Annotated in this window: 47 protein-coding genes (2 of these 47 cut by a window edge); 20 read left to right on the forward strand and 27 right to left on the reverse strand. The window is 53.3% G+C overall.

What is annotated here, in order from left to right; all coding sequences use genetic code 11:
• A protein-coding gene (locus VK70_RS02335) for a DMT family transporter (protein WP_025699655.1) crosses the window boundary here: on the reverse strand, positions 1–120 show its 5' portion. 867 nt of this gene lie to the left of the window's left edge; only the first 120 of its 987 coding nucleotides appear in the window; it begins with the start codon at positions 118–120; its stop codon lies off the left edge, out of view.
• A 140-nt stretch (positions 121–260) separates the two neighbouring features.
• Between VK70_RS02335 and VK70_RS02340 the strand changes: the two genes are divergently transcribed.
• From VK70_RS02340 to VK70_RS02350, 3 genes are all read left to right on the forward strand, one after another.
• Positions 261–1,667 (forward strand): aminotransferase-like domain-containing protein, encoded by a 1,407-nt coding sequence (locus VK70_RS02340; protein ID WP_025699653.1) that lies wholly within the window; start codon positions 261–263, stop codon positions 1,665–1,667.
• Positions 1,668–1,918: 251 nt separating this feature from the next.
• Positions 1,919–4,597: a pyruvate, phosphate dikinase gene (ppdK, locus tag VK70_RS02345; protein WP_046722748.1), complete on the forward strand. Its 2,679-nt coding sequence runs from the start codon at positions 1,919–1,921 to the stop codon at positions 4,595–4,597.
• 59 nt (positions 4,598–4,656) lie between these two features.
• Positions 4,657–5,481 (forward strand): pyruvate, water dikinase regulatory protein, encoded by an 825-nt coding sequence (locus tag VK70_RS02350; RefSeq protein WP_046724060.1) that lies wholly within the window; start codon positions 4,657–4,659, stop codon positions 5,479–5,481.
• A gap of 86 nt (positions 5,482–5,567) precedes the next feature.
• Here the strand turns inward: VK70_RS02350 and VK70_RS02355 are convergent, their stop codons facing one another.
• The 13 genes from VK70_RS02355 to VK70_RS02415 all read right to left on the reverse strand — a co-directional run bounded on the left by VK70_RS02355 (position 5,568) and on the right by VK70_RS02415 (position 21,011).
• Entirely contained in the window at positions 5,568–6,974 is a 1,407-nt protein-coding gene (locus VK70_RS02355) for a nucleoside recognition domain-containing protein (protein WP_046722749.1), read from the reverse strand.
• Positions 6,952–7,683, reverse strand: a complete 732-nt coding sequence (locus VK70_RS02360) for a FeoB small GTPase domain-containing protein (RefSeq protein WP_046722750.1) — start codon at positions 7,681–7,683, stop codon at positions 6,952–6,954. Before VK70_RS02360 ends, VK70_RS02355 begins: the two co-directional genes overlap by 23 nt.
• On the reverse strand, positions 7,680–7,934 hold the full coding sequence (locus VK70_RS02365) for a FeoA family protein (protein ID WP_025695822.1): 255 nt from the start codon (positions 7,932–7,934) through the stop codon (positions 7,680–7,682). The genes VK70_RS02360 and VK70_RS02365 overlap by 4 nt, the downstream gene beginning before the upstream one ends.
• A gap of 175 nt (positions 7,935–8,109) precedes the next feature.
• Positions 8,110–10,044, reverse strand: coding sequence for an FtsX-like permease family protein (locus VK70_RS02370; RefSeq protein WP_025695821.1), 1,935 nt, complete (start codon positions 10,042–10,044; stop codon positions 8,110–8,112).
• Positions 10,019–10,789 carry an ABC transporter ATP-binding protein gene (locus tag VK70_RS02375; RefSeq protein ID WP_025695820.1) on the reverse strand — a complete coding sequence of 257 codons (771 nt, stop codon included), beginning with the start codon at positions 10,787–10,789 and terminating at the stop codon, positions 10,019–10,021. The genes VK70_RS02370 and VK70_RS02375 overlap by 26 nt, the downstream gene beginning before the upstream one ends.
• Positions 10,790–10,969: 180 nt before the next feature.
• On the reverse strand, positions 10,970–11,959 hold the full coding sequence (locus VK70_RS02380; protein WP_025695819.1) for a sensor histidine kinase: 990 nt from the start codon (positions 11,957–11,959) through the stop codon (positions 10,970–10,972).
• On the reverse strand, positions 11,956–12,651 hold the full coding sequence (locus tag VK70_RS02385; protein ID WP_025695818.1) for a response regulator transcription factor: 696 nt from the start codon (positions 12,649–12,651) through the stop codon (positions 11,956–11,958). Before VK70_RS02385 ends, VK70_RS02380 begins: the two co-directional genes overlap by 4 nt.
• 57 nt (positions 12,652–12,708) lie before the next feature.
• Positions 12,709–13,812 (reverse strand): GerAB/ArcD/ProY family transporter, encoded by a 1,104-nt coding sequence (locus VK70_RS02390; RefSeq protein WP_025695817.1) that lies wholly within the window; start codon positions 13,810–13,812, stop codon positions 12,709–12,711.
• Between the two features lie 36 nt (positions 13,813–13,848).
• Positions 13,849–15,108, reverse strand: a complete 1,260-nt coding sequence (locus VK70_RS02395) for a Ger(x)C family spore germination protein (protein ID WP_025695816.1) — start codon at positions 15,106–15,108, stop codon at positions 13,849–13,851.
• A 33-nt stretch (positions 15,109–15,141) separates the two neighbouring features.
• On the reverse strand, positions 15,142–16,740 hold the full coding sequence (locus tag VK70_RS02400) for a spore germination protein (RefSeq protein ID WP_025695815.1): 1,599 nt from the start codon (positions 16,738–16,740) through the stop codon (positions 15,142–15,144).
• A gap of 143 nt (positions 16,741–16,883) precedes the next feature.
• Positions 16,884–18,050: a phosphodiester glycosidase family protein gene (locus VK70_RS02405; protein WP_025695814.1), complete on the reverse strand. Its 1,167-nt coding sequence runs from the start codon at positions 18,048–18,050 to the stop codon at positions 16,884–16,886.
• A 263-nt stretch (positions 18,051–18,313) separates the two neighbouring features.
• Positions 18,314–19,054, reverse strand: coding sequence for a glycerophosphodiester phosphodiesterase (locus VK70_RS02410; RefSeq protein WP_025695813.1), 741 nt, complete (start codon positions 19,052–19,054; stop codon positions 18,314–18,316).
• Between the two features lie 268 nt (positions 19,055–19,322).
• Positions 19,323–21,011: a glycoside hydrolase family 13 protein gene (locus tag VK70_RS02415; RefSeq protein WP_025695812.1), complete on the reverse strand. Its 1,689-nt coding sequence runs from the start codon at positions 21,009–21,011 to the stop codon at positions 19,323–19,325.
• Between the two features lie 314 nt (positions 21,012–21,325).
• Here VK70_RS02415 and VK70_RS02420 point away from each other — a divergent pair, with 314 nt between their 5' ends.
• Positions 21,326–24,286, forward strand: a complete 2,961-nt coding sequence (locus tag VK70_RS02420) for a glycoside hydrolase family 66 protein (RefSeq protein WP_046722751.1) — start codon at positions 21,326–21,328, stop codon at positions 24,284–24,286.
• Between the two features lie 112 nt (positions 24,287–24,398).
• Here VK70_RS02420 and VK70_RS02425 read toward each other — a convergent pair whose 3' ends face one another.
• From VK70_RS02425 to VK70_RS02440, 4 genes are all read right to left on the reverse strand, one after another.
• Complete coding sequence (locus tag VK70_RS02425; RefSeq protein ID WP_025689229.1) at positions 24,399–25,217, reverse strand: carbohydrate ABC transporter permease; 819 nt, start codon at positions 25,215–25,217, stop codon at positions 24,399–24,401.
• The gene (locus VK70_RS02430) at positions 25,217–26,083 is read right to left on the reverse strand and encodes a carbohydrate ABC transporter permease (RefSeq protein ID WP_025699106.1); all 867 of its coding nucleotides are present in this window, start codon (positions 26,081–26,083) and stop codon (positions 25,217–25,219) included. The genes VK70_RS02425 and VK70_RS02430 overlap by 1 nt, the downstream gene beginning before the upstream one ends.
• Before the next feature lie 66 nt (positions 26,084–26,149).
• Positions 26,150–27,400: an ABC transporter substrate-binding protein gene (locus tag VK70_RS02435; protein WP_025699103.1), complete on the reverse strand. Its 1,251-nt coding sequence runs from the start codon at positions 27,398–27,400 to the stop codon at positions 26,150–26,152.
• A gap of 155 nt (positions 27,401–27,555) precedes the next feature.
• Positions 27,556–28,560: a LacI family DNA-binding transcriptional regulator gene (locus VK70_RS02440; RefSeq protein ID WP_025699101.1), complete on the reverse strand. Its 1,005-nt coding sequence runs from the start codon at positions 28,558–28,560 to the stop codon at positions 27,556–27,558.
• Between the two features lie 247 nt (positions 28,561–28,807).
• On the opposite strand from VK70_RS02440, the gene VK70_RS02445 reads away from it, so the two are divergent.
• The 7 genes from VK70_RS02445 (at position 28,808) to VK70_RS02475 (ending at position 41,592) form a co-directional block, all read left to right on the forward strand.
• Positions 28,808–29,776: a LacI family DNA-binding transcriptional regulator gene (locus VK70_RS02445; RefSeq protein WP_025699099.1), complete on the forward strand. Its 969-nt coding sequence runs from the start codon at positions 28,808–28,810 to the stop codon at positions 29,774–29,776.
• Positions 29,777–30,060: 284 nt separating this feature from the next.
• Positions 30,061–34,086: a GH32 C-terminal domain-containing protein gene (locus tag VK70_RS02450; RefSeq protein WP_025699097.1), complete on the forward strand. Its 4,026-nt coding sequence runs from the start codon at positions 30,061–30,063 to the stop codon at positions 34,084–34,086.
• A 71-nt stretch (positions 34,087–34,157) separates the two neighbouring features.
• Entirely contained in the window at positions 34,158–35,060 is a 903-nt protein-coding gene (locus VK70_RS02455; protein WP_025699094.1) for an ABC transporter permease, read from the forward strand.
• A 17-nt stretch (positions 35,061–35,077) separates the two neighbouring features.
• A complete protein-coding gene (locus tag VK70_RS02460; RefSeq protein ID WP_025699092.1) occupies positions 35,078–35,968 on the forward strand; it encodes a carbohydrate ABC transporter permease in 891 nt (296 codons plus the stop codon).
• 111 nt (positions 35,969–36,079) lie between these two features.
• On the forward strand, positions 36,080–37,723 hold the full coding sequence (locus tag VK70_RS02465) for an extracellular solute-binding protein (RefSeq protein WP_046722752.1): 1,644 nt from the start codon (positions 36,080–36,082) through the stop codon (positions 37,721–37,723).
• 95 nt (positions 37,724–37,818) lie between these two features.
• Complete coding sequence (locus tag VK70_RS02470; protein WP_025699089.1) at positions 37,819–40,077, forward strand: LamG-like jellyroll fold domain-containing protein; 2,259 nt, start codon at positions 37,819–37,821, stop codon at positions 40,075–40,077.
• Between the two features lie 24 nt (positions 40,078–40,101).
• Positions 40,102–41,592 (forward strand): glycoside hydrolase family 32 protein, encoded by a 1,491-nt coding sequence (locus VK70_RS02475; protein ID WP_025699087.1) that lies wholly within the window; start codon positions 40,102–40,104, stop codon positions 41,590–41,592.
• Between the two features lie 74 nt (positions 41,593–41,666).
• Here VK70_RS02475 and VK70_RS02480 read toward each other — a convergent pair whose 3' ends face one another.
• From VK70_RS02480 to VK70_RS02500, 5 genes are all read right to left on the reverse strand, one after another.
• Positions 41,667–41,915, reverse strand: a complete 249-nt coding sequence (locus tag VK70_RS02480; protein ID WP_025699085.1) for a glutaredoxin family protein — start codon at positions 41,913–41,915, stop codon at positions 41,667–41,669.
• Positions 41,912–42,238, reverse strand: coding sequence for a bacillithiol system redox-active protein YtxJ (gene ytxJ / locus VK70_RS02485; protein WP_025699083.1), 327 nt, complete (start codon positions 42,236–42,238; stop codon positions 41,912–41,914). The genes VK70_RS02480 and ytxJ overlap by 4 nt, the downstream gene beginning before the upstream one ends.
• Positions 42,239–42,376: 138 nt before the next feature.
• Complete coding sequence (locus VK70_RS02490) at positions 42,377–42,886, reverse strand: GNAT family N-acetyltransferase (RefSeq protein ID WP_025699080.1); 510 nt, start codon at positions 42,884–42,886, stop codon at positions 42,377–42,379.
• 225 nt (positions 42,887–43,111) lie between these two features.
• Entirely contained in the window at positions 43,112–43,555 is a 444-nt protein-coding gene (locus VK70_RS02495) for a hypothetical protein (protein ID WP_025699079.1), read from the reverse strand.
• 68 nt (positions 43,556–43,623) lie between these two features.
• Positions 43,624–44,322, reverse strand: a complete 699-nt coding sequence (locus VK70_RS02500) for a GntR family transcriptional regulator (protein WP_158454043.1) — start codon at positions 44,320–44,322, stop codon at positions 43,624–43,626.
• A gap of 163 nt (positions 44,323–44,485) precedes the next feature.
• Between VK70_RS02500 and dpaL the strand changes: the two genes are divergently transcribed.
• From dpaL to VK70_RS02525, 5 genes are all read left to right on the forward strand, one after another.
• Positions 44,486–45,709 carry a diaminopropionate ammonia-lyase gene (dpaL, locus tag VK70_RS02505; RefSeq protein ID WP_025699075.1) on the forward strand — a complete coding sequence of 408 codons (1,224 nt, stop codon included), beginning with the start codon at positions 44,486–44,488 and terminating at the stop codon, positions 45,707–45,709.
• A 45-nt stretch (positions 45,710–45,754) separates the two neighbouring features.
• Positions 45,755–46,999, forward strand: a complete 1,245-nt coding sequence (locus tag VK70_RS02510; RefSeq protein ID WP_025699074.1) for a Zn-dependent hydrolase — start codon at positions 45,755–45,757, stop codon at positions 46,997–46,999.
• Between the two features lie 59 nt (positions 47,000–47,058).
• A complete protein-coding gene (locus VK70_RS02515) occupies positions 47,059–48,222 on the forward strand; it encodes a M20 aminoacylase family protein (RefSeq protein ID WP_025699072.1) in 1,164 nt (387 codons plus the stop codon).
• 76 nt (positions 48,223–48,298) lie between these two features.
• A complete protein-coding gene (locus VK70_RS02520) occupies positions 48,299–48,997 on the forward strand; it encodes an SAM-dependent methyltransferase (RefSeq protein WP_025699071.1) in 699 nt (232 codons plus the stop codon).
• Positions 48,998–49,133: 136 nt separating this feature from the next.
• Positions 49,134–50,033: a L,D-transpeptidase family protein gene (locus VK70_RS02525; RefSeq protein ID WP_025699070.1), complete on the forward strand. Its 900-nt coding sequence runs from the start codon at positions 49,134–49,136 to the stop codon at positions 50,031–50,033.
• 298 nt (positions 50,034–50,331) lie between these two features.
• On the opposite strand, the gene VK70_RS02530 is transcribed toward VK70_RS02525, so the two are convergent.
• Positions 50,332–51,510 (reverse strand): adenosylhomocysteinase, encoded by a 1,179-nt coding sequence (locus tag VK70_RS02530; protein ID WP_025699068.1) that lies wholly within the window; start codon positions 51,508–51,510, stop codon positions 50,332–50,334.
• 149 nt (positions 51,511–51,659) lie between these two features.
• On the opposite strand from VK70_RS02530, the gene VK70_RS02535 reads away from it, so the two are divergent.
• Positions 51,660–52,331 (forward strand): Crp/Fnr family transcriptional regulator, encoded by a 672-nt coding sequence (locus VK70_RS02535; protein WP_025699067.1) that lies wholly within the window; start codon positions 51,660–51,662, stop codon positions 52,329–52,331.
• A 236-nt stretch (positions 52,332–52,567) separates the two neighbouring features.
• Complete coding sequence (locus tag VK70_RS02540; protein ID WP_025699066.1) at positions 52,568–53,008, forward strand: RDD family protein; 441 nt, start codon at positions 52,568–52,570, stop codon at positions 53,006–53,008.
• Here VK70_RS02540 and VK70_RS02545 read toward each other — a convergent pair.
• Positions 52,999–53,241, reverse strand: a complete 243-nt coding sequence (locus VK70_RS02545; RefSeq protein ID WP_025699064.1) for a hypothetical protein — start codon at positions 53,239–53,241, stop codon at positions 52,999–53,001. The two genes, VK70_RS02540 and VK70_RS02545, sit on opposite strands and share 10 nt — an antisense overlap.
• 101 nt (positions 53,242–53,342) lie before the next feature.
• Here VK70_RS02545 and VK70_RS02550 point away from each other — a divergent pair, with 101 nt between their 5' ends.
• Together VK70_RS02550 and abc-f are read left to right on the forward strand one after the other, a co-directional pair.
• Entirely contained in the window at positions 53,343–54,404 is a 1,062-nt protein-coding gene (locus VK70_RS02550) for a Gfo/Idh/MocA family protein (RefSeq protein WP_046722754.1), read from the forward strand.
• A 514-nt stretch (positions 54,405–54,918) separates the two neighbouring features.
• Positions 54,919–56,754 (forward strand): ribosomal protection-like ABC-F family protein, encoded by a 1,836-nt coding sequence (gene abc-f, locus VK70_RS02555; protein ID WP_046722755.1) that lies wholly within the window; start codon positions 54,919–54,921, stop codon positions 56,752–56,754.
• A 107-nt stretch (positions 56,755–56,861) separates the two neighbouring features.
• On the opposite strand, the gene VK70_RS02560 is transcribed toward abc-f, so the two are convergent.
• Positions 56,862–57,257, reverse strand: a complete 396-nt coding sequence (locus VK70_RS02560; RefSeq protein WP_025693304.1) for an FMN-binding protein — start codon at positions 57,255–57,257, stop codon at positions 56,862–56,864.
• A gap of 35 nt (positions 57,258–57,292) precedes the next feature.
• A protein-coding gene (locus tag VK70_RS02565) for a flavodoxin family protein (protein ID WP_025700137.1) crosses the window boundary here: on the reverse strand, positions 57,293–57,671 show its 3' portion. 197 nt of this gene lie beyond the right edge of the window; the window shows 379 of its 576 coding nt (coding positions 198–576); its start codon lies beyond the right edge, outside the window — the gene reads right to left on this strand; it ends in the stop codon at positions 57,293–57,295.

The raw sequence follows: 57,671 nt of genomic DNA on the forward strand, positions 1-57,671 counted from the left end.
GGCGAAAAACCGCAGTCCTGCGGAGAAAAAGGGAGGGGCTCCGGCATCCACGCCGATTTTAATCGCCAAAAAGGTGGTGCCGAAGATCAGACATACGAGGCTGTAAGCTAAAATAATCATGTTCAATGCTCCTTTGTCGCTTATGTATTTTCATCCCATCATATCGGGCCGGAGACAGAACAGATGAACCTGGACAGAACAGATGGGCGGGAAATGAGGTACAATAATGGCACAGGGATTATACGGGAAGGGATGGAAGGATGAACAAGATATCCGGCAACGAGCAGCATCCGCTATTCCGGCAGGTCTATGAATATATGACCGCCCGGATCGACCGGGGCGAGTGGAGAGTGCATGACAAGCTGCCGTCGGTCCGGCTGCTGGCGGAGGAGCTCCGGATTCACCGGCTGACCGTCTTCAAGGCATACCAGCGGCTGAAAGAGGACGGCAAGGTCTATGTCAGGGACAAGTCGGGCTACTATGTGGCCCCTGCGGCGGCGCTAATCGGATGCGGTGAAGAAGAGACGGCCTTGGGCTACCAGATGTACAACCGGCTCTCGGACATTCAGCGCATGCCGGTCAAATACCAGTTCTCCCAAGCGCTGATTGACCCCAATTTGCTGCCGAATCTGTATTTGTCCGATTATGTCAAAGAGGTGTTCGACCGTTACCCAAAGGTGATGGGCACCTATTCCGGCGTAGAGGGCGATCACGAGCTGCGCGAGTTCTTAAGCGGACATTTCCGCGTGAGCAGACTGCTTCAGGCCGAGCCGGAAGAGCTGCTGATTACTTCGGGCGCCCAGCAGGCGATTAATCTAATTGCCAGCATCATGCTTATGCCGATGGATTGCGTGATGGTGGAGCGGCCGACCTATGGTGTGGCGCTGGATATTTTCCGCCAGCGGGGGGCGCGTCTGCTTACTGTTGATATTACGCCCGGCGGCTACGATCTGGACGAGATTGAGGGGCTGATGGAGCGGTACAGGCCCCGGCTCTTCTACATCAATCCCACGCATCATAATCCGACCGGGTATACTATTCCCGTATGGCAGCGCAAGCGGCTTGTCGAGCTGGCCGAGCGCTACCGCTGCCTGCTCGTCGAGGACGACCCTTTCCGCGATATGTATTTCACCGCCGAACCGCCGCCGCCGATTTTTTCTTATGATACGGAAGGCTGGGTCGTGTACCTCGGCAGCTTCAGCAAATACGTGGCGCCGGGCCTGCGCATTTGCGCCGTTATTTGCAGGTTTCCATTGATGGATAAGCTGATTGCGGCGAAGTTCATGGCGGATAACGGGACGCCGCTGCTGAACCAGAAAATCTTTCTGCATTACTTTACTTCCCCGCGCCTGCAGGGGCATCTGGCCAAGCTCCGCATCGCCCTGCAGGTGCACAAGGAGATAGCGGAGCGTGAGCTGGCGGGAACCGGATGCAGTTGGACGGCTCCTCAGGGCGGTCTGAACCTCTGGGTGAACCTGCCGGAGCATATTCCGCCCGAAACTCTGTTCCGCAAAAGCATGGAGCAGTCGATTGTGTTCGTACCCGGCGAGATCTGCGATCCGCTGGGAGAAATGAAGTCGTGGATTCGCCTCAGCTATTCGTTTACCCCGGAAGATGTCCTGCATGAAGGGATGGGCAAGCTTGCGGAATTGATGCGGAGTCTTTAAGCAATCATAGGTCATACATGCATGTTCTCGTATACGGCAGGCATTCCGGAGATATTTTTCTCGCGGGATGCCTGTTTTTGTGTAAAGCAGTTTGAATAAATGTGACATATATAAATTAATCGATTAAATAGTACGTCATATATATTGCCAAATACCGGCATTCATGCTACAACATTAAGTAAGCGCTACTCCTATTTCACAGTCTGGCGGGCAGTTTTGTACCCTACTTTCAATTACGGAGGGATTGTTCAATGCTGAAACGCGTGTACCGGTTTGAAGAAGGAAATGCGGAGATGAAGAATCTGCTGGGCGGAAAAGGAGCGAATCTCGCGGAAATGACGGCTCTCAGCCTGCCGATTCCCCCGGGATTTACGGTAACTACGGAAGCTTGCCAGGCCTATTACGCGGCTGGAGGAAAAATGCCGGAAGGGCTGATGCAGGAGATTCATCACGCGCTGAGCGGTCTGGAAACGGCAAAATCTGCGGAATTCGGAGGTGTGGGCCGGCCGCTGCTCGTATCCGTGCGTTCAGGGTCGGTAACTTCCATGCCGGGCATGATGGACACGATTCTGAACCTCGGCCTTAATGACGAAACGGTCAAGGGACTTGCGGAGCAGACGGGCAACGAAAGATTCGCCTATGATTGCTACCGGAGATTTATCCAGATGTTCGGAGATGTGGTACTTGGCATTCACTCGATTTATTTCGAACGGCTGATTGAACAAGCCAGAAAGGAAAATGGGCGATCTTGCGATCAGGAGATCAGCGCGGGTGAGTGGAAGGAGCTTATCGCGAAGTACAAATGGATTGTTGAGGATCGGACCGGGCAGCCGTTTCCGCAGGATGTAAGCGTTCAACTGAAGCTGGCGGTGGAAGCCGTGTTCCAAAGCTGGAATAACATGAGAGCCAAGGTATACCGGAAAGCGTACGGGATCCCGGATGAGCAGGGAACGGCGGTCAATATCCAGGCGATGGTATTCGGCAATCTCGGAACCGGCAGCGGAACCGGCGTATTGTTTACCCGAAATCCCTCTACGGGAGAACGGGAACTGTACGGTGAATATTTGGCGGACGCCCAAGGCGAAGACGTGGTAGCCGGAGTGCGTACTCCGAGGCCTGTCAGCGAGCTGCACGAGGAACTGCCACTTGTGTATGAACAGCTTTCGGCTGCCGCCGGGCTTCTGGAAATTCATTACCGGGATATGCAGGATATCGAGTTCACCGTCGAGAACGGCAGCCTGTACCTGTTACAGACCCGGAGCGGCAAACGGACGGCCCAGGCCTCTATCAAGATCGCCGTGGATTTGACGAAGGAGGGTATCCTCTCGAAAGAGGAAGCCGTCAGCCGGATCGAGCCGGGACATCTGGATCAGCTCCTGCACCGCTCCATTGCTATCCCGCCGGAGCTTGCGCCGATTGCCAAAGGTCTGCCGGCCTCCCCGGGAGCGGCCGTCGGCTTGATCGCACTGGATGCGGACACCGCCGAGCAGTGGGCCAAGGACGGCCGCAAGGTTGTGCTGGTCAGTACGGAGACCTCTCCGGATGATATTCACGGTATTTTGGCGGCGGAAGGCGTACTGACGAGCCGGGGCGGCATGACCAGCCATGCCGCGGTTGTGGCGAGAGGCATGGGCAAGCCGTGCGTGTGCGGCTGCGAAGCGCTGAGCATCGACCATGCAGGCCGCTGCGTACGCATTGGAGAGCTTACCCTGGCGGAAGGCGAGGAAATATCGCTGGACGCTTCCGGCGGACAGGTGTTCCAGGGAGGGCTGTCGCTCAGCGATCCGGAAATTACATCAGAGCTGCTTGCGCTGCTGGACTATGCGGACGAGATCCGCAGGCTTCGCATCTATGCGAACGCAGATACACCGAATGATGCCCGGAAGGCGCGGGAATTCGGCGCGGAGGGGATCGGGCTGTGCCGGACGGAGCATATGTTTTTCTTGGGAAGCCGCCTTCCCATTGTCCAGTCGATGATTCTCGCTGGCGGCAGAGAGGAACGGATGCTCTATCTGGACCGGTTGCTGCCGATGCAGCAGGCCGACTTTGAAGATATGTTCGGGGCGATGGACGGCCTTCCGGTAACGATCCGGCTGCTGGACCCGCCGCTGCATGAGTTTTTGCCGAACCCGGATCAGCTTCGGGATCAGTGCCGCAAGCTTGAGGAGACCGGGGAGAACGGTGAAGAAGTCCGGAAGCTGAAAGCTATGATCTCCAAAGTGAATGAACTGCGGGAGGTCAACCCGATGCTCGGCCTGAGAGGCGTTAGACTGGGCATTTTGTTTCCGGAAATTTATGAAATGCAGATCGAGGCGATCTTTAAGGCCGCTCAATCGGCGCTCCGCCGGGGAGTGGATGTGCGCCCGGAAATTATGATTCCGCTTGTCGGGCATCCGGATGAGCTGAAACGCATGAGAGCGCTGGTCGACGATATCGGGGGTCAGGTGCTCAGCGAGGAGTTCAGAGGGCTCAAATACCGGGTGGGGACGATGATTGAAGTGCCCAGAGCCGCGCTGCTGGCGGATACCATTGCGCAGCATGCCGATTTCTTTTCCTTCGGCACGAACGATTTGACCCAGATGACCTTCGGATACAGTCGCGACGATGCGGAAGGGAAATTCCTGAATTCCTATCTGGACGGGAATATCCTCAAGGACAATCCGTTCCAGGTTCTGGACCAGGACGGCGTCGGCCAATTGATAGAGTGGGCCGTTACCCGGGGTAAGGCGGTGAAGCCGTTCCTGAAGACGGGAATATGCGGCGAGCATGGCGGCGACCGGGAATCGATTTCTTTCTGCCACCGCACGGGGCTCGAATATGTCAGCTGCTCCCCTTACCGCATTCCGTTCGCCCGCATAGCGGCGGCGCAGGCCGCTCTCCTTGACAGAGCGGAGAGACTGCAGAGTCCGGCCGAGAAGCAGCTCGTCTAAGCGGGGCGAAGAGTTGTTCGAAGAGGGGGATTACAATGGACAATCGCAGCAGCCCTAGCATGATAGATACCGAATGGGAGGAGGCGGAACACGGCCGCTGGATCGTCATCTGCTCGGACGCCGTAGGGGAAACGGCCGAGGCCGTTGTGAGCGCGGCCTTGCGCCAGTTTGAGGCCCGGCCCGCCCGGATCAAACGCTTCAGCCATATTGCCGGCGGGAGGGAAATCCGCGAGGCGGTGCAGGAAGCCGCCGAGCGGCGGACGTTTGTTGCCTATACCTTTGCGCAGCCGGAGCTGACCGAAATGATGATCGGCGAAGCCGCCGCTCACGGCGTGAGGGCCGTGGACATCATGGGTCCCGTCATTTCGGCGATCTCGGGTACCTTCCACAATCCGCCCCTTGCGCGGTCCGGGCTGGAAGGCCGATTGAATGAAGCGTATTTTCGCCGGGTTGAGGCTATGGAGTTTGCGGTCAAATACGACGACGGCCGGGATTCGCGGGGAATCGGCCTGGCCGAAATCGTGCTGATCGGCGTCTCCCGCACCTCGAAGACCCCGCTTAGCATTTACTTGGCCCATAAGGGTTACAAGGTGGCAAACTATCCCTTGACGCCCGAGGTTCAGGCTCCCCAGGAGCTGTTTCAGATTCCGAGCCGCCGTATTTTCGGGTTGACGATGGAACTGGAGGCCATTCTTAAGATTCGAACCGAACGGCTGAGATCGCTTGGGCTGCACGCGGACGCGGACTACGCAGCCGCCCACCGCGTAGTGGAGGAGTTCACTTACGCCGAGGAACTGATGAGGCGGATCGGCTGCAAGGTGATCGACGTGTCCGATAAATCCATCGAGGAGACCGCGGGTTTGATTATCGACTGCATACGATAGAACGAAAGCAAGGGACGCTCCCGGCTGCGCATGATGCGCAGGGGAGCGGCCCTTGGCGTCTGAAGTCTTTAAGCCTCCTTCAAGTCCTACACCCACCCGAAGGCGTACGCCGCCTGCGCCACCGCGAAGGTTACGGCGATTGCGATGCCGAGCGGGATGACGGCCGACAGGACGGCCCATTTCACGCTTTTCGTCTCCTTGTAGATGTTAACCAGCGTCGTGCCGCAGGGATAATGCAGCAGCGAGAACAGCATCATGTTAAGCGCCGTCAGCCACGTCCAGCCGTGCTGGAGAAAGATATCCTTGATATTGCCAAGGCTGTCGACGTCGACCATCGCTCCCGACGACATGTAGCCCATCATCAGGATTGGCAGCACAATTTCGTTCGCGGGCAGGCCGAGGATGAAGGCCATAATGATATAGCCGTCCAGTCCGAGCAGATGCGCGAAGGGATCGAAGAAGGACGCCATATGGTTCAGAACGCTGTCCCCTCCCACGACAATATTGCCGAGTATCCAGGTGGCGATCCCGGCCGGGGCGGCGATGACGATAGCCCGCGTCAGCACATTCAGGGACTTATCCTTGGAAGAAACGAGGATCGTCTTCCAGACCTGCGGCTTCCGGTACGGCGGCAGCTCCAGCGTGTAATGCGTCGGCACGCCGCGCAGCGCCGTCTTGGACAGGACCCAGGAGACGGTTAGCGTAACCACAATACCCAGCAGCACAAGCCCCATGAGGATGCCCGCGGTGGACAGCGATTTCAGCGCTCCGGTCGTCGCGGCTCCCGCCATGAACAGGGATGCCAGCAGGATCAGCGTCGGCCACCGGCCGTTGCAGGGCACGAAGTTATTCGTCAAAATCGCCAGCATCCGCTCGCGCGGCGACTCGATGATCCGCGTGGAGAGGATGGCGGCGGCGTTGCAGCCGAAGCCCATCGACATGGTCAGGGCCTGCTTGCCGTGTCCGCCCGACTTCTTGAACAGGCGGTCCATGTTGAAGGCGACACGCGGGAGATAGCCGAAGTTCTCAAGCAGGGCGAAGACGGGGAAGAAGATCGCCATCGGCGGCAGCATGACGCTGATGACCCAGGATGTTCCCCGGTATAAGCCGAGCACGAGCACGCCGTGCAGCCACGCCGGAGCGCCCACCGCCTGGAATCCGGCGGTCAGATAGCCTTCGATGAAGCCGAACAGGGAGGCGAGCCAGCCGGAAGGGTAGTTCGCTCCGGCGATCGTAATCCAGAATACGGCGCCGAGTATGGCGAGCATGATCGGGAAGCCCCAAATTTTGGAGGTTACGATCTGATCCAGCTTATGCGTGCTTTTTAATTTGCTGCGGTCGCGGTAGGTGACAGCCTCCCGGCAGATGCTTGCGGAGACGGCATAAATCCCGCCGACGATGTCGTCCCGAATGCCGCCGCTGGTCAGCTTCCCGGCGGAAGCAATCAGGGAATCCAGCGCGCTGCTTCCATTAATGGCATGCTGTTGCTCCATGGCCGGACACCTCCTTCGGGACGCTAACCCTTATTCCCAAGCTTGCCTTGCGGAGGGAGGCCAGCAGGCTCTCATCTCCGTCCAGCAGCCGCAGCGCAATCCACCGGGCGGGGTAATCGCCGCCTACAGCCTGCTCCACGAGCGGCAGGAGCTCGGCGATGCCGCGTTCAATTTCCTCACTGTACTGAATCCGCAGGGGCTCTGCGACGAAGGTTCCTTCCGCAACCCGTTCCACCTGATTCAGCAGCTCCTTGATTCCGGTTCGGTTTCTGGCCGAAATGGCGATGACCGGTACGCCAAGGCGCTCCGAGATGGCCTTCAGGTCTATGTCGATGCCAAGCCTGCGCGCCTCGTCGATCAGGTTGATGCAGATTGCGGCACGGCCGGTAATCTCCAGCACCTGCAGGGCTAGATTCAGGTTCCGCTCCAGCGAGGTTGCGTCCAGTACGACTAGCGTCACGTCCGGCTGCTCAAAAATGATATAATCGCGAGCCGCCTCTTCATCGACCGAGTTGGAGTACAAGGAGTAGGTGCCCGGAAGATCGACGGCGCGGTATTCCTTGCCGTTATGCGTAAATGTTCCTTCGGCGGTAACGACCGTCTTGCCTGCCCAGTTGCCGGTGTGCTGCCGCATTCCGGTCAGCAGATTGAACAGCGTGCTTTTTCCCGTATTCGGGTTGCCCGCAAAGGCCACGGTGTAAGGCTTCATCGCCCATTCCCTCCAATCGGATTTCCAAAAATAAGAGAGCTTTCTTCTCTGCGCAGCGCAATCGTCGTATTGCTTACACGAAATGCGGTCGGGTCCCCGAGAGGGCTGCGGCGCAGCACTTCAACCGTATTGCCGGGAACAAAACCCAGATCCAGCAGTCTTCTTCTCATAACGCCCTGCACACTCATGCCGCTGATTTCAAGGACGCTTCCTTTGGCAGCTTCGGATAACGGAATACCGGTTACGGTCATAACGGTCACCCTTTCTTTTGATGTCAAAAACATCCGACTGTTGAGCTGTTCCATGATATTAGTATACGCGAACAAATTTGTCCCAGCAACAAAAAAGTTTCCCTAGGGAAACTTAAATTTTAACAAAATCCCCCGCGATAAAGAAAAGCTTCTTCTGCGCGGGGGTATTGAGTTTCTAAACCATTGTTCTCTTCAGACTGTGAACATAACGTGATCTTACAACGGCGAAATACAGCGTCTGCACTGCCAGGAAAGCACCGATGGTAATCAGGACCGGAACCGTGATTTCATAGACCTGAATCTGGTTCAGCACGGGCCGGATGACAACCAAGGTCTGAACCCAGGCCACCAGAATCGGGATGTAAAAGAGCAGCGCAATCTGCTTGGTTGCCGAGCCCGACATCTCGCCGGGACTGAGTCCGATCTTAGACAGCGCACGGTACATTCTTTGGTCGGCGGCAAGCTCGGAGTGCAGGCGGAAGTAGAGAAAGCTCGCCGACGAGACGGAGAAGGTCAGGGCGATAAAGATGCCGATAAAGCCGAGCATTGACGCTCCCTGTTTCGTCGTTATATATTGGGAAGCCCTAGAGCTGAGATAGCTGCCCTCAGGGCCGGATTGCTGGTTACGTTCTCTGAATGTATCCGCCAGTTCGGTGGAGAGAAGCACGCTGCGGCTGCCGGCCTCGGGAAGCTGTCCGTCCCACGCGGGCACTTTATACAAGGTCATTGTAAATGCAGAGCCTTTGGCTGCCAGTTCGTTATACATATCGTCCGGTACGACCAGCAGAGGAGCAGTATATTGTCCGAAGGGCGGAGCTGGCAGCTTCAGCGTCTTTTTCACAGTAAAGGTCTGGTCCGGATAATCCAGCAGCTTTACGAGGTTATCCTTGGCATAATCTTTAATGCTGAAATCGTTCGAATGGATCAGCAGAATCTCGCTGCCGGACAGCCCGGCTTCGGCTTTCCTGCCCATCTGCGGCGCCAACTCGTTGTAGCGGTTCAGGGACAGGATATTGAAAGGAACGAATTTGCCTTTAGCCAGGATGGAACCGTTCAGCAATTCAACTTTATTTTCCGTGAACTTTAATCCTTCCGCCTGAAGGCGGTCGCGGATTAATTGCGTGTCTTTCTCTGCGGCTGCGGCAGACAAATGGGAAGTAGTATAGACGAAGGCAAACGGACTATTCAAATACACTTCCTTGTTCGCATTGTTTATCGAGAGCAGAAAGCTCGAAGCCATGCAGGCAAGCGACGTCACCACGGTCACAAGGAACAGCATGCGGGCATTGTCCTTCAGCTTGTAAGCCATCTCCGAAATCCAGAGCAGGTTGGTCCCGCGCCACAGCCGTCTGCGGCTGAGCTTAAGCAGGCGGACCGCAAGTACCGACAACTGGGTGTAGAAAAAGTAAGTGCCGGCAATGCCCGTTATCGCAGCAATCAGCAGCCATTTGGGAGCCAGCGTCTGGCGTATGGCCCAGTAGCCTGCGGCAAGCAGCGCAATGCATAGCACGGACAGCAGCAGAGAGGCCTTGGGTTCCTTTTTCGGCTTGCTTGTGCCTTTCAGCAGTTCCAGCACCCGGTTCTTCCGGATAAACAGCAGGGTGAACGCCGAGATGACGATGAACAGGGCAAGGAACGCAGCAGCGGTTACCAGGATTGCTTTTACCGGCCAATAAAACGGGAGATCGTTGATACCGATCATCTTGGTGCTAAGCAGCAGGAACATCTTGGACAGCAGCAGACCGCCTGCCATACCCGTCAGGATGGAAAACAGCCCGATCAGCATATTTTCCATGAAGATGAGCTTATTGATCTGTCCCGGCCGCGCCCCCAGAATGGTCAGGATGCCGAACTCGAGATTGCGGGATTTCAGAAAAGCGCTTATGGAGTACAGCACGAAGAAGAAGGCGAAGACGAACACGATGTAAGAGGCGATCTTCATGCCTGCGGCGGAGTTCTTCCCGAGCTCAATCGAGGTCACGTCCGGATGGAACATGAATACGGCGTAAGCGAAGAAGACCATGACCATAAAGGCGCTGCTTAGGAAAAAAGCGATATAAGACCGGGCGTTCCGGCGGATGTTGTTAAACGCGAACTGAGGAAAGCTCATGAGTGTTCCCTCCCCAGAACGACAGCGTGTCGATAATTTTTTGGAAAAAAGCCTGGCGGCTCTCGCCCCGGCGGATCTCCGCCGCGAGTTTGCCGTCCTTGATAAAAATAATCCGGCTGCAGTAGCTGGCGGCGAGCGGATCATGCGTAACAAGCATCAGCGTGGCTCCCGTACTGCGGTTGATGTTCTCCAGCGATTCCATCACAAGCCGCGAGGCATTGGAATCCAGGGAACCCGTCGGCTCATCGGCCAGGATCAGGGAAGGCGAGGAGATGATCGCCCGTGCAATCGCCGTCCGCTGGCGCTGCCCGCCGGAGATTTCGTAGATTCGCTTGTCCAGAATATCCGTGATTCCAAGACGTTCCGCAGCCTGCTTCAGCAGCGTCTTCATCTCGGAAAGTCTGCGCTTGTCCAGTGTCAGCGGAAGCACGATATTCTCGTCGACGGTGAGCGTTTCGAGCAGATTGAAATCCTGGAAGACGAAGCCGAGCTGCCTGCGGCGGAACAGGGCCAGCTCCTTTTTGTTCATGAGAAAAGGGTTGCTGCCGTTGATCTTTACTTCGCCCGAGCTGGGCCTGTCAATCGTGGAGACCATGTTGAGCAGTGTCGTTTTGCCGCTGCCCGACGGGCCCATAATGCCGACGAATTCTCCGCTCTCGATGCCGAGATGGATATCGGTAAGGGCGCGGGTGCTGATTTTGCCCGGATAGACTTTGCTGAGGGCGGTGACTTCCAATACATTCATGAGAGAACCTTCCTTTCCAGGGTTGGGGCGTTTGCATGATGCCCGCAGAGTATCCTGTTACACTCCCAATGTACCGTACAGCGCCCGCTGGCTGCCATGGATTTACCTTACGGTTTCCTTACAGTCCGCTTAAGGTTATGTTCGTATCCGCCGGAATCCCTGAATCCAAAAATCCCCGAATCAAAAAATCCCCGAATCAAAAATTAGCCGGACCGACGTGCCCTCGCCGGGCTGCGAGGAAAGCTCCACCCGGTGTCCGAGCCGCTTGCATATTTCGCGGACAAGATAAAGGCCCATGCCGGTCGATTCGCGGTACTCCCGGCCGCGTTCGCCCGTGAAATAAGGATTAAAGACCCGCTTCAGGTCTTCAGGGGTGATCCCGATGCCTTCGTCGCGAATTTCGAGAATGACCTCGCGTCCTTGGCTATAAGCGGCTACGGTGACAGTCTTTCCGGAGCCGCCCGAATAATTCACCGCGTTGGTCAGAATCTGGGCCAGCATAAACCGCAGCCATTTGGCGTCGGTATATACCTGAAGCTCCTCGCCAATCCGGATCTCCGCCTTCACACCCCGGCGGATGAAGAGCCGCCGGTTCTCGGCAACCGTCTCGCTGACCGCCTTCCGCAGCGAGACAGGCATGATGCTGAAATCATCCTCGAACCGGTCCAGCCGGGAAGTATACAGCACCATTTCCAGTCCTTTGCGCAGCCGGTCAACTTCCTCCCGGATGCTGTCCGCCGCCGCATCGTCCAATTCCTCGGCGGTCAACTGAATAATGGACAGGGGGGTCTTCATTTGATGAACCCAGCGGTTCATGAACGTGATATGGCTGTCCACGCGGCGAGCCTCCTCGCCCAATTGATCCCGGTACTCCCGCCCGTAGATTTCCAGAAGCTTATCGACGGCTTCCGGAAGGGGTGCGTCTCCGAGCGGCTCGGAGGCGCTGTCCAAGAAGGCTTCCGGATCGTTAAGCTTTATGTATAGTTTTCGATGACGCAGGTAGCGGAATCCGAGGTATACAGCGAGCACCGCTGCGCTGAGCGCCGTGCCGTACAGCACGATGGATAGAGGGCGCCCTTCGCCCGTGAGCCAGTACAGGAGCGGGACAAGCAGCATCTGGACGGCGTAGAACAGCAGCAGCGGAAGCTGCACCCTCAGGAACAGCTTCATGGCGCTCCGGCAATGTTCAGCCGGTACCCCGCTCCCCTGACCGTTTCCACAGCATTGTCCGCGTTCAGTTCCTTGAGCTTTTTACGCACTCTCGTTATGTAGACATTCAGTGTGTTGTCATCAATAAAATGCTGGTCTTCCCACATGAGGTCCAGCAGACGCTCGCGGCTGACGACGCGGCCTTCCTTCAGCATCAGGGCTTCCAGCAGGACAGATTCTTTCTGAGTCAGTTCCGCTGTCAGCTCTCCATGCTGAATGGCAAAGCGTTCTGGATAGAGAGTCAGCGGGCCCGAGCGCACGGTCCGTTCTTCCGGCTGCTGCGCGTAAGAGCCGTAGACCCGGCGCAGCTGGCTGCGGATCTTGGCGAGAACGACCTCATAATGAAACGGCTTCGTGATGTAGTCGTCCGCTCCGTTCTCCAGCGCCATCACCTGATCCATTCCGCTGTCTCTGGCGGAGATGAACAGGATCGGGCAGAGCGACCGGCTGCGGATCTGGCGACACCAATAATATCCGTCATATTTCGGGAGATTGACATCCAAGAGCACGAGATCCGCTCCGCTATCCAGAAAGGCATCCAGCACCGAGCTGAAATCTTCCACAATAACTGTGAGGAAGCCGTATTTCGACAGGTAGGTCTGCAGCAATCCGGCAAGCTTGGCATCATCCTCTACGATCAAAATCGTTTCCATGACATTCTCCTTCAGGCGATATGATAGCGGCTTACGTACCGCTTATATCATATCTCATCAATCCGGAGGATTGAAGCCTTTACGTCCGCGCAGCGCTAGCGCCAGCGCCAGAACCAGCGGGATAGCGACCTGAAAGATGACATCGATCTTTAAGGAAGGCCCAAGGCCGATGGCAATATGCTGCGTATAATCTCTCTCGATGAAGGACGCCGCATAGATAACCGCTCCAACGACAATCGCCCATGTCTTTTCGGATTTGTTCGTCAGGAGCGAAGCCATTCTCACCGAGCAATAGAAGAATATGAGCATTTTGATCAAAAGCCCGATAAATATCATAAATGTGACCAGGATATCCAGCCGTTCGATAAACTTCAAACCGGACAGCGTTCGGACCGCTTTAAGCAAAGGAATGACGGAGCTGTGTGTCAAGTCCGGGCCAAGAACGGCTATATTTACTGCCTCCATGAATATCAGAAACAGACTGACTCCGATATAAGCCCAAATCGTTTGTTTTACGGGAACGCCGGGTCGGTTCCAACGTGACCACAGAAGCAGAAAGACCAGGATTTGACCAAACGGAAAAGAGACGATATCAGGCAGCGCCGCATTCAGAATAGGCCGAAGCCCGTTCTCCGCTACAGGCATCAGCCGCCCGAAATCGGCGTTTTTCATCAGCAGAAACATACCGATCAGGATAAAGTAAAAGAGCATCAAGCCCGGAAGCAGAATCTCCGGCAGCCGAAAGATCGTCTCCGCACCTTTCCAGATCGCATAGCCTCCAATCAGCAAAAACATGAGCATCGTGATGGATATGGGGGTCGATGGCAGAAGGGTTATCGCGGTCAGCTCTCCAAAATCCCGAAGGTTCCGCATGGACTCATAGGCAAAATAGCAGCAGTATATTGCACTGATTGAGCCGCCGGCGATGCGTCCGAAGCCGAAACGGAGCATTCCGGTCAATTCCATTTCCGGCAGGCGCCGCTGAATCCACAGGAAGAGGAGAAGGAGAGCGAACCCGGCCGCGGCTCCAACGCTCATCGCCAGCCAGGCATCCTGCTTGGCCTTACTCCCGAGCACAAACATTGGGGTACTGCCGATTTCAAACAAAATGACCATAAACGTCATTTCCAGGCTCGTGGCATGCTTGTTTAACTGTGACAAGGATCTAACCCCCTGACCATCTGATAAGCGCTCCCCTCAATTCTTATTCACTGAATTAAAGGAGTTGCTATTAAAGCCAATCCGTTTGATTTTCACCTTAACATGAGGCCGGATTTGAATGTTTTGAAATACGGTATCCCAATTATGCTCCTGTTTGATCCGCTGCCATTGCTTGGGGTGATGGCGATGGATGGATACGGCAAAACCGGTTACATCGGCATTCAATTTTTTGACCGAACGCCAGGAGGCTTCCATGATTTCACTGATATTTCGCTCAATGTAGCGCTCCAGTTGGCGGATGGTGGCCTCATTTTCCAGCTTGAGACTGCTCCCTACTTCTGTCATTGTACCGTCTGCTTTAATATCGATATCCATAACGTAATGATCGTTCTCCCAAATGGGACGGACAGTGGTGGATGAATGCAGCAGTGAAATCGAGGCATCGTCTTTGTCGCTCTTTTCGGGCTTTGAGGGAAAAGAGATGTTCGACATTTTGACCTTGTCCGTGATGAAGGATAATCCGTACGCTTCGGCCTGTGACAGCCATCCGACGAAACGGTCTCCTTTCAGAACGGCCAATCGGCCAAATGCGATCCGGGATGGAAGATCGGTCTGGGCGATGTCACTCGTTCGATCCATTACCTTATTGCCGGAGAGCTTAATTTCCGGAACTGCCGCGCTAGCCGATTCAGAGCACAATTGTCTGGCCAGCTCAACCATCTGTATTCCGGGGTAATAGGAAGTCAATCTTGCCTCCTGTTCGATCATGAGCTGAATGCCGGCGCTCTGATTTCTGTTGAGCTGCATCAACTGGCTAAGTATAAGTCCCGCCTCTTCTTCGGTAATGAACACGTACACCGTTTGGCGGGCATCGGGTTTGCGCAGGAACATATCGATCAGTTGGCCAATTCCTCTTTTTGCGAGTGCCTCTCCCAGCACCGTGATTCGGTTCTGAGAGAAGAATAACTGACGCGTGCTGGTCAGATTAGTGCGTTCGACGGCCTGCATCAGTGTATTCCCCTTGGCCGAATAGATCAAAAAGGGAGGCGAACTTGTATTCCCGCCGCTGCTGCCTCCCGTGTTGTTCGAACCGGATGAGGGGTTGATAATCTGGTAGGTAGTGTGCCACTCATTATCCTTCCAGTCGTATGCGGAACCCGATACGATGCCAAGCTCGTTCAGCTCTCTGTCATCCCAGCAGCCGCTGATCAGGAGCGACAGGAGGGAGACGACGAGCAGGAACCGCCGCCCTGCTTGATGATGAATGTTATCGCCTGTTTGTGTGTTCTCCCTCATGCATTACACTCCTTTCTATGACATCCGGCCTCTTCAAGAATTCTTACTCCCCTGCCCTTCGAATGGGCTGCCGGATGTTTGCGGCTCTTTTGAAGGCAAGTTCTGCCTTGGCGCTTCTTGGCTTCCGTATGTGCTTGGCCGCATCTTCATGTTCCGCAGCGGCGCACGGATAACAATATCTTTCAGATAACCCGGATTCATCGGAGCAATAGGAGATAAGTACGGAACTCCGAACGATTGCAGGCTGGCCATATGGATAAGAAGCACCATCAAAAAGGACATGATTCCGAGCAGACCCAAGGAACCGGCAAACAGCATCATCATGAAGCGGATGAGCCGGATGGAGTTGGCGATCGCCATCGACGGAATGACAAAATTTGCAATCGCCGTAAAGGATACGACAATAACCATGGCGGCGGATACAAGTCCAGCCTGAACGGCGGCCTGGCCCAGCACGAGTGCGCCTACGATGGAGACTGCGGGTCCGATGGCTCGCGGCATACGTACCCCGGCTTCGCGCAGAACGTCGAATGTCAGCTCCATGAGCAGCGCTTCAATAAACGCCGGAAAGGGTACGCCCTCCCGCTGGGCGGCCAAGCTGATCAGCAGCGTGGTCGGCAGCATCTCCTGATGGAAGGTCGTGATGGCGATATACAGCGCAGGCAGAAGCATGGACACGAAGAAGGCGGAATAACGAATTAGACGCAGAAATGAAGAAATGTCAAACCGCTGGTAATAATCCTCGCTGGATTGAAAAAAGCTGAAGAACGTAGAAGGAGCCAGGAGGGCAAAAGGTGTTCCGTCAATAATGATGCCGACCTGCCCTTCCAGAATGCCGCCCGCCATAGCATCGGGACGTTCTGTACTCATTATGGTCGGAAAAGGAGTCAGGCCGCCGTCCTGAATCAGCTCCTCGATGTAATTGCTCTCCAGAATGCTGTCCGTGTCAATGGCATCCAGCCGTTTACGAATCTCGGCAAGCACCTGCTCGCTTGCGATGCCCTGGAGATAGACAAGAGCGACCCCCGTCTGGGTGCGTCTTCCGATTTTATATTGTTCGACACGAAGATCGGCGGTTTTCAGTCTCCGGCGCAGCATGGAGGTGCATGTCCGCAGGCTCTCGGTGAAACCTTCTTTGGGACCGCGGATCACTCCTTGCGAGGTCGGTTCATTGACGCTCCGCTTCTCCCAGAAGGAAATGCCGGCGGCCAGCGCGATCTTGGAGCCGTCGAGCAGGATAATCGCATTTCCTTCAAACAGCATACCGAGCAGGGTTTCCACCGTCGTACACTCTTGGAGTCCGCCCACTGGCAGAATCTGCTCCTTGATCAGCAGAAAAGCTTGTTCCGGCCGCTGTTCCTTTAATAGCGGATGATCCGTCAGAGGCTGGATCACGGCTTGGGAAACCAAGTCCGAATTTACCAGTCCGTCAATATAAATGAAACTCATAGCGGGAGAATCAGAGGACGGATTGGATAATGAACGGAACACGACATCGGCGCTGTGCCCGATGAGCCGCTTGATTTCCGCTAGATTGGCATCCAGAGAGGACTCCAGCGGATGGAAGGGAAGCGCGCTGTTATGAACCGGTTTGAAATCGGATTTACGGTTTGACAGAAACTTCAGCTTCATGAATGCTCCCTCCAAGGCACAGCTTTTGACTATGATGCTGTATTATTCCCGGGAATCTATTCCTTATTCTGACGAACAAGCGCCCTTCATCCTGCTGCGGCAGGATAGAAGGGCGCTTGCCTGTTCAAATCCGATGCTTGCGATTATTGGGTTTTGATGACGATCGCATTGCTGATCAGCCGTCCGGGAGTGGTCAGATAGCCGCCGTTAAAATAAAGACCGCTTGAAGCGCCGCCATCCAGATTCATGGCCTGCCAGGCGCCCGCCTGTTTCATAATTTGGGCCATTTGAGGGATCGTAGCACCCCCGGAGGTCACCAGCAGCAGCTTGTGATCGCGTGTAAGGCCCAGCGCGCTGCGCGCACCGCCGCCTGTTAAAATTTTGGGATCGCGGAAGCCTTCAGCCGTAACATTAAGCGATACTTTTCCATCCGTTACCAGCCGGGGACCGGCCTGCAGCCCGCCTTCAAATTCGCCTGCCTGAAAGCGGGGCATGAAATTTCCGCCCGGAACCAGCTCGGCCAAGTGATTGCTGTCGTAGGCGAATACCGCGCGGCGGTCGCCGGGGCTGTTCTTCAGCAGCTTGCCGCCGGCGGCGATATAACCGTAGGGGGCTTTATAGCTCCCTGACGTATAAGCGTTGAAGAACGTGCCGTTAATGGCGGCGATGGCTTGGCTGCGCTTCGCCATGCTTCGGAGCTCTTCAACCTTGCCCACGCTTCCGCCCGCAAGCACGACATCCAGCCGGACTTTCGGATGGAGTAGCGAGACGGTTACGATCTGCACGGTGAAGGACTTGCCGCCTACTTTGAACGTTCGGCGTGAAGACGCCGCGGCGGATGATTCCGGTCCGATCAAGGCCCCGGTCAATACAGGCAGCCGGAAGGATTTGCCCTGCGCATCCGTAAATCTAACCGAAGCGGTCTCCTTGTCCCACTGAAGCTTGAGCTTAAGCGCATTGCTCACAGCAGCGAGCGGCACATAGACGGTTCCGCTGTCGCTGAAGGGGAGTGCGGCGAGATGGACCGGGTTCTCATTTACATAAGCCCCGTTTTGGCCTGCGAACAAGGTCAGGGATACATTCCCTTGCGCAATATCAATCCGTTTCAGGGAAGCGTCCCAGGATGCGCTCGTGCCGCTCAGTTCATTTAGAACACGAAGCGGGATGAACGAGCTGCCGTTCTTGTCAACAAGGACGATATCTTTGGGTGAAGCAGCAGCCGAATGCGCTGCGGGGAGGGGAATCATGCAGGATGCGGCCATAACTAGAATGAGGAGTAGCAGGAAAGCCGGTTTGTTTGTTGCTGTCATTGAAATTGAATTCTCCTTTGTCGTCTGCGGCGGTACGCCTTGGCGGAAGCCGCGTGTTTTAAGTTTGCGTTAAACAGATAGGCCTTTAATTATCATCGGATTCTTGGCTGGAAATGTTCAGCACGGCTGCTTGTTAGGAGAATTGCGGCTGCGAGTTGATGTGGCGGGGATTGATAAGGTAGAGATTGATACGGAATGAGAGATTTGCCATTTAAAACGGAAAATCCGGTCCGCCTGCGGTGGGAGGACCGGATTTTTTATATTTACAGGCCTTTGCGAGCCAGCAGCTCTGCGAGCACATCGGGTACATCCGTAATAATGCCGGCAACGCCCGCATCAATCAGGAATTCCATCCGCTGCGGATCGTTCACCGTAAACGGATGGTAGACGACGCCGCTCTGCGCCGCGTCCCGCACGAACTCCGGCAGCACCGCCAAATGATACGCATGCAGCGCCTTTGCCCCCACGGTGGCGGCATATTCCCAGGGGCGGTACAGGCCCTCCATGTAGAGAATGCCGGTCTCCAAATCCGGGGCCAGCTTCTTTATGTAAGCGAGTGAATAATGATTGAAGCTGGAGATGACAACCCGGCTGCTCATGCCGTAATCTCTGACGGCGGCGATTACTTTTTCCTCCATCCCGGGATAGAGAAAAACTCCGTTCTTAAGCTCAATATTGAGGATCGTGTCCCGTTCTTGCAGCAGCTCGAGCAGTTCCTCCAGCCGGGGGATTTTCTCGCCTGTGAAGCTGCCGTCTCCGAACCAGGCGCCTGCGTCTAGCGCCCGCAGTTCTTCCAGCGTCTTGTCCTTCACATAGCCGCTGCCGTTCGTTGTGCGGCTGAGCTCCTCGTCGTGAATAAGGACAAGCTCACCGTCCCGGGTCATTTGCACATCAGTCTCAATACCCGTTGCTCCAAGCGTAAGGCTGCGGCGGAAAGCTGCCATTGTATTTTCCGGGCATACCGCCGAAGCGCCCCGGTGCGCGAAATTCAATATTTTAGCCACGTCTCCATACCTCCGTCTTCGTTAGTCCTGCTTAATAGATATTCCACATCCATGCCGTAAACCCTATGAGTATAGCTCTATATTGATTCCGGAGAATTAACGGGGAGTAAAGATTTCCATTACGCTGCCAGATGGGGAAACGGCTGAAAGGGCGGACTCGAAAGCGGATTAAACAAGAGCGGGAAGGCCGGGGATTGAACAATAAGCGGGGCTCTCCCACGGTCATTTGATAACTTATAGCGGGACAGCCCCATGTCTATGGTTAGGCTTACACCGTAAATTTATATACTCTGGCTTCGTAAGGGCGAAGCCCCAGGCTGCGGAGATCCGTGTCTTTTTCCGCTTCGTAGTTGCTGATGAGCAGTTCAGCTCCGTGAGTTTCAATCTCCTCTGGAATCCCGAAGCTTGCGGGCTCGCCGAAGAAATTCAGAACTATGAGCAGTCTTTCGCTGCCGAGCGAGCGCAGATAAGCAAATACCTGCTCATTCTCCTCGGCCACAATCGTATAATCCCCATACACGATAATGTCATGCTGCTTGCGCAGCTCAATGAGCCGCTTGTAATAATGGAAGATGGAGTCCGGATCGGCCAAGGCGTTCTCCACATTGATTTCCGTATAGTTCGGATTAACCGCCAGCCAAGGCGTGCCCGTGGTGAATCCGGCCTGCGGTTCGCTGCTCCACTGCATCGGCGTGCGGCCGTTGTCGCGGCCCTTGATGTAAACCGAGTTCATGATGGCTTCTTCCGTATGTCCCGCTGCCAGATATTCCTCATGCATATTGATAATTTCAATATCCTTGTAGTCGCTGATCGAAGCGAATTTTACGTTCGTCATCCCGATTTCTTCACCCTGATAAATATAGGGCGTTCCCTGAAGCGTATGCAGCAAGGTCGCCAGCATTTTACCCGACTCTTTATGGTAAACCGTGTCGTTGCCAAATCTGGAGAGCATCCGCGGCTGATCGTGATTGTTCAAATACAGACTGTTCCATCCCTTGCCATTAAGGTGAATCTGCCATTTGGAGATAATATCTTTAATATTGCTTAGGCTCCAGGGCTTACAATCCCATTTGCCGCCGGGGCCCGAATCAACGTCCATCAGCTCGAAATGGAATACCATACTCAGCTCGCCCCGGTCTTCACCTACATATAAAGCCGCGTCCTCCGGTGTAACTTGAACCGCTTCACCGACAGTCAGAATGTCGTACTTGGACAAGACTTCACGGTTCATTTCCTGCAAATACTCGTGTACGCGCGGACCGTTGACGAAATATTTGCCGCCGAAGCGGAAGGAGCGGCCCTCCCCGGCTTCTTCCGATACGCTGGGCAGTCCGGGCACTTTGGAGATCAGATTGATGACATCCATCCGGAAACCGTCGATGCCTTTATCCAGCCACCAGGTCATCATGTCGTACACTTCCCGGCGCACCTTCTCATTCTCCCAGTTCAGATCAGGCTGCTTCGTGGAGAACAGATGCAGGAAGTATTCGTCTGTCCCTTCGTCGTATTTCCAAGCCGAGCCGCTGAAAAAGGAACCCCAGTCATTCGGTTCATGACCGTCTGTGTCCGGACGCCAAATATAGTAGTCGCGATACGGATTATCCTTCGATTTGCGGGATTCCGCGAACCAGGCATGCTCATCGGAGGAGTGGTTTACGACGAGATCCATAATCAGCTTCATGCCCCGGTCATGGAGGCCCTGGAGGAGAACTTCCCAATCGGCAATCGTACCGAATTCATCCATAATGTCCTGATAATTGCTGATATCGTATCCGTTGTCGTCGTTAGGCGATTTGTACACCGGGCAGAGCCATACGACATTCACGCCGAGCGTCTTCAGATAATCCAGCTTGGAGATGATTCCCTGCAGGTCGCCGATCCCGTCGCCGTTGCTGTCTTTAAAGCTGCGGGGATATATTTGATAGACTACGCTTTCTTTCCACCATTTTCGTTCCATTATCATTCTCCTTTTCCTGAAGGTGGTAAACGTTTACGTTAAACGGTTCAAAAATAAATCCAAAACTCCCGCACATCATTAAACGCTTGCATAGAAGGGTGAAAAGGTGTCGCTCAAGCAAAGTAAACGCTTACTTAAATAGTAAGCCTCATGACTATTTTTGTCAATCCCAAAGATCTGGAGTAGGCAGTTTGGATGAATAACGAGGAAGAACAAAATAGGATTAGAGATTCATTTACAAAAGAAGGAAAAACACTATATTCTGAGTGAATGTTTGTTTTACACAGTTAAACTACGGATGAGGGAGATGGCTTGTGAGAACGAAAAAGGCAATAGCGTATTTCTGTATGCTGCTTATGCTGGCCCAGACCGGTACAATCGGCTATGGCTGGGCCGGGACGGCTTCGGCTGCCGCAGCGGCAGCGGACACTCCGCCGGAACATAGAATCACGAAGATGGTTCCTTCCAAGGCCCGGTTTGCTCCGGGTGAATCCGCCGAACTTCTTCTGACGCTGGATCAATCCGCCGACTGGAGCGGCAAGCTTCATCTGCAAATCTATCAGTTGAACAATCTGGTGGCCGAAGGCGTAAAGGATTTGACCGTGCAGAAGGACGGAAGCGCCGGGCTGAAAGTGGATTGGACTCCGCCAACCGCAGATTTTAAAGGCTATATGGCCAAGGCTTGGATCGAGGGAGCGGCGGCTGATGATTATGTAACCGCAGCGGTAGACGTTTCCAGTGATTGGACCCATTTTCCGAGATACGGCTATGTGGCCGATTTTCCGAAGGAAACGGCAGAGGAGAGCGATGCGAAACTCCAAGAGCTTTCCCAGGAGTATTATCTTAACGCCTACCAGTTCTATGACTGGATGTGGCGGCATGACGTATCCGTATACTCGAAGACCGACAAGAACGGAAAGCCGCTGCTTGATGCGAACGGCCGCTTCATTACAGCACCGGTCGATGAGAATTCGAGCTATACCGATCTGCTCGGGCGGCTCTTGTATCCGCTGACCGTCAAGCAATCCGTGTCGGCCGCTCAGAAATACGGTTCCGCAGCAATGGCCTACGAAATGAACTATGCCGCGCGCGAGAATTATCAGGACTTCGGCGTCAAGCCGGAGTGGGGGCTGTATAACAAGACAGCGACCGAATCCAGAACGCCGCAAAAGGATCAGGTCGGCTTTAATTTCGACGGAGTAAAGCCGCATCCGACGGCGCTTTATCTGCAGGACCCCGGCAATCCGCAGTGGCAGTCTTATATTACACAGCAATATGTCCGGGCCATCAACGATTACGGCTTTGACGGTATTCATTTGGACCAGTGGGGCACAAACGACAATGATTATTTGCTCGGCCACGACGGAACCAAGCGTTACTACGCGAAGGATTTTGATAAAATCATCAATGCCACCAAAGACGCTATTAAGGCGAACAATGCGAACAAAAGCCACGTGACCTTCAATATGGTCGGAGGCAATAAAGGCTACAGCGCGGTGCCAAATCCAAATACGAAGACCGACTTCGATTATAGCGAAATCTGGCAGGATCAGGACAAGTACAAGGATCTTCAGCAGGTTGTGAATGAGACCCGCGAAGCCGACGGCGGCAAGGCGATGGTTATCGCGGGCTATATGAATTACAAGCAGGCGGCCGGCGTTCAATATAACGGTTCCGAGGCGAAAGCAGTGCCACCTTTGGTCCTGGATAAAGATACAATATTGGACTTCGGGCATTTGAATGACACTGTATCATTCGATGTGGACGTACCGCAATCTGGGGAAACGTCCTTGATCTACACGTATTCCAATGGAGGAACGGGAACTAGCCGGGCCGTGTATATTGACGGAACAAGAGCCGCTGATTTGAACGGAGAGCCTGCCCGAATCTATTTTTCCCCAACGGATAACAGCAGCTCCTACAGCCAGGACGGGTATTTTATCGTTCCGCATCTTAATGCAGGGAAGCACAGGGTGACGCTTAAAATGGACGAGGAGAGCGGGAACGGCAGCGTCAACATCAGAGGTCTGACGTTAGGCTACTTCAATGAACCGTCACTGCGCCTGATGGACGCCGGACTCGCGGCTCTGGGAGCTACGCATATCGAGATCGGCACCGCCGAGAATTTCGAGGAAGGCCCAAATATGCTGGCCCATGAATACTATCCGAACCGAAGCAAGAAGCTGCTGGAGTCCACGAAGGAAACCATGAAGGAGTATTACAAGTTCAGCGCCGCTTATGAGAATCTGCTGTTTGACAGCAAGGCGGATCTTACCGCATCGGTTGAAGTGGAAGCTGGCGGCGGCAGGCTTGCAACCAGCAGCAGCGGAGCTCAGGATACCATCTGGACCACCGTACGGAAGAATCGCTCGAACGCCGGGTTTGAACGCTACGATGTGCTGCACCTTATCAATCTGCTGAACAATGATGATAACTGGAGAAACGCCGCCAATGAGCCGGTTCTGCAGAATAACCTTAAAGTGACCTATGATATTGGAATATCGAAAGAGGCTGCGCCGAATCTAAAAGTATATGCTGCCAGCCCGGATACCCATCATGGCATGCCGGAGGAACTGCGGTACACATGGAATGGGACCCGTCTCACGATTGATCTCCCATCATTAAAATATTGGACCATGATATATATCGACAAAGCGGACAGCGCGGGCGATACGGCGAGCGCAGGTCCAAGCCATTTGAGCAGTTTTGCCATGCTCGCTAACGACAAGTCCTATTTCGATGTCGCTCCCAGCCACTGGGCTTACCAAGCGATCACTTCCTTAACGGCGAAGCATGTGATTAACGGAATGACGGATACCACTTTTGTTCCGTCGGCCAAGGTTACACGCGCCCAGTTCGCCGCGCTGCTGGCTAGAGCGCTCCATTTGCAGAGTACGGGCCAAGCCCCATTCCAAGATGTAAAGGCGGGGGCCTGGTATTCATCCGGCGTTGCCGCAGCTTATGAAGCCGGCATCATTGCCGGACGCGGCGCCGGTAAGTTCGCGCCAAACGCAGCCATTACGCGGCAGGAAATGGCGGTCATGCTGGCCAAAGCACTCGAGCGGGCGGACGGAGGCGGTGCAGCGAGCGGCCGGGAGCTGACCTTCCGGGATCGCGGGCATATTGCGGCATGGGCGCTCCCGGCTGTACAATCGGTCATCGGTACCGGACTCATGGCCGGTCAGGCGGACGGCCGCTTTGCTCCGGCACAGACGGCTACCCGGGCGGAAGCGGCCCAGGCTATCGCCAATCTGTTGAACAAGACTGCCAACTGAAGCGATTGAGGCAGATGGTCAACAATCAGCACAAAGCCCTCCCGGGTAGTGACGGGAGGGCTATTGTTATGCTTGAACGTCCATTCCATGAACGATCCGCAGCGTATTTGCTTTACTTGATTGCACCCTGCGTAATCCCGCTGATGATCCATTTTTGCGCGGACAGGTAAACGACGACCATCGGCAGCAGCGCCAGCAGGTAGGAGGCGAAAGCCAGATTGAAGTCGGTGCTGAACTGCCCCTGGAACACGTACTGCACAAGCGGCAGCGTGTATTGGCTTGGATCGGCCAGCAGAATGAGCGGGAGCAGGAAATCGTTCCAGGTCGACAAGCTGGACAGTATAATGATCGTTGCGCTGATCGGACCAAGCAGCGGAAAAATAATCTTCCAGAAGGTTCCCCAGGTCGATGTGCCGTCCACCGTGGCGGCTTCTTCCAGTTCAAGCGGGATGGAACGGATATATCCGACATAGACGAACACGTTGAACGGGAGACCATATACGATGTACAGGAGAATGAGACCGGGAATATTGTTCATGCCGAGATCGGTTGTTACCTTGACCACAGGCAGCATGATGATCTGAAACGGAATGAACATGGCGCTGACGAAATACAGATACAGGAGCTTGAAGAATCTCCGGTTCATATTTCTTGCTATGGCATAGGAGACGAGCGAGTTGGTCAGCAGGATAAATCCAACCGAAACTATGGTGATGACTGCGCTGTTCTGAAGAGCATGGAAGAAATCGGTCGCTTTAATGGCGTTGCTGAAATTCTCAAAATGCAGTCCGGTCGGCAGTGAGAAAATAGACTGTGCCATTTCTTCGGGATTCTTGAGCGCGATGCCGACCGTCATGTACAGCGGGAACAGAATCAGGATCGAACCGAGCGCAATGAGGGCGGTCGCCAGCCAGTTGGTATTTTTTCTCATTACAGGTCCATCTCCCGTCTTTGTAGAACTTTAATCTGGAACAGCGAAATCGCCACGATCACGATAAAATAGATGACGGCGTTCGCGGATTGATACGCAAATTCCCCGCCAGTAAATCCCCCGGTATAAATCAGGTGGGCGATCGACTGTGTGGAGCGTCCCGGTCCGCCTCCGGTCAAAGCGACGATCTGGTCGAAGATCATGAGTCCGCCCTTCATGGCCAGAACCATGTTGATGGTGAAGAAGGAAGCAAGCATCGGGAAGGTAATGCTCCAGAACTCTCTCCATTTGCTGGCTCCATCCAGACTGGAGGCTTCATACAGATCTGCGGGAATCGTCTGTAGGCCGGCAAGATAGAGGATGGTGTTATAAGCGATGCCCTGCCAGACGCCGACGATAACGATACCTACCCATGCCCAGTCGGGGTTGCCGAGAATATTTTGCGACAGGAAATCGCTTCCAAGCTTTGCGCCCCATATCGTAAAGGCATTGGAGAACAGGTAGTTAAAAATATAGCCGACAATCAGGACGCCAAGGACATTCGGCAGAAAGTACACACTGCGGAAGAAATTTTTGGCTTTAATCTTGGCATTCAGTCCCAGCGCGATCAGGAGACTGATGACATTGATAAGAAGGGTAGCCGCAATGGCGTATTTAAAGGTGAAGAAGTAGGCGTTGTACACGTTCTCATCTTTGAACACATTGATGAAGTTCTTCAAGCCGACAAAGCTATATCCGTCGCTGAATCCGTCCCAGTTGGTAAAGGAGTAAAAAATACCTTGAAGAGCGGGGAAGGTATGAAAAGCAAAAAACAGGAACAGCGCGGGTATGGTCATCAAATAATATGCGATCCGGCGTTTAGCCATTGTTCCGTCCTCCTCAAAAAAGTGCCGGAGAGAGAAGAGGCCTTCTCCTCCAGCAGTCTTAAGCTTTTATTTACGGTTAGCAACCTTATCCCATTCCGTATCCAGCTTGCTTGTAAACGCGTCGATATCTTTCTTTTGCAGGAATTCTTGCAGAAGCGTATCGATCTTCATGGCAGCCGGAATGTAGTGGTCCGAGAAGTCGACCAGATTGCCTTGAGTAAAGGCCTCTTTCAAGCCTTCCACGCTCTTGTCCTCCTGGGTTACACCGGTAACTGTAGGGAACGCCTTTTGCTCGGTGATGTACTGGGTGACATTTTCCGGCTGCAGCATGAACTCGATGAATTTTTTCGCTTCCGCTGGATGTTTGGACGTTTTGGAAACGGCCAGCAGCGTATCTACACCGGAAACAAGCTTGTTCTTGGCCGGATCATTAGTTGCGGGAAACACGAATACGCCCAGATCGATCGAAGGGTTGGCTTTTTGAATTTCAGGAATCGCCCATACGCCCTGCAGGTACATAGCTGCCTCGCCCTTGGCGAAGGCCACGTTGCCGTCATTGTAGGTTTTGCCGAAAATATCCTTCTGCGCATACTCGGTCAATTGAAGCTGCTTCTGTACGACTTCATTAACGGTCCCCGCAAATTTGGCGGAGCCGGCTTGGCGCTGGCCATAGAAGTCGATGCCTACGATGCTGCTGCTCAGCGCATTGAACGCCGGCAGGGTCGTCCAGGAATCCTTAAGCGTCATATAAAAAGCGTTCTTGCCGGCAGCTTTGAATTTCTCGGCAACCGCGATGAGCTCATCCCAGGTCTTGGGAACCTCTACGCCCGCCTCGGCGAACATGGCCTTATTGTAGATAACACCGTTGGCATTGGCGGCGAACGGAACGCCGTTCAATTGATTGTTGCCGGTATAGTTCTTCAGCATGTCGGCATAGGCCGGCTGAATATTTTTGACGACGGGATCACTGGAGAGGTCCTCGAACACGCCGCCGGTCGCCAGGCTCTTGAATGTGTCCGTTGCGCCCAGACCGACGACATCCGGAATGTCTTTTTTCGCGGCGCGTGTTTTGAGTACAGTTTCTGCGTCAGGCGGATTAACCTGCGTAACGACGATATTGGGATTGGCTTCATTGAACTTGGCGACCAGCTTATCGAAGGAGGTTTTCGCTTCCGCTTTGTTCTGGAAAAATTCAATTTTGACTTTGCCCGAGGAGCTGCCGCCGTTTGCGCTGTTGTCCGAGGAACTGTTGCCGCAGGCCCCCAGCAGCGACATAGCGAGCATACCTGCAAGTACGGTTGTTATTCCTTTTTTCATGTCAAATCCCCCTAAACTGAAATTTTATAGTACAGTGCAGTGACGTAAACGTTTAACTTACTAACCTGCGCAATTCCGGCTTCTAATGTCATAATCCACGGAAAGCAAACGTTTGCATATTCAGTTAAACGTTTACGTTGTATTCATAAAAAGACTCAGGTAAGCATTCTTACCGTCTGTCTTTCTATAATCGAATGAGAGACTATGGTTCCCGGCAGCGTTTCGCCCGTTTCAATACTGCGGATCAGCGTTTCGGAAGCGATTTTGCCCATCTCTTGAAGCGGTTGGCTAACCGTTGTCAACGGAGGAACTACCATATTGGACAGTTGAACTCCGTCAAATCCAATGACCGAAACATCATCGGGAACTCGGACTCCGAGTTTATAAGCGGCCGACAGCACGCCGATTGCCATTTCGTCACTGGCCGCAAACACGGCCGTTACATCGGGAGCGTTGCGCATTAGCGTCTCAAACTGAATGCATCCGCTTTCAAATCTGAAATCGCCGTAAACGAGATATCGGCTGTCAAAAGGAATTTGGTGCTTCTCAAGCGCTCTTATATATCCGTCCACCCGAGGAGCTCCAGCTAATACATCCTCTTTTCCACCGCTGATCATTGCGATTTTACGATGCCCTTTGCTGATGAGGTACTCTACCGCGTCGCAGGCGGCCAAGCAGTCATCGATCTTCACGTAAGGAACCGTGGCATAATTGGATTCGGAAGAGACGAGGACGACCGGGATATTCATCGCTTGGATTGCCTCATAATACTCCTCCTTTAACACACTGCTGGAGAAGATGATTCCGTCAACCTGCTTTTCCCGTAAAAGCTGCAGATACTTCATGGTGCGTTTGCCGTCATCGTCGGTGTTGCAGACCACAATGCTGTAATTGCGTCCATGGGCGTAATCTTCAACTCCCTGCAAAATATCCGAGGAGAAGGTGCTTGATACATTCGGAAATAATACTCCGATCGTATGCGTACGCTTATTGATTAAGCCGCGCGCGATCGCGTTGGGCTGATAGCCCAGCTCTTGAATGACCTCATTAACCTTCTGCTTCGTTTTGTCGGAATATCCGCCCAAATTGTTCAGTACCCGGGAGACCGTAGCGATGGAAACGTTCGCCTTCTTGGCTACATCTTTAATTGTAGGATTCATGCGTTTCCCCCCAATACGGCTGACAGCTATTGTTAAGCGCTTTCTATTAAATTCAATAACTTGTAACAAGATAACGTAAACGCTTAACCAAAATATAAACCTGAATTGCCGACCTGTCAATAAAATCGAAAAAAATTTCATGAGGATACTTAATGAAAAAATATAAGAACGCTTAAATTCGATATTGAAACGTTTCCAATTTAGTGTTATGATAGCGCTATCAAAGATGTTTTAGCGGAGGAAGCTTATGGCCAGTATTAAAGATGTCGCCATTTTGGCAGGTGTCGCCGTCGGTACGGTCTCCAGAGTCATTAACAATGCCCCGGCGGTAAAACCGGCAACCCGGGACAAAGTCATGGCGGCGATCAAGCAATTGAATTATGTGCCGGATGAGGTCGCGCGGAATTTTAAGATGCAGAAGTCCAAGATGGTCGCCCTGATGCTGCCGAGTATTTGGAATCCGTTCTTTTCCGAGCTTGCCTATTATATTGAAGATGAACTTGACCGGAACGGGTTCAAGCTGATGCTGTGCAACAGCGGGGGCAAGCCCGAGAAAGAGCTGTACTACTTCGATATGCTCAAGCAGAACAAGGTGGCGGGAATCGTCGGGATTACCTACAACGATATCGAGAACATCGTAAGCACGGATATCCCGATCATCAGCATCGACCGGCATTTCAACAAGCAGATTACCTGCGTAACCTCGGACAATTTCGAAGGCGGGCGAATCGCGCTCAGGGAGCTTGTAAAAGCCGGTTCGAAGAAACCCGCGTTTCTGGGCAATGTGCCCTCGATGTACAGTGAAACGCTGCGGCGCAAGGACGGTTTCGTGCATGAAGCGCAGGCCCTTGGTATTCCCTTCGCCGTGTATGAAGAACCCGACTCGCATAAGGATGAGGACCAATATTACAGCACCTTCCTGCAGCGGCATCCGGACATCGACGGCGTATTCGCCATCACGGATATGACCGCAGCCAGATATATCGAGAAAGCCAAAGAGGCTGGCATTCGCGTGCCTGAGGATGTAAAGGTCATCGGCTACGACGGCATCCAGGATCATCCCTTTTTCCATCCTCTGCTTTCCACGATCCGTCAACCGGTGGAGGAGATGGCGAGAACAGCCGTAAGGCTGCTGCTTAAGAAAGTCGAAGGGAAAAGCTTGGACCGTGAAGTCTTCCGTATCCCTGTAACCTATAGGGCGGGAGAGACGACCTGATATTCGCAAGCTCATGTCGCAAGCTCATGTCGCAAGCTGAACTGCGGCTATATTTCGATGAGGAACGGACGCCTGAACAGCGATGCTCATGTCGCTAAGCTTCGAGAGCATATGCTCAAACAGGGCGGATAGACGTTTCTTCTTGCATAAATTGGAAACGTTTCAACAAAACATGACGGCATATGATCCAACCCATAGATGTGTTAGTAGCTGAGAAGAAGATCGTGTCCCGTAAGAGTAATGTCAGGGAAAGCAGAACAAAATCGAAAGGGGAAAAGTACGCAATGCAATTCAAACCGAGGCGCCGGTTCGTGTGCCGGCTGCTTGCCATTCTTGCATTTCTTTATTTGATTCCGGTTCATATGCCTGCCGCCAAAGCCTATTCGAATTCGATCACAAATCCCGGGTTTGAGACGGGGACGCTGTCAGGCTGGACGATTGAGAGCGGGGATGCGTTCAGCTCGGGCGATGTGACGAGCGACACCGATTATTGGAACCGGCAGAAATTCAACCAGCATAATTTTTGGCATATCTGGGGGGGACGCGGCAACAATGCCAAAGTGGGTGTACTCAAATCCGAAACGTTCACCTTGGCCGGCGACGGACAGATCGACTTCCTGATGGGAGGGGACAGCGACATTAACAATCTTTATGCGGCCTTGGTTGATAGCGCTACCAATACAGAGCTGTTAAAGGCCACGGGCAACAATACAGACACCTATTCCATACAAAGCTGGGATGCTTCGGCTTACGTTGGAAAGGTTGTGTACATCAAGCTTGTCGATAACTCGGCGGCGGGGCATCTCAATATCGACGACATCAACGTTCCCCAAAGTCCCTCTCTGAATGGGCATATCGAGCCTGCCCTGTACAACCACGATTTCGAGCAGTCCGATCTGAATCCTGGCGAAATCAGGGGCTGGATCAATGTCAGCGGGGACGCGTTCGCCCCAAGCAGCCTGGTCCATGAGGAATTCTACAGCGAGGGCGGGAAGTTCAATCAGGCGGGCACCTACCATCTGTGGGGCTTTAAAGATGGCGGGGATGCCCAGACCGGTTCCATCAGATCCGAGACGTTCACGCTGGGCGGCAACGGCGGCATTGATTTTCTCATCAACGGAGGCAGGGACACAGCCAACCTGTATGTCGCGCTGGTCAAAGCAAATGGCGGGCAAATCCTGTTCAAGGAAACCGGACGGAACTCCGAAGCGTTTCAGCGGGTATTCTGGGATGCTTCCGCCTACCTCGGGCAGGATGTCTATATCCGCATCGTCGATCAGGCGACAGGCGGCTTCGGGCACCTCGGCGCAGACGACTTCCATGTCTACAACTCGCAATACGCCGGCGGGCTGGCCGGTTATTGGAAATTGAACGAAGCTTCAGGCAAGACGACAATGGAGACGGTGTCAGGCACAGAGGACCCGGTATCGTATCATCTGAACACCGGAGTTTATCAAGCGGCCCAGGACCCGCTCTGGCGGAGCGACGGCATCAGCGGCGGGGCGCTTCTGTTCGACGGCTATTCCACCTGGGTTACGCGGAACGCGAGCCATTTTCCGACACCAACCCAAGCGATCACGGTAGGAGCCTGGGTCGCCCCGCGAAATTTCGAGCATGGAGACGAGGGACGCTTGTCTGCGATTGTGAACCAGCATAACCGGGAAGCGAAAGAGGGCTTTATTCTCGGCAACTACCGTCATGGCACCTGGGGCTTTCAGTTCGGCACGGGCAGCAACTGGCGGGAAATCAAGACCGACAGCGAGCTGCCGCTTGATGAGTGGTCCTACGTGGTCGCGACTTACGAGAGCTCAACGGGCAAGGCTGCGCTTTACCTTAACGGAAGTCTGGTAACCACGGCGGATTTCACTCCCGGCGAAGCCATCGTTCCCAGCGATACGGATCTCTTTATCGGCAAAAATAATCAGGGATTCTGGCTGTACGGCTTCAATCTGAATGCCTTTAGCGGACTTATCGATGAAGTGAAAATTTACAATCAGGCGCTCAGCGCAGCCGATGTGCAGAACGCGTATAACGCATACGTCAGCGCGCTGGGCGGTAATCTGCCGACGGCGAATAACCGGATGGACCGCAGCGTCTATCAGGATGACGTTCAAAGGCCGCAATATCATGCGGAGCCGCCGTCAGGCTGGCAGAATGAACCGGGCGGACCGATCTACTTCAATGGACAATACCACGTGTTTTACCAGAGTAACCCGCGCGGGCCGTTCTGGAACCACATCCGCTGGGGGCACTTGGTCAGCAGTGATATGGTGCATTGGCGCGATGCCAAAGACGCCGTGATTCCGGAGAAAAACGCCGTCGATCCGGACGGGGCATGGGCCGGCGGTTTGGTGCTTGATGGCAACGATATTCCGGTTATCTTCTATACGGCGGGCGACGACCGGCGAACGCCCAACCAGCGGATCAATATCGCCCGCAGCAATTTCGGGGTGGATCAGGACAATGATCTGAACCATTGGCTCAAAAGCCCGAAAGTCGTCGTCGACCAACAGCCCGGCGAAGGGATCATGGGCGAGTTTCGCGATCCGTTTGTCTTCAAAGACGGGAACACCTGGTTCATGCTTGTAACCTCGGGCAAGAAAGACAGTTCCGGGAACGACATCGGCGGCACGGCGCTGGTCTATTCAACGACCGATCCGACGCTGGAGAGCGGCTGGACGTTCAGGGGCGATCTTTATGTCGGGGATTACGGAACCTATCCGGAGACGGGCCGCGTGTGGGAGCTTCCGAATCTCCGACCCCTGGGCAGCAGCGGCAAATATATATTCATGATCAACCCGGCGAAAATGGCGCGGGGCGAATACCAGTCCCGGTACACCTATTACTGGATCGGCACATGGAATCCGGCTGCGGCCAAATTCGTTCCGGATGATCCGGCCCCGCAGCTGCTTGACGTTGGCGAGCATTTCACCGGACCGGCAGCGGGCTTGACGCCGGATGGACGCACAGTTATTTATTCCATCGCCCAGGGCCGAAGAACGGCGACCATGGACTATAACGCGGGCTATGCGCATAATTTCGGGCTGCCGCTGAATGTCTACCTCCGTCCGGACGGCAGACTCGGGGAAGAGCCGATTGCGGAGCTGAGTTCGCTTCGCGGCACGCAGCTTGTCAATATCACATCCGACACGGGCTTCTCGGCTACGAACACAGAACTCTCTGCCATCAGCTCAGATATGTACGAGATCGAAGCGGAAATTGACCCCGGCAGCGCCAACGAGGTGGGCTTCAGCCTCCGCCGCTCGTCCAGCGCGGAAGAAGAGACGATCGTGTATTACAAGAAGAACTCGAAGGAATTCTTTGTGAACCGGACCAAATCCAGTCTGAATCCCGATGTGGAGAAGTGGTACCAAGGGGGGACCGTAGATATTGGCTCTGAAAATATCAAGCTGCGCATCTTCGTTGACCGCTCCATGGTGGAATCGTACCTGAATGGATTGAAGTCGCTTACAACCCGCGCTTATCCGACCCGCGCCGACGCCAAAGGAATCCGGCTCTGGGCCAATGCCAATTCGAACACCGTTGTCGTGAAATCATTGAAGATTTGGGCGATGAACTCGGCATACGGCGCCGTGAATCCAACGGGAGTTACGCTGCCTGCGAGCAAGACCATTATCCAGGGCGACAGCCAGCTTGTGCTTGCCACCGTCAGCCCGGCGAACGCCACGAACAAGGATGTCATCTGGACATCCAGCAATCCGGCGGTCGCGACCGTGGTGAACGGGAAGATCACGGCGAAGGCCGCCGGCAATGCCACAATCACCGCGAAGACCCGGGTGGGCAATTATACCGCAACGACAGCCGTTACCGTCACGGCGGAACCGGCGCATGGCGAGCTGACGAACCACGAGTTCGACAATCAGTTGACCGGCTGGACGGTAGTATCCGGCAATGCGTTCTCCAGCCAGGACGTTACGTCGGACGGCAATTGGGGCTGGGGCGGACCGTTTAACCAAAGCGGCGCCAACCATCTTTGGGGCGTAAAAGACGGCAATGACGCCCAAATCGGAGTTTTGAAGTCCCAGACCTTTACGCTCGGCGGCAATGGACAGATCAATCTGCTCGTAGGGGGCGGCAACAACTATTACGACCTCTACGTCGCGCTGGTCCGTTCCTCGGACGGCAAGGAATTGTTCAAAGCCACCGGTCTTGACCAGGAATCCTACAACCGAGTCTATTGGGACGCTTCCGATTATATCGGTACGGCATGCTATATCAAGATTGTGGATAACGCAACGGGCGCCTGGGGCCACATCAACGTGGACGACGTGAACGTGCCGGTGCAGTAAGCGTGCGGGCGGCGGCACGTTCCTCACGCGCCGCTGCCCGCGTTACATCGAATTGCCAGGGGGAGTCAAATATGAGAAAGCTGAAAGCTGCCCGAAAAAATTGGGAACTGTATTTGCTGCTTATTCTGCCTGTAGCCTACTTTATTATTTTTCGGTATGTCCCCATGTACGGCGTGCAGATCGCTTTTAAAGACTTTACGCCGCGCGCCGGAATTTGGGGAAGCCCATGGGTGGGATTTCAGTATTTCCGGGAGTTTTTTGAATCCTATAACTTCTGGACGATCATCAAGAACACCGTTCTGCTTAGCCTCTTGAACCTGCTGATCTCCTTTCCCATTCCCGTGATTATCGCCATTCTGCTGAATCAGTTGGCTCGGGAGAAGCTGAAGAAGTTCGTTCAAACCGTAATCTATGCCCCTTATTTCATCTCCACCGTTGTGCTTGCCGGCATGATCATTGTGTTTCTGTCGCCGAACAGCGGGCTGATCAATCATCTCATCGGAGCGTTCGGCGGGGAGCCGGTGCTGTTCATGTCCGAAGCTGGCTGGTTCCGCCCGATCTATATTCTGAGTACGGTATGGCAGGAGACCGGGTTCGCCACCATTATTTATCTGGCCGCGCTGGCCGGCATTGACCCGCATCTTCATGAAGCCGCCGTAGTAGACGGGGCGAACAAATGGCAGCGAATCCGTCATATCGACTTGACCGGGATTCTTCCTACCATTACCGTGCTGTTCATTCTGGCCGTAGGCAACTTGATGAACGTAGGATTTGAGAAAGCCTTTCTGCTGCAAACCGACCTCAATATCGATGCGTCGGAGATCATCTCGACCTATGTGTACAAAATCGGCATCCAGCGCGCGCAGTACAGCTTCTCGGCGGCAATCGGACTGTTTAACGCGGCCATCAATCTGGTGCTTCTGCTTATCGTCAACCGAACGGCCAAAAAAATAAGCGGGAACGGATTGTTTTAGAAAGGGGGAGATAGAGCATGTTTCAAATGAAACGCAAGCTGAAAAGCGATATTGCTTTCGATGTGGCGAATTTCATCGTGCTGGGCGGATTTACGCTGATGATTCTATATCCGCTTTATTTTATCGTAATCGCTTCTATAAGCGACCCGAACCAGATTTATGCGGGCAACGTATGGTTGTGGCCCAAGTCGATTACCTTTGACGGCTACCGGCGGATTTTCAGCGACAACACCATTTGGATCGGTTACCGGAACTCCTTATTCTACGCCGCGCTCGCGGCTGTCATCAGTTCGGTTCTGACCGTTATGGCGGCTTATCCGCTGTCGCGCAAAGACCTTTACGGCCGGAACGCCTTCATGATGATTTTTGTCGTCACCCTCTTTTTTAACGGCGGAATTATCCCGACCTACCTGCTTGTCAAAAATCTTCACATGATCAATACCATCTGGGCGGTTGTGCTTCCCGGAGCGGTGGACGCGTTCGCCATCATTATCGCACGGACGTTCTTCCAGAGCTTGCCCGATGAACTCCGCGAGGCCGCTGCCATCGACGGGTGCACCAATTTGCGCTACATCTGGAGCATTGTCGTGCCGCTGTCGAAACCGATCATCGCCGTGCTTGTGCTGCTCGCCGTAGTCCGCCAGTGGAACGGATTCTTTGACGCCCTGATTTATGTGAACGATTCGTCGCTGTACCCGCTGCAGCTCATTTTGAGGAACATCCTGATCCAGAACCAGCCTTCCGGGGATATGCTGACGGACATTACGACGCTCGTAGCCCAGCAGAAGGTGACCGAGCTGATTAAATTCGGAGTCATTATCGTAGCGGCGCTCCCGCTCCTCACGCTGTATCCGCTGCTTCAACGTTATTTTGTCAAAGGCGTCATGATCGGTTCGGTCAAGGGATGAGATGAGGCCGGGGCTGTCCGCGAATGCGCTGAAAGGAGGTGGGGCCTGGTAATTGTAAGGGTGGCAAGTGTCTGCATAGGGCAAGTCATCATAAGGGAGGTTTGATTTGCAATGAATAGAAAAATATCCATGTTTATCGTGGCGGTATTATGTGCCTCCACCGTACTTACGGCATGCAGCGGCAACAACGCTTCAAACAATGCTCCGGCTGCATCGAGTGCGGCGGGTGATGCAAGCAGCGGCGAAGCCGCAGGTTTCCCGCTTAAGGAGAAATTGACGCTGAAGGCGGTGGCGAAGCGTCCGGCGCTGGCGCCGAGCGATTTCAACGATTTTGAACTGGCGAAGCGGATGGAGTCGGAGACGAATGTCCATGTGGAATGGACCACAATCGTTGATACGGATTATGATCAGAAGAAAAACCTGCTGCTGGCAAGCGGCGATTTGCCGGATATGTTCTACGGAGCCTCCTTTACGGACACGGAGCTGCTGCATTACGGCCAGGATGGCACCATTATTCCGCTTAACGATCTGATCGACAAGCATATGCCCAACCTGAAAGCGCTCTTTGAGAAGCGGCCCGACATCAAAGCGCTCGTTACGGCTCCCGACGGCAACATTTACTCTCTCCCGGTAGGCGAGGAGCTGGGCAGCGGGCAGGAGGATATCGGGGCCAATCCGGACTTTTTGTATATTAATTCAGACTGGCTGAAGAATGTTGGACTTGAAATGCCGAAGACCTTGGAAGAATACCACAATGTATTGAAAGCGTTTAAAGATAAAGACCCCAACAAGAACGGCAAGAAAGACGAAATTCCGCTCTCCTTCATCAACGCTTATTGGACCGGGGATATCGGCTATCTGTTCGGCGCGTTCGGCGAACCCGACAAGACGTATCAGCCGGACAACAAGACCTTCTCCGAGCATCTGAACGTCAAGGACGGAAAGGTATACTACGCCGCTCTGCAGCCGGGATACAAAGAGGCGGTAAAATATTTTCACACCTGGTTTGAAGAAGGTCTGGTCGATATCGAAGCCTTCACCCATAACGATGCGCAGTATTTGGCAAAAGGCAAGACGCAAGATGAAACGCTGGGCTCCTTCCTCTGGTGGGACCGTACCGACGTAGTGGGCGGGGAGCGGGATGATCACTATCCGATCGTGCCTCCGTTCAAAGACATGGTGGTGAAATGGAATAACGGTTCGGCGATTGGCAGAGGCGGTACGGTCATTACGGAAGCGAACAAGAATCCGGACGTGACCGCCGAGTGGCTCGACAAGCTGTACGAACCGGTTACGGCGGCGGAAGTCCATTGGGGACCTATCGGCACATGGTTTGAGAAAGACGCAAACGGACTGCTCGTTCAGAAGAAAGATATCGAGAACCCGGGCGAATTCCGGCGGACGGTTTCTTTAGGAGGAGCGGGCGTCATTACGGGCGAGGATTTTGAGAAGATAGTCGCTCCGGAACCGCGCGCGAAACAGCGGATGGACGACATCAAGAACATTTTCGTGCCGCAGATGGAAAAAGAGCATTTCCCGCTTATTTTCTTCACGGATCAGGAATTGCAGACGATTGACCGCCTGAAACCGGAAATTCAGACCTACACGAACAAGATGCGTGCCCAGTGGCTGATGGACGGCAGCGTGGATGAAGGTTGGGATAAATACACCGCCGATCTGAAAAAAATGGGCATTGAGGACCTGATGAAGGTCTATCAGGACGGGTACGACCGCTATTTGAAAGCTCAGAAGTAATAGCTTATTAAAGCAAGCCGCATCTTAGGGCAGGCCGGAACGTCAGAACGCTCTGGCTTGTCTCCTCCTAATAACGCGGAAAGAATGGAGAGAACATGTTGAACGAGCCGATTACGTACTGGACTTTTGACGAAGGCCGTGGAAATCAATCGACAGACTCCGTATCCGGCAAAATCGATACGATACAATTCGCACTCAGCAAAGGACGTTACCAGGCTCCGAAAGATCCGGTCTGGGCTGCGGGGGTAAAGGGGAAAGCCTTGTCTTTTGACGGTTACTCCACGTTCATCCGCCGCCCCGCCTCTCAAGCCGCCTCTCAGCCTTCGGAAAATCTCACCATAACGGTGTGGGTTGCTCCAAGGACGTATGATTACGGGGCGGAGAACCGGCTTTCAGCTATTGTGAACCAGCATAACCGGGAGAGGAAGGAAGGCTATATTCTGGGCCTGTTCAGGCATGGAGCCTGGTCGTTCCAGGCGGGAGCGGGCGGCGAATGGCTGGAGACATGGTCTTCCGAGCCGCTTCCTTTGCACAGGTGGTCTTTTGTGAGCGCCGTATTCGCGGGGAGCGAAGGGCGGGTATCGCTGTATCTCAACGGGCGGAAAATAGCGGAGACCACTGCCGGTCAACCCTTGAAGATCACGCCCAGCAGCGCCGACCTGCTCATCGGGCGCAACAATGACGGAGTGATTTTGGCGGAAGCTTTCACTATGAATAACTTTGACGGCTGGATGGACGAGTTGGCGATTTATGACCGGGCGCTAACGGAAGCCGAAATTCAGCAGCGGTATGAGCAGGATCTCCTTGATCATGGCGGCGTTATCCCGTCTATCGACCGGAAGGCTATGCAAATTCCCAGGCACTATTTCGCCTCCGACCGCCACCGGCCGCAGTATCATATGAATCCGCCGGGACACTGGATGAATGAGCCTCACGCGCCGCTTTATTTTGGGGGCCAGTATCACTTGTTCTACCAGCAGAATCCCCAAGGCCCGTTCTACCATTATATTCACTGGGGGCATGCGGTTAGCCCGGATCTCGTACATTGGCGGGATTTAGAGGCCGCACTTAGCCCGGAGCCCGGGCTTGACCCAGACGGCATCTGGTCGGGAAGCGCCTCCTATGATCATGATGGTCTGCCGGTGCTGTTCTATACCATTGGAAATAACGGGGAGACTCCCAATCAGTCGATCGGTCTTGCCAGAAGCGCATTTTCCGAAGATGGCGACAACGATTTGGTAAGCTGGATAAAGCATCCCGCCCCAATTATTAGACAGGAGCGGGGGACGGGGTTGTTCGGAGAATTCCGCGATCCTTTTGTCTGGAAAGAAGACGGAATCTATTATATGCTTGTCGGAACGGGAGCAGGCGGGCAGGAGGAGGGCGGGACGGCTCTGGTGTATACGTCTTCCGATATGCTGGACTGGGAGTACCGGGGTCCATTATATATTAGCGACTATGGCAAATATCCATATCTCGGGAAAGCCTGGGAGCTTCCGGTCTTGCTCCCGCTCCCGCTTGAAGGAAAAGAAGGGGCCGGCTCGGGCAAGTATGTCCTGCTCATCAGTCCCTGGGGAGAAGGCGCGAAGGTTGAGGTCAACTACTGGATTGGAGCTTGGGACCCTGAAACCTGCAGATTTCATCCGGATCATGCGGAGCCGGGATTGATTGACGTCGGTGATTTTCATTTCACGGGACCAAGCGGCATGGTTGATCCCCGGACCGGACGCTCGCTCCTGTTTACGATTGCCCAAGGCGAACGGACGCCGGAAATCGATTATGATTGCGGCTGGGCGCACGGGGCGGGAATGCCGGTATCCTTGTTTCTGCGGGCCGACGGGCGGCTTGGCGTAGAACCGGTGGAGGAAACCGCGCTGCTCCGGGGAAGACGGCTGTTATCTGTGGCCGGGAGCAGTCTGGAGGACATCAACCGGCAACTGGCCGGGGTTAGTGGAGACATGCTGGAAATTATACTGCGCTTTAATTCATGTCAGGCTGAACAGGTCGGCATTTCCCTTCGCCGTACGCCGGATGGCGCGGAGGAGACAGTCATCCGGTTTAACCGTCTGGAGCAGCGGCTTGAGGTTGATCGTTCCAAGACGACGCTCGATGAGAGAGAGCGGACGCGGGGGATTCAAGGAGGCGAGCTTCCGATTGGCGAGGAAACCTTACGGCTGCATATTTTTGTCGACCGCTCGCTGATTGAATGTTACGCTAACGGGCTGAAGAGCCTGACGACCAGAGCTTATCCGTCGCGGCTGGATGCGCTTGGCCTACTGCTGTGGGCCGACGGCCCGGCGGAGCAAATCGATATGGACGTATGGGAGATGGGCCCGGCTTATCCAACCCATTAATACAGAGAAAAAGGAGATGCAGGAGTGTCTACAAAATCATACAGTGAAACGTTCCGCCCGCAATTTCATTATTCGCCGAAGGCGAATTGGCTGAATGATCCCAACGGACTGGTATGGTATGAGGGAGAGTATCACCTGTTCTATCAGCATCATCCCCACAGCGCGGTGTGGGGCCCCATGCATTGGGGTCATGCGGTAAGCAAAGACCTGGTCTACTGGGAAGAGCTTCCCATTGCGCTTTGGCCCGATCATAACGGGGCAATCTTCTCGGGAAGCGCGGTTGTGGACTGGCATGATACCACAGGCTTTTTTAATGGAGGCTCCGGTCTGGTGGCGATATTTACCCATCATGATACGCAGACTCCAAGCGGGGTGCCGCGCCAGAGTCAGAGCCTCGCTTACAGCACGGACAAGGGAAGAACCTGGACAGTGTACGAAGGCAATCCGGTTCTGGAGGATGAGCGGCACGTGGATTACCGCGATCCGAAAGTGTTCTGGGACGGTGAACGGGAGCGGTGGGCGATGGTGCTCGCCGCTGGGCAGCGCATTTTGTTCTATCATTCGCCCGATCTGATTCATTGGTCCTTCGGCAGCGAATTCGGCGCGTCGGAAGGCTCGCATGACGGGGTCTGGGAATGTCCTGATCTATTCAGACTCCCGATTGACGGGCGTAGCGGCGAATCCAAATGGGTGCTGATCGTCAGCATCGGACCAAATGATGAACTGGCGGAAGGCTCGCGGACCCAGTATTTTGTAGGGGAATATGACGGTGTCTCCTTTGCAAACGACAACCCGCCGGAAACCGTGCTGTGGCTGGATCACGGCAGGGACAATTATGCCGGGGTAACCTGGTCTGACGTTCCCCCGCAGGATGGGAGAAGGCTGCTAATCGGCTGGATGAACAACTGGAAGTACGCTAATCTGCTGCCGACGGAAACGTGGAGAGGTGCGATGACGCTGCCAAGGGAGCTTGGGCTTGCGCTGAGCGAAGACGGCGTTCGGCTGCGCCAGACGCCGGTGAAGGAGCTTGAGGCGCTCAGAGAAAACGAATTTCGGATTGAACCTACGGTGATCAATGCGGGGGACGGCAATATTTTGCAAGATATTCATGGATCTTCGCTGGAAATTGAAGCCGAAATCAAGCTTGCGGGCGCCCCCGTGTTCGGCTTTCGGATTCATGGCTCCGCCGGGCAGGGAACGGTCATCGGTTATGATGCGAGCCGCAGCTATCTGTTCATTGACCGCAGAAATGCCGGCACATCGGACTTTCATCCCGATTTCTCCTGCGAGCACGGAGCGGACCTGAAGCCCTCCGGCGATGTCATCAAGCTTCGGATCTTTGCCGACCATTCCTCTGTTGAAGTGTTCGCGGGTGATGGATATGTTGCGCTGACGGACCAGGTTTTTCCGGACCCGGAGCATCAGGAGCTGGAGCTGTATGTCCAAGAAGGAAGCATTGAAATCATCGCTTTGCGCGTATACGGCTTGAAGTCCATTTGGGATTGTTCAAAATAGGGAACGATACCTCATTAAACGAAAAGGAGCCTAAGTCTGCTGTTTTAGCGGACCTTAGGCTCTTTCCTTTAGATTTAGTTCTTTAACCCCGCCGCAGCAATCAGTTCCTTCAATTCGCCCTGGTTAAAGCCTTTGACCGCTCTGCCGCCCGCTACGGTAACCGGAATGCCCATGAAGCCGAGATGTTCCACTTCCTGCTGATAAGCCTCGCTTGTCATAATATCTCTGACCTCGAACGAGACGCCCTCGCTCTGAAGCATTTGTTTCACCCGGCTGCAATCGCCGCAGCCCTCGGTGGAGTAGACGATCACTTGGGCACTCATTGGCTTACAGCCTCTTTAATGCTCGATTGCGTAATTTTCCAGTGGGAAGTATTCCAGCGCACTTCGCCATCCTCAAGCAGGAAGATTTGCGGAGATTCATGCTTAATGCCGAAATCTTCGGCGATTTTGTTGGACACCGGACGGTCCTCGATTACGAGTACGACGGCGGCGTCGGTATCATTGTCTTTCAGATAGGACTGGAACTCTTCGTACGCTTTCGCGCTGATCGGGCAGGTCGTGCTGTGCTTGAACAGCAGCTTCTTTCCGGGCTTTGCAATATACTGCTCCAGCTCATCGGCGGAGTGGAGTTGCTGAATGGACATGAGATCACCTTCCTTAATATAGTTGCTAATCAACAGTAATTGTACCTCAGATTGTAACATGTTTCAAAATTAAAGCAATCGGTGTTACAGCCTCAAGACAGCGGTAATATGCCTTGGTGCTGCATGGTAATCGCCCATTCAGAGCTTCTTGTAATAAAACATCGTCTCATGCAGTTCCCCATCCGCCGACCGGGCATAATCCGGAATTCTGCCGGCTTCCACGTAACCGAGCGATTGATACAGCAGATTGGACGGATCGCCTGCGCGGGTATCAAGTACAAGCAGCGTTCGGTCTTCCGCTTCCATGTACGCTTCGGCCGTTTCCATCAATAGGCGGGCAATGCCCCGGCGGCGGCGCTGCGGATGAACCATCAGCTTGGCGATTTCCGCGCGGTGCAGTCCGTTCGGCTTCAGGGCAAGATGGAGCTGCACACTTCCGGCAATTCTGCCTTCATCCCAAGCAACCCATAATATAACGCCCTCGCCGGGCACGCCCCGCCAATACTGGGCGGCTTCCGCTTCCGCAAGCGGCGGCAAAAAACCGACGGATGCTCTGTCCTCCACCACCACGGTCAGCAGCCCCGCCAGTTCCCGTTCCAATCCTTCGTCTATTGCGCCGACTTGTTCTATACGAATCCCTGTTGTCATTAGCGCTGTCTCCTCTCCCGCCAGTCGGTCTACTCGGAAATGATTGTATACGCTACCCATTATACCGGGGGATGAAGAAGCTTACCAATCCCAATTGAAAGGGCTGCAGCAGGCGCAGCCATTCGGCATAAGCTGATATGTGAAAAAAACAGGGACCGCCCCGGCCTTATGGCCGAGAGGCTGGTCCCTGTTAGATGCCGGGCCTTTAGGCCGGCTGCGAATCTATTACTGGAAGTTCCGGTTTTGGTTGGCGGAGAATTGTCCCGGTGCTTGAATGCCAGTGCCAAAGGAAGATGACCCGATAGGCGCAGACCCGATGGAAGATCCTCCGATCGGAGAACCGAAAGAGCGGGTCGCAGGGTTTTGGAACCCAGGTTGGTTGTATGCCGAGCCAAATGTGCCGATTTGAGCCGATTGCTGCTCCACTTGACGGAATACTTGGGAGATTTGCTGCAATTGCTGAATGGCTGTTTGGTGGCCTTGCAGAACGCTCTGAATCGTTTGAGCCGCTCTACGCTCGCGGTTTGCCAGTTCCTCCAGCTGTCTTGCGTTTTGTTCTTCTTGCTGCAGAAGTTGTTGATACATTTGGCTGGATTGCTGTGTTTCGCTGATTAGCCGTTGAACAAGCTGCTCACCTTGGTTGATTTGATTGGTAATGTTCGTATTCAATGTTGTATCCTCCTTGTGGAGTGGATTGATAACCGAAAATTATTATGCTTTGGCTTCATGTAAATTATTCATTCATCTTCCAGAAGAACATTTGCGAACCCGTTTGTTTCCAATGCGGCGAAGCGGCGCCGGAAGCTGTTTTTCCAATTGATTTCAATGTTTTCGGCGGCAGCGGCAAAGTTCCCGTCTATTAGCGCGGCGATGATTGCTTTATGTTCTTCCACTGATTGCTCCGCTCCCGAAAAGCCGTTAAAATAAGCGACCTCATACCGCCGGAGCTTTTTCTTAAGTCCGTCCAGCACGCCGATAAGCTCTTCATTGGCCGACAAATCGATGATAACCTGATGAAACCGGGCGTCGCATTGCTGGGCATCCAGCGCATTTTCCTGCTCAAGAGCTCGCTCCAGTTCTTCATTGATTGCCCCCAGCTGCCGGATATGCTCCGGCTTAATATTCGCTTGGGCAAAAGAAACGGCAAGCTTCTCCAGTGTCCAGATCATCGGATACAGACGGTGCGCCTGCTGAATATCCACGGGAGCCACCTGTGTCCAGCTATTAGCTTTGGTCTGCACCATTCCTTCTTCTTCCAATCGCAATAAAGCTTCGCGGATAGGGGTGCGGCTTGTTCCCAGCGCGTCCGCCAATTGCTGATCCTTCAGCTTGTCGCCAGGCTTTAATTCTCCGCTGATAATCCATTCCTGTATCCGCAGATACACCTGCTCGCGAATCGATGTGCGTTTGACTTGGGTTGTAGATTTTGGCAGCAAACGGGAGCCTCCTCCATACTTTTGTATGTAATATATCATGTGCAATTTATAACGATCAAATCAAGCTTGTTTCGACAGGGAAAACCCGATTGACAGCAAAATAAATGAAATGTAATATGTGATATATTACTTCAAGATGCTATGAATGAGAGGAGTCTCTAGGATGGATATAGCGGATTTTCGGTATATAACCAACGAACGGGTACGCGATGGAAATGTCAGTAAAACGCCGGTGCGGTTCATTGACCGTGAACGGGCAGCCAAAGTGAGAAATTTCCACCGAAGTTTTGCCGAATATGAGCCGACGCCCCTTCACAGCCTGAACGCTTTATCGCGTAAGCTTAACGTTGGCGGTATCTGGATCAAGGACGAATCGCACCGGTTTGGACTTAACGCTTTTAAAGTGCTGGGTGGCTCCTATGCTGTCGGCAAGTACTTGGCGGAGCGGCTGAAGCTGGATATCTCGGAGCTTGATTTCGGCAAGCTGCAATCCAGGGAGATCAAAGAGCGGCTGGGAGAGCTTACATTTGTTACGGCAACAGACGGAAACCACGGCAGAGGGATCGCCTGGGCGGCCAACCGGCTGGGACAGAAATCGGTGGTGTTCATGCCCAAGGGCTCTTCAGCGGCAAGGTTGCAAAACATAAGAAATGAAGGGGCGGAAGCCTCCATTACAGAGCTGAATTATGATGATACGGTAAAAATGGCCGCCCGGTACGCTGCCGATCATCACGGAGTTCTGGTCCAGGACAGTGCGTGGGAGGGCTATGAAGACATCCCGGTCTGGATTATGCAGGGCTACTGCACGCTCATTCATGAGGCGATGGAGCAGATGCAGGGAGAAGGCAAGGGCTGTCCGACCCACGTATTTCTTCAGGCGGGTGTCGGCTCCTTCGCAGCAAGCGTGCTGGGCTATTTTGTGGCGGAATTCGGGGAGGAACGTCCGGTAACGATTATCGTGGAGCCGAGTGAAGCGGCGTGCTTCTATAAATCCGCGGTGAAAAATGACGGGGAGCCCCATGCCGTGACCGGCGATCTGCGGACGATTATGGCGGGACTCGCCTGCGGGGAGCCCAGCACGGTCGCCTGGGAGATTTTAAGGGATTATGCCGATATGTATATTTCCTGTCCGGATGCGGTGTCGGCCAAAGCCATGCGAATGCTCGGCAATCCTTTGCCCGGCGACCCCCGGGTCGTTTCCGGCGAATCCGGCGCCGTGGGATTGGGCGTTCTGAGCCTGATTCGGGAGAAGCAATCTTTGCAGGAAGTAGCCCAGCGGCTGCAATTGAACGAGGAATCGAGAGTGCTCATCATAAGCACAGAAGGTGATACGGACCCGGAGGGGTACAGGGATATCGTATGGGGCGGCAAGCATCCTTCTTTTTAACAGGGAATGGCCGAAGCACAGTTAAGTGAAAGAGGGGAATGAACAATGACATTCAGCAGTTTGAACTTATCTATACATGCCGACCAATTGCTGGGACATATTCAGCAGCTTGGGCAAATCGGTCGTGACCCAGGCGGCCAGTTGACCAGATTGGCGGCTTCGGATAACGACAAGCGTGGCCGTGACGCGCTGATCGCATGGATTAAAGAGGCCGGCCTGGAGGCGGCGGTTGACCGCATCGGCAACATCTTTGGCATCTGGCGTGTTCCAGGCCAAGATTATCAAGCGCCGGTCCTGATTGGCTCGCATATTGATACCGTCATCAATGCAGGCGTGTACGACGGCTGTTATGGTGTTCTTGCCGGTCTTGAGGTCATTCGGACGCTGCGGGAGGCCGGATTCACCCCTTCCCGTCCTATCGCAGTCACGGCATTCACGAACGAGGAAGGCGTGCGCTATGCCCCCGATATGATGGGTTCGCTTGTGTATGCGGGCGGGCTGCGGGCCACGGAGGCCTTGGCCTCCGTGGGAACGGACGGAAGCGTACTTGGCGAGGAACTGGCTCGTATCGGCTATGCAGGTACAGAGGAGCCGGGCTTCATGATGCCTCATGCTTATGTGGAGCTTCACATTGAACAAGGGCCTGTGCTGGAAAGTATGGACATTCCAATCGGCGCGGTCGAGAATCTTCAGGGGATTTCCTGGCAGCGGGTCACTATTGAGGGTGTCGCCAACCATGCGGGTACGACTCCGATATCGATGCGCAAAGATGCGGGACATGCGGCAGCCCGTGTCATTACATTTTTGCGCGACCGTGCGATCCGTTCGCAGACGCCTGCCGTGGCGACAGTCGGCTGCATCCGCTTTGAGCCTGATGCGATCAATGTCATCCCTTCAAGGGCCACTTTTACTGTTGACCTGCGCAATCCGGACGAGCAGAGTTTACAGGCTGAAGAGGCGGCGCTTGCCGAATACCTCACTGAACTTGCCGCTGCCGAAGGGTTGACCATTACCACAGAGCGTATGGCCCGTTTTGAGCCGGTCATTTTCGACGCCGCTATTGTCGGGCTGGTGGAAGCCGCCGCCAAGCAGCGCGGTCTGACCTCAAGACGGATAACATCCGGCGCTGGTCATGACGCCCAGATGATGGCCCGCATATGTCCGGCAGCGATGATCTTTGTTCCGAGCATCGGCGGCATCAGTCATAACCCGCAGGAGTACACGCCGGGGGCCGACCTGGTTGCCGGAGCCAACGTGCTGCTTGACGTTATAGTGGACCTTGCCCGGTAAGGCATGAAATCCGGACATGGCATATTCATTTCTACATTTTGCGAAAGAAGGGGAAGCGTTTGGATCATCCAAGCTTCGAACAACAGCTCACCCGATGGAGACATGATCTCCATAGGATTCCCGAAACGGCTTTTGAAGAGATCAAGACGTCCGAATATATCGCCCAGGCGTTAACCGTGATGGGGCTCGAGGTCCATACCGGCATTGGCGGTACGGGGGTCGTTGCCAGCCTCAAATGCGGAACCGGCGCGGGGATTATCGGAATTCGGGCGGACATGGACGCGCTTAACTTTACAGAGAAAGAGGAGCGCCCCTATGCTTCCCAAAATAAAGGTAAAATGCATGCCTGCGGTCATGACGGACATATGGCCGCCCTGCTGGGCGCGGCGAAATTGTTGACCGAAAAAAGAAACTTCAACGGCACCGTCCGGTTTGTCTTTCAACCGGCGGAGGAGCCGGGCAAAGGTGCGCTGGCGATGATCGGGGATGGGCTGCTGGAGCGCTTTCCGATGGATGAAATTTACGGGCTGCATAATATGCCCGGCATGCCTGAAGGGACGATTACCACCCGTGTGGGCGGAATTATGGCCTGTGAGGATAACTTTGTCATTCGGATCACAGGGCAAGGCGCCCATGCCGCCCGGCCGCATATGAGCATAGACCCTCTGGTGATCGCCGCCGAGATTATTCTCGCGCTGCAGACGATTGTGTCCCGTAATTTGGACCCGAGTGTTCCTGCGGTAATCTCCTGTACGGAGATCCATACGGACGGCATCCGGAATGCGATTCCGACCCATGTGGAGATCAAGGGAGATACCCGCAGCTACGCGCCCGAGGTGCAAAAAATGCTGGAAGAACGAATGCGGGCCATAGCCGAGGGGATATGCGCGATGCATGGCGCGGAATGCCAATTTGAATATACCCACGAATTTGCGCCGACGGTGAACTGGAAGGAATGCGTGGATGTCGCCGTGAAGGCGGCTTTGAATGTGGCCGGGGAAGCCAAGGTCGACGCCAACGCGCAGCAGGTGATGGTTTCAGAGGATTTTTCCGCATTTTTGCAAAATATCCCGGGCTGCTTCGTCTTCATTGGAAACGGTGACGCATCGGATGCAAAGGGCCATATCCCGCTTCACAACCCGGCTTATGATTTTAATGACAATATTTTGAAAGTTGGGGCTGAATATTTCGCAGAATTAGTAAGAATCCGGCTGCCATTGTAGCCCTCATATGGTAAAGTTGGGGAAGCGGCCGCAAGATCGCTATAGACGAGACGAGCTGAGAAAGGAAGAGATGAGAATGAGCCTGGAAGAGAACAGACTGGATTTAAGCCGCATTGTGTTTATCGGAAGAACCTACGAGGAGTATATGACGATGTTCGGCCTATCCGAAAAGGAACTGAAAGGACGGACCGTCCTGGATTGTCCGGGCGGCGCATGCGCGTTCACGGCGCGGGCAAATGCCCTTGGAGCGCAGGCAGTGTCGGCCGATATTGCCTATTATTATCCGCCCCTGTCCCTTGAAGAGAAAGGACTTGAGGATATCCGGCATGCCATGGACCAAATGGAAAAAGCGCGGGCCGGATTCAAGTGGGACTATTTCTCCTCCGTCGCGGAGTTAAGGGCCCATAGAAGCCGAGCTCTAGAGGAGTGCATCGCCGACCTTAAGCGTTACCCTGACCGTTATGTTCCGGCGGTGCTGCCGGTACTGCCGTTTGAAGACGAACGGTTCGATCTGACGCTGTCCGCGCATTTTTTGTTCATGTACGGCGACCGGCTTGATTATGACTTTCACCTGAAGTCGCTGCGTGAGCTGTTGCGTGTGACCCGAAACGAGCTGCGCATTTATCCGCTGGTCGGTCTATCGGGTGAACGGTACGGAAAAATGGACGACCTGCTTGCGCAAATCGCAGAGGACGGCTGCACGGCCGAGGAAGTACAGGTCCCCTATGAGTTTCAAAAAGGAACGGGCCGCATGCTGAGAATTATTAAGGGCTGATGCATATATAACGCAATCCGGTCTCCGGTGAGGAGGCCGGAATTTTTTTGCGCAAAGGTGGAAACATTTCCCTCCAGAATCCGTTAATAAAATACAGAGATCCAAATTTAGCAGTCTTAGGCGGAGGGGAACATGAATGAAAAATAACATGGGAGAGGTTCATAGGGGAAGGGGCTGGCGGACAACGCTCAGTCTGATGCTTGCGCTTGTTCTGCTGTGTACCGGCATCTTTGCGGGAGAGGCGAATGCGGCTGGCACCCAAATGCTCGTGATTAACAAAAAGGTCAACAAGCTGGCCTTCTTCGATGGCGGTAAGCTGGTTAAAGTATTCCCGGTGGCTACCGGCAGGGAGAAGAGCTTGACTCCGGAAGGACGTTTCAAGATTTTCAATAAAATCAAAAACCGGCCTTATTACAAAGATCATATTCCCGGCGGCGATCCCGCCAATCCGCTTGGCGACCGCTGGCTCGGGCTGGATGCGTACGGCACAAGAGGAACGACTTACGCGATTCACGGCAATAACAGGGAGTCTTCGATCGGCAAGTATGTAAGCGCCGGATGCATCCGGATGCATAACGACGACATCCATTGGCTGTTTCCGCAGGTGAAAAGAAATACGACAGTGGTCATCACCTCTTCGGCGCTTGACATGGAGAGCATTGCGCGGAAAAACGGCTATGTTCTGGGGACGAATACATTTGCCGGAACGATAGATGTGAATGGCGTGACGACGAAGCTGAGCCAGCCCTTCATCCTGGAGAATTCCCGCGTATATGTTCCGCTGAGAGAGACCGCATCCGTGCTCGGCGCACAGCTGGGACTCAATTCCACAGGAGCGCTGACGATCAGGATGGGCAGCCGCACGGCGTCGCACAAACCGCTGGCTGATTACGCCACCGTGAACGGGGCGAAGGTTGCCATGCTGGCGTCGTGCAATGAGAGCGGAACCCTGATGATTCCGCTCAGCAGCGTTCCGCTGTTGTTCGGTGTTCAAATCAAGTGGACCGGGTCGAGCGGCACTGTTACGATTTTATAGGCAGGGGGGAATAAAGCTGAATATCCCGCGTTCGTCATATCGAAGAGCAGAAAGTAGCGTATCTTGCGCCGGTAATTCTAACGGACGATAAGCACGCGGGAAATAATGGAACACCAAATAGTTACTTGTCTTTAATGTCGCACATAATATAAAAATTAGTACATCACTTTAGAATTTAGTGGTGTACTTTTTTGTGTTATAAGACCTTTAAATGACCTCATTAACTACAATTAAATGAAAACGTACATTCTTGGAACATATATCCTTTTTAGGGTGGTGTAGGTACTGATAGTTTATATTACTGTGTTAATTTTAATGATATTGTACTAATCTTTTCGTCTATATCTTGCGGAACTGTTTGAAGACCATTTGTTAATTTAGTTGAATCTGTAACTATCCGATATGCACATGCACTTTGAAGACCAAGTCCAAGGTCCATAATTTCGATTGGATTTCCATCTCCAGCTGACAAATTTAAAGGACTAGCATTTTCTAATAAAAATACATTCCTTTCCTTAAACATAAATTGTTCAATGCCATTTTTTACTTTAATTACTTTATCAGCAACTTTTCGCAAGCTTTCTACATTAATTTCAAATCCAAAATGACCAGAGTTTGCTAAAATAACTCCTTCTTTAAATAAAGGAATATGTTGTTCAGTAATAATATCAAATTGACCTGTAACCGTAATAATAACGTCTGCTTGAGGAATTAAATCTTCAAGTTCACCAACAAGATGCCCATCGACTTTAGCCTTCAAGCGGTAGACAGGTTTAATATCATATACTAACGTTGTAGCACCTAAACCTTTAAACTTTTGAGCAATACCGCTACCAACATAGCCATAGCCAACAACCAGAATTTTCTTCCCGCCAACCAGTAAACTGGTAGCTCTCATGAAACCATCAACGACTGATTGACCGACGCCAATTGCATTTTCTAAGAGTTTCTTTAAAGGAGAATCATCAATAACAATAATCGGATAGTCGGATTGCAACTTAGCTTTTTCAATTAACAATCTTCCAGTACGTGTCTCTTCATTGGCTCCTAGAGGTTTCCAGTCGGTTTGTGCTTTCTGATGTGCCAAAATTAAACTAGCGCCATTATCTAAAAACAGATCAATTTTATGTGTCATTACTTGAGCCAAATATGCTTTGTGTTCATCAAGTGTATCACTTTCTTTACCATAAACTGTGATACCTTTAAGAGAAGCTAAGTATGCAGCAGTATCAGGTTTAGTTGTTCCAATACAACCTACTAGATAAACATGCTTGGCTCCCCCTTCTAATATTCCTTCAATCCAATACGCTGTTTTTGGTTCAATATGCATACAAATTGCAATCGTCTTATCCAAGAAAGGTTTTTCCTTTTTAAATTGTTCATTTAATGAATGAATAATTGGCATATTTGAACGAAACCAATGCATTCTTGTAGCACCAATTTCAGCTAAACTAGCATTATCAATAACAGATTTCATAAAAACCTCTCCTTTTTCTGTTATGTTATAGCTCCTTTAGGAAGGCTGTACATAAGTTTTTGAGTTCATTATAATAATTTTTATTAAAAGCAATTAGGACATTTGTCTGGTTATAGCATGAATAATAATTAACTGAAAAGGAGTCTATAATGCGTATAGAAACATCAAAGAAATTGATACAAGAATATCTTCAACACTTTCAAATTGAAGATATGTTTCCACAATCGGTATTAACGCACCTTGAGCTTCATTTTTATGAGGCAAGAGAATATGTAACGATTGTCGATGAATCACCTGAATTTTTTAGGATCTGTATGGATGGTAAAATGAAGATTATTCCATCATCAGAAGAAGGGAGAGTAGTTTTACTGGATTATCTTTACCCATTAAGTTTGATAGGTGATATTGAATTATTTTGCCACTGTAAAAATCTTCATAGTGTGATGGCGGTTACACCTACAGTAACGCTATCGATACCAAAGCAAATATTTTATAAAGAAATGATGAGAGATCAATTCTTACTATTTCTCTGTGAAAATTTATCTAAAAAGTTATATGTATCTTCAATGAATTATTCGAGAGCGATGTTATATTCAGTTAAGAGCCGGTTTTGTCACTATATTTTACAATTATCTGATGAAATAGAATATAATACTATATCATTAAAAATTGGTGAAACTGCTCAGTATCTTGGAATAACTGAAAGACATTTACATCGGATTATAAAAGAATATGAAAAAAAGGGGATTATTAAGCAAATATATCAACGTGTTAGTATTTTGAATAGAAATCTTTTAGAAATAGAAAGTTCATATAAGTAAATATATAGATTGTGAAGAATTACATACTATAGAGAGCTTCCCTCAGAGATCCAGCTGGAAATGCTGGCTTTTTTGGTATGTGACAAACGGGGGCGTACTCGAATCCAAGAAGCGAAAGACGAACATTTAACCCATTGCTGTCATTTTTTAAAATGTAACTGCCATCAGGATGCTTCTGTGGTACCATAATTTCCGGAAAATTGATTCTATTTAGGCATTGAGAAAGGAGTTTTAGATTGGACGAAAGGAACGCAGGCTTTTGGATTAGACTTGGCGCCCAATTGTTGGACGGTCTCATTTTGGCGATTCCGGCAGCGATTATCTACTTTTTCATAACGGGAGGAGAGAGAGGGAGTGCATCGGAGCGGGATGTTGTAAAAAACATCCTGACTATTGGCTACACTGTGTTGGTTCCGGTGTTCTGGAATGGCCGCACAATCGGCAAAAGAATATGCAAAATCCGCATTCAAAAGTTGGACGGAACTTCTCCCGGAATTGGAACGATGATTATACGGAATGGGCTGTGCTCCCTGCTGTATAGTTACACTTACGGGATTGCCATTTTGATCAGCATCGTGATGGTGGTTGTCCGAAAGGATAAAAGGGCGATTCACGATTTTGCCGCCGGTACGGAAGTCGTGTATGACGATCCTTGGGCGATAGAGAATCAGGCCTGAAGCACTTTTTGCAGCGAGTGCTTGAAATGATCAATGAACTTTTGACGAATATCCGGTGTTAATTCCAGCAGGGAGAGATAGGGATTCAAATCTTCAAGTTCGACCAGCAGAAGCTCTCCTTGTTTCGTCCGGCATGCATCCACGCGCTGGATTCCCCAAGCCAGGTTGTTCCACTCGATGAACCGATTTGCAAATTTCAAATCCTCTGCGGTCGGGACATACTCCGTCAGCATCCGCTATTCCTGTATGAATGAAAACGGTGTAGAATGTAGGGGAATGAAAATTGAACCTGCGGCTACTTGCAGCATCATACGCGGAAAGGAATGGATAAACTATGGAACAGAACAAGTACAGTCTTGTCATCGTCGGCTTCGGGGGGATGGGCAGCTATCATGTGCAGTTAATCGAACCGTGCGAGCGGCTGGCGGTAACCGGTGTTTATGATGTGGTCGACTACCGGATGGAGCTCGGGGCAGCCAAGGGTTTTAAAGCTTATGACAGTCTGGAAGCGGTTTTATCTGATGAAACGGTAGATGTTGTGTTGATTGCGACGCCTAACGATGTACATAAGGATATTGCGATCCGGGCGCTTACGGCAGGCAAGCATGTGGTTTGCGAGAAGCCGGTGACCGTAAACAGTGCGGACCTGCGTGATATTTTGGAAGTGGCAAAAGAAACGAACCGCGTCTTTATGGTGCACCAGAACCGGCGCTGGGACGAGGATTTCCTTATTATCCAGGACCTGATCGACAAGAAAAAAATCGGCGAGGTGTTCCATCTGGAGTCCCGCGTGCAGGGAGCCAACGGTATTCCCGGCGACTGGCGCCAGCTCAAGACGTACGGCGGCGGCATGCTGCTGGATTGGGGCGTTCATCTGCTCGATCAGCTCCTGCTGCTCACCGGAAGCAAGATCGACAGCGTCACAGCCGAATTAAGCACGATTCTCGACACCGAGGTGGATGACGGATTCACCAGCTTTATCCGGTTCAAAGACGGTCTGACTGCTGTGATCGAGGTCGGAACAACCAACTTCATCAAGCTGCCCCGCTGGTATGTGAAGGGTACGGAAGGAACCGCCATTATCCGCGATTGGGATCTCAGCGGGGAGATCGTTGTCAACAATCCGGATGTCGCCAAGGTCGAACCGAAGCCGATCCAGGCAGGGCAAGGGCTTACCAAGACGATGGCGCCGCCTTCGGAGGAATCTACTTTGCGCTTGCCGATCGAGAAGATTCAGAGCACGAAGCAGAGCTTCTATGATAACTTTGTCTCCGTGATCGAGGGCAAGAGCGAGCCTCTGGTCAAGAACGAGGAGGTTCACCGTGTGCTGCGGTTGATCGAGACGATTTTTGAAGCGGCGGAGAAACGGGCCGTTCTTAAAGACCTGGAGCTTTAAGCTCTCCTTCGGAAGCACGCGGTCTTGCCAGCCGGGACTTCGCTGACCTATAATAGCTATAGAATTCTAATTCGGACAATTGATGGAGGATCTTCCCTACGATGAAGAACTAATACGTTTCCTTATAAGACCAGCCAACTTGTGACTAGCGATATGCACAAGCCGCAGTGCGCCCATCATTGGGCGGACGGTCAGGGATACGTATGTCTTCGGGAAGATCCAAGGAGGTTAACGTTTCGTTCAAAAAGGCCAAAGAACAGCCTGACGCGGATAGCCCGGCTGTATGATTGTACGGGTAAACCCGACCCGGGCTTAAATGGAATCTGCCGTGCTTAAACCTGCTTATGGCTGCATTCCACCCGGCAGTGAACCTGTTCATGGCTGGTCGCCGCTTAGCGTCAGGCCTGCCATCGGCTATAGCGAACCGCGCCATCCATCTTCCTTTCATACGATATTTTTGACCGCAGCGGCAGCTGCGGTTTTTATTTTTGGTATGAATTCGGAGGGATGAACAATGCCGATACTGCATGTGAAAGAGATATCCAAGGAATGGAACGGGAATCCCCTGTTCCTGAATATATCGTTTGAACTGGCCGAGGGAGAGCGGATGGCGCTTTTCGGACGCAACGGAGCGGGCAAGACGACGCTGCTGAAGGGGCTGCTGGGCGCTGTGGCTTTTGATTCGGGGACGGTATACCGTTGCCTGCCTGTCAAGGAATGGGGGCTGCTGGATCAGCAGCTTGACCCAGGGGAAGGAATGACCGCCCGCCGGCTGGTGCTGGAAGGGAACGCCGAGACGGCGCAGCTTAAGGTCCGGCTGGAACGGCTAGGCGGCAGACTCCAAAGCGGCGTCGGAGCGGAGAAGGCCTTGCTGGACGAATACGGCGAAGCCTATGAGGACTATCTTCGGCTGGACGGATACGGCTGGGAGGCGAAGGCGGAAAAAGCGCTGCGGCAGTTGAATCTTCCGCAGGAGGTATGGGATCTGCCTTACCGGTCTTTGAGCGGCGGGCAGAAGACGCGGGCGCAGCTCGCCCGGCTGCTGGCCCGGCAGCCGCGATTACTGCTGCTGGATGAGCCGACCAACCATCTTGACGCGGACACGATGGGATGGCTGGAGGAGTGGGTGTCCAGCTATTCCGGCACCGTGCTGTACGTCTCACATGACCGCCGCTTTATCGACCGCACGGCGACCTCCCTGCTGGAGCTGAGGCAAGACGGCTGCAGGCGATATCCAGGAGGGTACACGCAGTACCGCGAGCAGAAGGCTGTGGAAGCCAGGGAGCTGGAGGCGCGGTACAGAAGACAGGAGCTGGAAAAGAAGAAGCTGGAGGAAGCCATCCGGCGTTACGCGGAATGGTTCCAGCAGGCGCACCGCGCCGCCGGGCAGAACGATTTCCTGCGGTCGAAATCGAAGAAGAATGTCTCCCGGCTGCATGCGAAGGAAGCGGCGCTGGAGCGGCTGAACCGGGACCGCACGGCGGAGCCCCGGGAGAGCGCCAAACTGAGTATGCGGCTTACGGGCGGGGAATTCGCCGCAGGGACCTTGCTTAGGACGGAGCACGCGGAGTTTGCGTACCCGGGAGGGAGTCCTCTGCTGAAGGACTTCAGCCTTTCGGTCCGCCGGTGCGACCGGATCGGCGTGATCGGGCCGAACGGGTCCGGCAAGTCGACGCTGCTGAAGCTGCTGGCGGGAATCTATGCGCCAACCGGCGGGACGGTCGCCCTGCACCCGCAGACGACGGTTGGATATTTTGCCCAGGAGCTGGAGCAGCTCGATCTGTCCTCAACCATTCTGGACAGTCTGCTTCAGCTCCCGGAAATGACGGTGACGGAGGCAAGAACGATTTTAGGCTGCTTTTTATTCACACGGGACGATGCCTTCAAGCTTATCGGCAGCTTAAGCCTTGGCGAGAAATGCCGCGTCGCTTTCCTTAGGCTCTACTTCGGCAGGGCGAATCTGCTGGTGCTGGACGAACCGACCAACTACCTCGATATTGATACAAGGGAAGTTATTGAGGAAGCCTTGAAGTCTTATCCCGGCGCGCTGCTGCTCGTAACGCATGACAGGTATTTGCTGTCGAATATCGTGAACCGGCTGGTCGTGCTGGAGCGCGGGCGCTTCCCGAGACAGTTCCCCGGCACCCATGCGGAGTATCTGTCCAAAGACCGGGAGCATACAATGACGGAACGCGAACGGGCGGCAGAGGATGAGCTTGGCGTGCTGAAGCTGCGGCTGACGCAGCTTATCCAGGTGGAAACACCAGAGAGTGACGATGAGAATATGGCGCTGCTGGAGGAGATTAAGCGGCTGCGCCGGAGGATTGGGGAGCTGGAGGAGAAGGGATAAAATGAATTGCTATTGATAAAAGAAGCTGCCCCGCCGTTAATAGGCTGAAGGCAGCTTCTTGTTTTTGGAAGCGGAAGGTCTGCTTGGCTAGAGGAATGTTGAAAGGCTTATTTCTCCCCTTGAACCAGCGCTATCTCCACCGCTTTTTTCAGGACCTTGCTGGAATTGCTCGCGCCGCTGACTGCATCCACATCCAGCGACTGTTTGTCGACGATTTCTTTAAGAATAACTTCGGCGGGAGCGCCATGCCCGTTCTTATGCTTCAGCAGGTCAATCTTGGTCACTTTGCCGTTCTGCACGCTGACCTGAACCTTGGCGTCGATAAAGCGCACATCGTATTCTCCCACGTAAGTGCCATCGGCCAGACTAGAGAAGGGAATATCGGATATGGTGAGATTCTTAACCTTGTCTTGATAGCTGCGGACCTGATACAGATAAGTAAGCCCCCAGCCGCCCCCCACGAGTAGAATAAGAGCAGCTACAATCAGCAGTTTCTTCTTCACAGTTTAACCTCCCTGAATGAAATGGTTGTACGGTATTAGAAAAAGCTTTCAATTCGCGAAGCCAACCCGGCCGGAACCTCTGTCAGCTTCTTGGCGCCCGGACAGACGATCTTGCCTCTGCAGGTCATGCCCGATATGCGGAAGAACTCGTTCATAGCGGTGAGGCAGGACGAGCTTTGGCCCAGCAGCCGGTTGAACGGAAACGGCGTATTACACGCGGTCATCAGCAGGTACTGCTGGTTTTTGGACAGAGTCGGTCTCGGAGCAATGCCAGCGGCGCTGCGGTCCATCGCCTTGCTTGCCAGCCTGTCGAACATGAGCTTGACCTGGCCCGGCACATTGGCGTAATACGTAGGCGCGGACAGAATAACCAGGTCGCTGAAAGCCAGCTTTACCCATAAATCGGCAAGCTCG

Origin of the sequence: Paenibacillus durus ATCC 35681, assembly GCF_000993825.1 — a bacterium.
In the GTDB taxonomy this organism is placed as follows: domain Bacteria; phylum Bacillota; class Bacilli; order Paenibacillales; family Paenibacillaceae; genus Paenibacillus_AQ; species Paenibacillus_AQ durus_B.

Coding starts and splice junctions, on each gene's coding strand:
- VK70_RS02395 (WP_025695816.1), bottom strand. CDS start 15,108: ATGAGGGAGAACACACAAACAGGCGATAACATTCATCATCAAGCAGGG.
- VK70_RS02435 (WP_025699103.1), bottom strand. CDS start 27,400: ATGAAAAAAGGAATAACAACCGTACTTGCAGGTATGCTCGCTATGTCG.
- VK70_RS02545 (WP_025699064.1), bottom strand. CDS start 53,241: ATGCTGACGGAGTATGTCCCGACCGCAGAGGATTTGAAATTTGCAAAT.
- VK70_RS02405 (WP_025695814.1), bottom strand. CDS start 18,050: ATGACAGCAACAAACAAACCGGCTTTCCTGCTACTCCTCATTCTAGTT.
- VK70_RS02415 (WP_025695812.1), bottom strand. CDS start 21,011: ATGGAACGAAAATGGTGGAAAGAAAGCGTAGTCTATCAAATATATCCC.
- VK70_RS02380 (WP_025695819.1), bottom strand. CDS start 11,959: ATGAAGCTGTTCCTGAGGGTGCAGCTTCCGCTGCTGCTGTTCTACGCC.
- VK70_RS02480 (WP_025699085.1), bottom strand. CDS start 41,915: ATGAGTGCCCAAGTGATCGTCTACTCCACCGAGGGCTGCGGCGATTGC.
- ppdK (WP_046722748.1), top strand. CDS start 1,919: ATGCTGAAACGCGTGTACCGGTTTGAAGAAGGAAATGCGGAGATGAAG.
- VK70_RS02510 (WP_025699074.1), top strand. CDS start 45,755: ATGACATTCAGCAGTTTGAACTTATCTATACATGCCGACCAATTGCTG.
- abc-f (WP_046722755.1), top strand. CDS start 54,919: ATGCCGATACTGCATGTGAAAGAGATATCCAAGGAATGGAACGGGAAT.
- VK70_RS02360 (WP_046722750.1), bottom strand. CDS start 7,683: ATGAAGCCTTACACCGTGGCCTTTGCGGGCAACCCGAATACGGGAAAA.
- VK70_RS02440 (WP_025699101.1), bottom strand. CDS start 28,560: ATGAATCCTACAATTAAAGATGTAGCCAAGAAGGCGAACGTTTCCATC.
- VK70_RS02465 (WP_046722752.1), top strand. CDS start 36,080: ATGAATAGAAAAATATCCATGTTTATCGTGGCGGTATTATGTGCCTCC.
- VK70_RS02370 (WP_025695821.1), bottom strand. CDS start 10,044: ATGAGCTTTCCTCAGTTCGCGTTTAACAACATCCGCCGGAACGCCCGG.
- ytxJ (WP_025699083.1), bottom strand. CDS start 42,238: ATGTCCATTCAGCAACTCCACTCCGCCGATGAGCTGGAGCAGTATATT.
- VK70_RS02535 (WP_025699067.1), top strand. CDS start 51,660: ATGCGTATAGAAACATCAAAGAAATTGATACAAGAATATCTTCAACAC.
- VK70_RS02340 (WP_025699653.1), top strand. CDS start 261: ATGAACAAGATATCCGGCAACGAGCAGCATCCGCTATTCCGGCAGGTC.
- VK70_RS02455 (WP_025699094.1), top strand. CDS start 34,158: ATGAGAAAGCTGAAAGCTGCCCGAAAAAATTGGGAACTGTATTTGCTG.
- VK70_RS02425 (WP_025689229.1), bottom strand. CDS start 25,217: ATGAGAAAAAATACCAACTGGCTGGCGACCGCCCTCATTGCGCTCGGT.
- VK70_RS02550 (WP_046722754.1), top strand. CDS start 53,343: ATGGAACAGAACAAGTACAGTCTTGTCATCGTCGGCTTCGGGGGGATG.
- VK70_RS02530 (WP_025699068.1), bottom strand. CDS start 51,510: ATGAAATCTGTTATTGATAATGCTAGTTTAGCTGAAATTGGTGCTACA.
- VK70_RS02525 (WP_025699070.1), top strand. CDS start 49,134: ATGAAAAATAACATGGGAGAGGTTCATAGGGGAAGGGGCTGGCGGACA.
- VK70_RS02400 (WP_025695815.1), bottom strand. CDS start 16,740: ATGAAGCTGAAGTTTCTGTCAAACCGTAAATCCGATTTCAAACCGGTT.
- VK70_RS02350 (WP_046724060.1), top strand. CDS start 4,657: ATGATAGATACCGAATGGGAGGAGGCGGAACACGGCCGCTGGATCGTC.
- VK70_RS02470 (WP_025699089.1), top strand. CDS start 37,819: ATGTTGAACGAGCCGATTACGTACTGGACTTTTGACGAAGGCCGTGGA.
- VK70_RS02385 (WP_025695818.1), bottom strand. CDS start 12,651: ATGGAAACGATTTTGATCGTAGAGGATGATGCCAAGCTTGCCGGATTG.
- VK70_RS02355 (WP_046722749.1), bottom strand. CDS start 6,974: ATGGAGCAACAGCATGCCATTAATGGAAGCAGCGCGCTGGATTCCCTG.
- VK70_RS02445 (WP_025699099.1), top strand. CDS start 28,808: ATGGCCAGTATTAAAGATGTCGCCATTTTGGCAGGTGTCGCCGTCGGT.
- VK70_RS02490 (WP_025699080.1), bottom strand. CDS start 42,886: ATGACAACAGGGATTCGTATAGAACAAGTCGGCGCAATAGACGAAGGA.
- VK70_RS02450 (WP_025699097.1), top strand. CDS start 30,061: ATGCAATTCAAACCGAGGCGCCGGTTCGTGTGCCGGCTGCTTGCCATT.
- VK70_RS02375 (WP_025695820.1), bottom strand. CDS start 10,789: ATGAATGTATTGGAAGTCACCGCCCTCAGCAAAGTCTATCCGGGCAAA.
- dpaL (WP_025699075.1), top strand. CDS start 44,486: ATGGATATAGCGGATTTTCGGTATATAACCAACGAACGGGTACGCGAT.
- VK70_RS02520 (WP_025699071.1), top strand. CDS start 48,299: ATGAGCCTGGAAGAGAACAGACTGGATTTAAGCCGCATTGTGTTTATC.
- VK70_RS02365 (WP_025695822.1), bottom strand. CDS start 7,934: ATGACCGTAACCGGTATTCCGTTATCCGAAGCTGCCAAAGGAAGCGTC.
- VK70_RS02430 (WP_025699106.1), bottom strand. CDS start 26,083: ATGGCTAAACGCCGGATCGCATATTATTTGATGACCATACCCGCGCTG.
- VK70_RS02460 (WP_025699092.1), top strand. CDS start 35,078: ATGTTTCAAATGAAACGCAAGCTGAAAAGCGATATTGCTTTCGATGTG.